Below are 55,702 nucleotides of genomic sequence, written 5' to 3'. Positions count from 1 at the left end.
ATTATCAATGGGCAGGATGCCGGAATGGGATCAGACGACATCGGCGAGCGCCCACGAGGCCAACCCGCCGCACGGCACGGGTGAACGGCGCCCCGCTGTGGTCTCTGACCCAGGCCCCCGGTAGGCCCAAGAGCGCCATCATCGTGACCACCCACCTGACCAACAACACCACGCTGCGCTGGCAGCGCGGCGACGAGCCGGACCTCGCCGGCTACGAGGTGGTGTGGCGGGAGACCACGGCCGCCGAGTGGCAGCGGGTGATCGGGGTCGGTGACGTCACCGAGGTCGCATCGACCTGTCCAAGGACAACGTCTTCTTCGGCATCCGCGCGGTCAACCGAGCGGGCCTCCGCAGCCCGGCAGCCTTCCCCCGCCCCGGCGCCTAACCCCCTCCGGGCCCGCCCCGATCCTGTCCCGGCCTCGCCCTCGCCCTCGCCCTCGCCCTCGCCCCGTTGATCATGAAGTTATCGTCACCCGGCTCGGCGTGTCGTGACGCTAACTTCATGATCACGCGGGTGGGGTGGGGGTGGGAGGGTGGGGGCTGTTATGGCCCAGCGTTCGTGGTCGCGCCAGGCGCCGTCGATGAACAGGTAGTCCGGGGAGAAGCCCTCCAGGCGGAAGCCGAGCTTGCGGGCCACCCGCCGGGACGGCTCGTTGCCGGGCTGGATGTTCGCCTCCAACCGGTGCAGTCCGACGCTCGTGAACGCGTGGTCGATCACCAGGGCGATGCCCGCCGAGGCGTGGCCGGTGCCGCTGTACGGTTCGAACGCCGCGTACCCCAGGTACCCGCCGCGCAGCGCGCCGAGCACGATTCCGCTGATGTTCACGTAGCCGGCGATCGCTCCGCTGGCCCGGTCGCAGATCAGGTAGCCGGCGCTGTCCCGACGTCGGATCCGGGCAAGGTAACGGTCGTACTCCTCGGGCGTTTCCGGCGCGGCCAGCCACGGATGGTGCAGGTCCCGACTCCGTCGCACGGCCGCCACGAACTCGTCGACGTCGGTCGGCCGGGGTCGCCGGATCGCGGCGGGACCACCGCTGCGCAGGTATCTCACGGCGGACCACTCTGACGACCGGCGCGACAGTTGTCCAACCGGCCCGCCGTTCGTACCGGCCGCACGCCCCGCCGGGGACGGCCTAGCGGGGCGTCAGCAGCCGGAAGTGGGTACCGTCGGGATCGGCCAGCACCACCGCGCCCGCCTGGTCGGCGTCGACGAGGGTGGCGCCGAGGGAGAGCAGCCGGTCGACCTCCGCCTGCCGGTCGCCGTCACCGCTGACCGCGAGGTCCAGGGTCACCCGGTCCCGGTCACCCCGAGGCATCAGGGGCGGACCTCCCCAGGTGATCTTCGAGCCGCCCAGGGGCGACTGGACGGCGGTCTCCTCGTCCTGGTCCCAGACGAGCGGCCAGCCGAGGGCCTCGCTCCAGAAGTAGCCGACGGCCTGTGACCCGTCGCAGGACACGTCCCCGAGGAAGCCGCAGCCGGCGAGGAACTTGTTGCCCGGGCCGAGGACGCAGAACTCGTTCCCCTCGGGATCGGCGAGCACCACGTGGCTCTCCTCCGGGAGCTGGCCGACGTCGACGTGCCGCGCGCCCAACTCCAGGGCGCGGTCGATCGTCTGCTGCTGGTGCTCCAGCGACTCGCTGGTCAGCTCGATGTGCCCCCGGTTCTGCAGGACCTTCGGCTCGGGGATCGCGGGAAAGCGCAGCCGGAAGCCGGTCTTGTCGTCGGGCAGCACCAGCGTGCCGTCGCGGGGGTCGTCGACCAGATCCCGGCCGAGGATCTGCGACCAGAAGCGCGCGACGACGAGGGGGTCGTTGGCACCGAAACACACGGCGAACAGGTCACTGGCCATCGTCGCGCTCAGCTCCGATCCGGGGAGGTCGAGGCCCAGTCGGGCCGGGACCGGAAGCCTACGAGCCGCCAGAGGCCACACGCACCCGATTAATCGACGCCGAGCGACGCCGACGCCGGGATGATCCACGAGGCGGGACGACGCCGGAATGAGGCGGGACGACGCCGCCGGGATGATCCACTCGACATCGTCGATGTCGGGGGGTCCCAGGCGCTCGGACACCCCGACATCGGCGAAACGGAGTCGATCACGTAGCCCCCCGAGCCGGCGGGCGTCGGCCTACGGGTCAGTGGCGTTTGACGAAGGTGACGAAGGCCCGCCAGGCCGCCGGGGTGACGACCAGCGCCGGGCCGCTCGGGTCCTTGCTGTCGCGGACTCCCACCAGGCCCGGCAGGTTGCCCGCGACCTCCACGCAGTCGCCGGAGTTGCCGCTGCTGCGGGTGCTCTTGTGCCAGATCGCGCCGGTCAGGTCCATGCCGCTGCCGCCTCCGTGATCACGTCGAGGGTCTGCCCGTGCGACAACGCCTCGGCCCGTACCGATTCCCACGACTGCCGCAGCGATAGTACGTCGGCGGTGCGCTCGACCACCGTCCCCTGTAGAGGATTGTCCAGGTAGGCCACGTCCTCCCCGTCGGCCGGCGTGGCGATCACGAAAGCCCCGTTGAGGCCGGGATAGGCGCCCACACTGCGCGGTACGAGGTGCAGGTGCACCCGTGGCCGCCGACCGACCTCAAGCAGGTGCTGTAGTTGCTCGCGCATCACGGCCGGTCCACCCACGGGCCGTTCCAGGATAGTGTCGTCGAGCACGGCGACGAACAGAGGCGGCTTCTCGCGAGAGAGAATCCCCTGACGCTGCATCCGGGCAGCGACCTGCTGCTCCATCTCATCACCCAGCAAAGGGCTGGCACCCTGGTGCAGCGCCCGCGCATAGCCCTCGGTCTGCAGCAGCCCCGGCAGCACCAACGGCTGGAACGAGCGCAGCGCGGTGGAGTCCTGCTCGATCGTCACCCACTCCCGGAACCACGGCATCACCGACTCGCGGATCATCGTCTCGCGGATGCGCAGCAGCAGGCCGTCAGCGTCCAACACGCGGTCGCTGCGCTCGGTGAACTCCAGCCGGGGCGGACGCCGGCACTGCTCGACGGCCGCGACGAGCGACGCCGAATAGTTGATCCGTTCGCTCAGCGCCTCCTGGGACAGACCGGCGACCGTCCGCAGCCGACGCAGCTCGCCGGCGAACAACTCCAGCATGGGCAAACGATCCACTGCACACCTCTGCACACCGGGGGCGTCTGACACGTACATCGGCGCTGGTGGGGCTCGCGCGCCTTCCGACAGTAGCGGCCCGATCAGCAGACTGTCACGTAGCGGAACCGCCCGGCCCGGCCGGACCGACGGGCGGAACCGAACGAGGGGCCGCCGCGAACCCCCGTACCGCGGCGGCCCCTCCCCTACCGGTAAAGGAGCGTGATTCATGGTGACCTCACCGCCCGTACCGACCGGCACACCACCGCACACGCCGCTGCGTCCGATGTGGTGTTGCCGGGCATGCGGTGGCCCGTGGCCCTGCCCGACTGCCCGGCTGGTGCTCAAGGCCGAACACGAACACGACCTGATCGGCCTGTCGATCTACCTGTGCGGGCAACTGCACGAGGCAATCCGCGACCTCTACCGGCTCAATCCCGACGACGCGCCCGCGCCGCAGGCCCTGTTCGCGCGGTTCGTCGGCTGGACCCCGTACCGCCGCCCGCTCATCGCGCCGGACTGAACCACCGGGGCCTCCTGAGCACCGCCGACGTTGTGACGGCTTTGTACTGTCCACAGCCTGACGTCGACCAACGGGGACGGCGACGGGGAGGTCTGGTGGACACGGGGGCGCAGGATCAGGTCGTCACCGCTCTGTCGCGCCTGGTGCCGGGTGCTGTCACCCGTCAGCACCTGAGCCGCGAGTCCGGCCGGCGACTGGGGTGGGTCGAGACCGGTAGCGCCGAACCCGCCGTCATCCTGGTGTCCGGAGCGGGCGAGGTGGGACTGGACTGGGCAGTCGTCCTGCCGGCGCTGGCCGAGAGGTCGCGCGTCGTCGCCTACGACCGCGCCGGCCTGGGCGTCAGCGACCCCGTCGCGCGACTGACCCTGGACTCCCAGGTACGTGACCTCGTGGCACTCCTCGATCACGTCGGGCCCGCCGTGCTGGTCGGGCACAGTTGGGGCGGACTGCTCGCCGAACTGGCGGCGCTCGCCCGGCCCGACCGGACCCGAGGCGTGGTTCTCGTCGACCCGTTCCACGAGGACACCACGACCGAGGTGCCGTTGGCTCTGCGGGTCTCGTCGAACCTCGTCCTCAACGCCCTTCCGCTGCTCAAGGCGATCGGGCTCTTCAACCGGATCGCCGTGAACATGGGCCGCGAACTCGGGCGACGCTGCACCGACGACCCCGGTACCCAGGAGCTGGTCACCGCCGCGTACCTGGCCAGCTATGGCACGTACGGCCAGGTCGCGACCATCCGCGCGGAGAACCGCCTCGCCAACACCTGCGCCCGGGAGGTCCGTGCCGCGCGTGCCACGTCGGCGGTGCCCGACGTGCCGATGCGGATCCTCACGTCGACGCGGGGCAAGCCGGCCGCCCTGCACCAGCGCTCCCGCGAGCTCGCCGACCGGACGGCCGCGCTCTTCCCACGTGGCGTCCACCACGCGGTGCCCGACAGCGGCCATTACATCCACAAGGAGCAGCCCGAGGCGGTGGTGGACGCCGTACTCGCCGTCGTCGCCGAGGCCGACCTCAGGCCGACGTAGCGGCACGCGCCGGGACCGGCCCAGCGTACGAACCAGCGGGCCAGCCACGGGGTGAGGGCGACGAGCGCGAGGGCGAGAACGGTGATGACGGCCTGCCCGATCCGGCCCGGGGTGACGCCACCGGCCGGGTCGAGCACGTAGTTGGCGTACCCGTTGGCGGCGGCGTCCGTCACCAGCACGGCGCAGCCCAGCGCGAGCCCCGCCGACCGGCGGGCCGCCAGCAGCAGCGCCGCCAACGGATCCCACAGGGTCAGGGACGCGAAGTAGACCGCGAGCCAGCCGGGCAGGGCGAGCTGCGGCCGGAGACCGGGGACGAACAGCTGGAGTACGTGCACCACGCCGCCGTACGCGAAGACCAGCACGGCCGCCGACACGACCAGCCGGACCCGCGCCGGAACGCCTCGCCACCGAACGGTGCCCACCCGGCCAGTCTGCCGCGTGGCCCCAACACGAGGAGCACCCTGATCGACTCTGTTTCGCTGATGTAGGGGTGTCCGGGGCACCTCGACACCCCGACATCAGCGAAACAGAGTCGATCAAGGGCTGAACCGCGGGCCTACGCCGGGTTGTTGGCGTGGGTCAGGGTCTCCCAGGCCACAAAGAGGTTGTTCGTGCCCTGGGGACGCTTACGCTCGGTGTAACTCTGGGTGTTGGCCATGCCGATGCCCATCCGGTTGTGCAGCGCGTTGAAGCCGACCTCGGTGATCGGGCCGAGGCCGAGGACGACCGAGCCGCCGCACACGCTCGACGGCACGGCGGTGCCGTTCTCGAACTTGGTGTGGAAGCCGAGCGCGTGGCGCAGCCGGTCCTGAAGCTCCGGGTAGAGGTCGCCGCCCTGGATGCGGGTGGTCTCGGCGACGTGCGAAATGGCCGAGAGGCTGTAGCCGGTGTGGACCCAGTCGCGGCAGGTCTCCTGTGCGTGGCCGTCGGCGTAGGTGGCCTGGCCGTGCCAGCGGGGGACGAGTTCGGCAGGCGTGTCGACGCTGGTGGCCGGCGGGTACAGGGGTCGGACCCCGTCCGCGGCGATGTAGATGGACGCGGCGGCGGCGGCCCGGAACCGGGCGAGCGCCCGGTCGTACGACGTGCGGTCCTCCAGGAAGATCGAGATGCCGATCGCCGCCTCGGCGAGGGTCAGGTCCCAGTTGCTGGTGCGGGAGTCACCGGCGATGACCACGGGCAGGTAGACGGTGCGCAGCATGGTGGCGAACCGCGCCTGGTTGGGCCAGTTGCCGTACGTGTACCGGATGATCTCGGCGGCGCGCGGCCACACCGATCCCGCCCAGCCGGTCTGCAACGGGGCGTTGGCGTTGGTGTGCCGCTGGATCGTGGCGGACCAGGCGTCCATCAGGGCGATCGACTTCTGCGCGTACGCCGAGTTGCCGGTGATGTACCAGGCCAGCGCGTCGGTGTACGCGGCGATGGCGTCCTCGCGCTCGTCGGTGCAGCCGTAGTTCGGGTTGGAGGTCTGACCGCACTCGACGGTCGCGCGGGGCGCGGGGACCCGGGACAGCGAGGCGTACCGGCTGCCCATCATCTGGTTGTAGGCGTCGCGCCACGGCTGCTCGCCAGCCTGCACCTTCGCCTTGACGAAGTCGAGCTGCGGCCGGCTGACCAGCACACCGGGATGGGTGAAGGTGGCCGGGGCGGCCTGGGCGCTCGGGGGTGCGGTGGTGGTCACCGCGCCGGCGGCGAGCGCGATGACCACCGCCAGGAGTACGCGTCGACAGCGCATGGGGGCTCTCCTCAGTACGGGTGGAGGAATAGTCAACTGTCTTAACAGTTGACGGACATCTGACCCCATACCGGGAAAGCGAGCAAGAAGACATTGATAAATTCAAGACTATGGAAAATCAAGTATTTATCCACTTTCCAGCGCTCGCCCCCGCCGAGCTGCCCCGTCAGAGCGGCTCGGGAAGTGCCTGCTCCATCGGCATCGGCACCTGGAGGTAGGTAACGCCGCGCATGTCCAGCCAGGCCCGGTCCGGCCCGCGTACCAGCCGCACCATCACCGACTCGCAGGACGGGCAGCGGCCGACCAGACCCGGGGCGTGCGAGTAGACGTGCAGGCTGGCCATCGAGCCGGTCATCCCGCAGTTCTCGCAGCGGCCCATCGCGGTGCTCAGGTCAACGGCGAACAGCTCGCGCAGTGGACCGTCGAGCATGTTGCCGTCCAGGTAGGACATGTTGGTCATCGGATCTCCTCGACAAGACGGTGAGCGGCGGGCGCGCTCTCAGCCGGTGGGGCCGAAGCGTTCGGTCCTGATCCGCCGCGACTGATGGCCCAGCCCCACCAGCAGGTCGGCCACGGCCTCCACGAACCCGGTCGGACCGCAGACGTACGTGAGCGGTTGCAGATCCGGTGGCCAGCCATGGGTGTTGACGTCGGCCAGGCCGACCCGGTGCGGCTCGCCGCGCCACCCGTCGGGGGCCTCGCGCGTGTAGACGTACGCCACGTCCAGGCCGAAGTCGTCGCGGCCCCGGCGGCGCAGCTCGTCGGCGTAGATCACGTCCTGCGTTGTCCGGACCGAGTAGATCAGCCGGAACGGCACCTTGCTGCCGATCTCCCGCCGCGCCCGGATCATCGCCATCAGCGGGACGATCCCGGAGCCGCCGGCCACGAGCTGCACCGGATCGGTCTGCTCCGGACGCCAGATGAACCACCCACCGAGCGGTCCGCGGATCTCCACCGGGTCGCCGGCGGCGAAGACATCGATGAGGTACGGGGACACCTCGCCGTCGTGGACCCGCTGGACGGTCACCTCGATGCGCGGGCCGCCGGGCCCGTCCACGACCGGCCCGGCGATCGAGTACGACCGGGCGGCCTGGTAGCCGTCCGGGGCGGTCAGGCGCACGTCGACGTGCTGGCCGGGCAGGTGCCCCGGCCAGTCGGGCACCTCCAGGACCAGCGTCTGCGCGGACGGCGTCTCCACCCGGCGCTCCACCAGCCGGGCCACCTGCCACTTGATCGGCGCGCGGGCCGGCGTGCCCGTCGCCACGGCCCGCTCAGTCACCCTGGTACCGCTGCTCGCGCCACGGGTCGCCGTAGTCGTGGTACCCGGCGGTCTCCCAGAAACCCGGCTCGTCCATCGTCTTGAGCCGGATGCCGCGCACCCACTTGGCGGACTTCCAGAAGTACAGGTGCGGCACGAGCAGCCGGGCCGGCCCGCCGTGCTCGGCCGGCAGCGGCGCGCCGTCGAAGGTGTGCGCCACCCACGCCCGGCCGCCGCGCAGGTCGTCCAGGGGCACGTTCGTGGTGTAACCGCCGTAGGAGTGGGCGAGCGCGAAGTGCGCGCCAGTGTCCACACCGTCGAGCAGGGTGTCCAGGGAGACGCCCGTCCAGGTGGTGCCGAGCTTCGACCAGTGGGTGACGCAGTGGATGTCGACGGTCGGCGTCTCCTGCGGAAGCGCCATCAACTCCTGCCACGACCACCGGTACTCGGCGCCGTTCTCGGCGGCGATGACGAACTCCCAGGTGTCCAGGGAGACCCGGGGTGTCGGGCCGGCCGAGAGCACCGGGAAGTCCTCGGTCAGGTACTGACCGGGCGGCAGGGCCGGCTCCTGTGATCGGGGCCGACCCTGGAAGCCCGGTGACACGATTCCCATTGCACAGTCGTACCACCCGGGCCGGCCGGGGCGGGAGCTTTCCCGCGTACCCCCTTCTCGGCCCGGCGCGGCGCGGTCAGTGCCGTTCGGTCACGACCTCGCGGTCGGCGGGCGTGCCGTCCCGGGTGGCGCGCAGGCTGGTCAGGGTGACCACCACCAGCACACCGATGATCACGCCGAGCGAGGCCAGGGTGGGGATCTGCGGCACGCTCTCCCAGATGCCGTGCGCCCAGTGCAGACCCAGCTTGAGCCCGATGAACGCCAGGATGATCGCCAGGCCGTAGCTGAGGTGCACCAGCCGGCTCAGCGCCGCGTGCAGGACGAAGTAGAGCGCCCGCAGGCCGAGCAGGGCGAAGGCGTTGGTGGCGAAGACCAGGTACGGGTCCTCGGTGATGCCGTAGACCGCCGGCACCGAGTCGACGGCGAAGACGATGTCGGTGGCGAGCACCGCGACCACCACCAGGGCGAACGGGGTGAGCGCACGCCGTGCGCCCTCCCGGACGGTCATCCGGGTGCCGTGGTAGTCGTCGACCACCGGCATGACCTTGCGCAGCAGCTTCACCGAGCGCATCTTGTTGATGTCGACCTCCTGCTCGTGCCCGGAGAGGGCGTCGCGCAGGAGCTTCACCGCGGTGGCGATGAGGATGATCGCGAAGAGCAGGAACGCGAAGTCGAGGGTCTGCAGGGCCGCCGCGCCGAGGGCGATGAAGATCGCCCGCAGCACCAGGGCGCCCGCGATGCCGTAGAGCAGCACCCGCTGGGCCAGCACGGCCGGCACCGCGAACGCGGCCAGCAACAGCATGAAGACGAAGAGGTTGTCGACCGAGAGCGACTTCTCGACGAGGTAACCGGTCAGGTATTCGACGCCCTGCTGGGAGCCGTAGCGGGCCCAGAGCCAGCCACCGAAGGCCAGCGGCAGGGCGATGTAGAAGGTCGACCAGCCGATCGCCTCCCGCATGGACACCTCGTGCGGCTTACGCGTCACCAGGAAGTCCAGCACCAGCAGGAGCAGCACGCCGGCGATCGTCACCGCCCAGAGGGTGGGCGTACCGATCGACGTCAGGTCACTCGCCGCGGCCAAGGGGGACAATTCGGTCATGGGGTCTCCTCGAACACCGTGTCATGTTCGAGGTCTCCTTCACCCATCACCTGATGGGCAACCACCCGAGGCACGCCGGGCGTGCCGTACTGACCGGAATGGTTCGTGGGAAGTACTCCCCTCGTACGACAAGGTTAGGCCAGGCTGAATCGACACGCCAAGCCGGACGTCGATGGTTGCCCTGGCCAACCGCTGTGTGGCCCGTTCTCAGGCGCGGCGCAGCGTCGCGCCGGGTGCCATCGCCTGCTCCACGAGGTCCCGGTAGTCGCGCGGCAACTGCGTCGCCACGTCGTCGAACTCGCCGCCCGTGATCGCCTCGCGCAGAGTGGTGAACACCGACCGGACGGCGTCCCGCGCCGCCGGCTCCTCGACCCGCGCCCGCAACGCCACGCGCGCCACGAACTCGGCCGCCCCGAAGCGGTCCGCCTGCTCGGTGCTCGGACTCGGCTTGAGCACCAGTTGCAGCGGCTGCGGCAACTGCGCCGCCAGGTCCAGCACCTCGCCACCGGTCAGCCGCTCGGCGAACGTCTCCAGCACCGCCCGGGTCAGCTCGACGGCCTGCTCCGACGACGTACGGGTGCGCTGGGAAACCTGGTCGACGAAGGTGTCGTAGTTCATCGCGTACTCCCTCGAACGGTGTCTGCGGCGCCTGCGGGTACCCGCGGCACCCCGGTGGAAACGACGCCGGATTTCCCGGACCGACCCGGGCGTGACCCGGCGGCGGACGGGTAACCGCCGCCGGACGCGACCAATCCATGCCCCGAGGGAGCCCCAGACATGGCGAGCTACGCGGACGTCCTGCAGTACCTGTCGAGCCTGGACTACCCGGCCGAGAAGGACGACGTGATCCGCGAGGCCGAACGCGAAGGCGCCCCGCCGGACGTGCTCAAGGCGCTGCGCGCCCTGCCGCCGGTCGACTATGCCAACGGCACCGAGGTGGCCCGCTCGGCCGGCATCGAGGCCGCCCCCGAGGTGGGCCCGGCGCAACACGCGACGGCCCAACGCGCCGCGCAGGCCCGGGACAAGAAGCACAACCGTGTGTCGCAGCATCTGCGCGGCATCTGACCGCGCGGTGGAGGCGTCCGCCGTGGCGAGCCGGCGTCGCGGATGACCGGCACCGGTCCGCTGTCCCGGCCGCCGGACGGAGGCATCCCCGCGGCGACACAACTGGTGATCGTGGCAGTCGTCGGCATTCTCGTGGGCAGCGTCTTCGCTCTCACGCTGTCGCCCGCGCTGTCCCCACTGGCCGGCTGGGACGCCGCCGCGCTGAGCTGGCTGGTGCTGGTGTGGCGCAAACTCTGGCCGATGGACGCCGCCCGCACCGCCCAACTCGCCGTGCACGAGGACCCCAACCGGCCCACCCGGGACGTGGTCCTGCTGATCGCCTGCCTCGCCAGCCTGCTGGCCGTCGGGCTGGTCCTGGCCAGCGCGCACGGCGCGCCACCCGGAGTGCGCCGCGACCTGTACAGCGGGCTGGGCGTCCTCAGCGTGGTGCTGTCCTGGCTGGTGGTGCACACCGTGTTCGCCGCCCGCTACGCGCGGATCTACTACACCGGCCCGGACGGCGGGGTGAACTTCAACCAGAGCGAACCGCCCCGGTACTCGGACTTCGCGTACATGGCGTTCACCGTCGGGGCGACGTTCCAGGTCTCCGACACCAACCTGACGAGCAACGAGATGCGCCGGACGGTGCTGCGGCACTCGATGGTGTCGTACCTGTTCGGCGCATTCGTCATCGCCGTCACGGTGAACCTGCTGGCGGGGCTGGCACGCTGAGTGTGTCGGCGCGGGCCGGTGCTCGACGGTCTTGCCGGAGCCGGCGGACGCTCGCCGGGACAGGCGGGCGCCCCTTGGTCACGAACCGCGACCGGGGGCGCCACGCAAACCTGTCCAGGCGGTGGACCACGTCCGAACCGGTCGCGGCCACCAGGCGGTGGATGCCCGCCCGAACCGAGCGGTCAGCACTGCCGGGTACAACCATACGACAGAACATCCTCCGTACGGTCAGTTTTTGCTGAACTGTGGGCCAGCCCACGTCAGCCCCGGGCGGCCGTTCCGAAGAACGGGTCGAGTCAGCCGTGCAGGCCGCCGGTACGGTCGCGGGCCTTGAGCCGGGTGGTGGGCAGGGCGGGCGCGGGCAGCGGAGACGCCGCATCGTCGGCCACCACCCCGAAACGCCGCCCCGCCATCCAGTCCTCGCGAGCCGTGGCGATCTCCTCGTGCGAGCGGCCCACGAAGTTCCACCACATGACCAGCGGCTCCTCGAACGGCGTACCGCCCAGCAGCAACAGCCGCGCCCCCGCCCCGCCGCGCACGGTCAGCTCACGCCGACCCGTACCCAGATAGAGCAGCGCCCCCGGCTCGAAGCCCACCCCGGCGGCCTCGGCCGCGCCGGACATCGCCAGCACGGCGTACTCGAAGTCGGGTCGCAACGGCAGCGTCGTCGGCGCGGACCCGCCCAGCTCGAGCTGCACGCCCACCAGCGGGGTGTGCACCACCGCCGGCGACCGCTGCCCGGCGAACTCGCCCACCAGCAACGTCGCGTCGACCTCACCGTCGCGCCAGCGCGGCAGGTCGGCGTGGTGGGCGAAGTCGGCCGCGCCGGCCCGCGCCGGGTCCGGCAGCGCCACCCAGAGCTGCACACCGTGCATGACCGGCGGGTGCGTGGCCGGCGACCGCTCCGAGTGGGCGATGCCGTGCCCGGAGGTCATCACGTTCAACTGGCCGGGTCGGATCGCCTGGACGTTGCCGAGGCTGTCCCGGTGGATGATCTCGCCGTCGAGCAGCCACGTCACCGTCTGCAGCCCCGTGTGCGGGTGCGGCGGAACCTCCATGCCGGGTCGCTGCGCCACATCGTCCGGGCCGAAATGGTCCACGAAGCACCACGCGCCGACCATCCGTCGGGGCCGCTGCGGCAGCAGACGCCGCACCGTCGTGTACCGACCCAGCGGCACGTCGTGGCCGGGCAGCAGCACGCTGCCGGGATCGACGTCGGCCACGCCGGGCGGTCGGGTCTGCGCCAGCATCGATTCGGTACGCTCCACCGCCCGACTGTACGCTCGCGCGCTCCACCGACAGCGGCGCTTCCGATTCGGGGTGACCGCCACCCCAACCGCGCGGGCGCTCGGACTCCCGGTCGATCCACCCGGCGTCAGCCCGGCCGTTGAAGCCGGCCCGCCGTCACCGGGCCTCGGTCACCGTCACCGGGCCTCGGTTCTCATCACCGCGCCTCGGTCACCGTCACCGCGTTGACGCCCGCGACCAGGTCCAGGAAGATCCGGTTGGGTGAGTGGTCCCATCCCGGCGTGCTCACCAGATCTCCGGCGGCGACCCCGTTCCACCGCTGGTCGCGGACCACCACCGAGCCGGCGCCCGCGCCCGCCCGCGCCCGCCCGCACCCGCACCGGCGGCGTGCCCGGCACCCGGACGGAGAGCCGGCTGGTCCCGCCGGTCAACCGCACCGTCATGACCCCGCGATCCACGGGCGGCAGGATGAGATCGGTGCGAGCGGAGCCGCCGACAAGGTCCACTCCCAGCAGACGAGCCCGCGTCAGATCCAGCACCTGCTCACTCACCCCACCCTCCAGGCGCAGACGCCAGGCGACCCGCTCGCTGAGCAACACCCGTACGGCCCGTCCGTCGGACGCGCCGGCGGCCACCACGCCGAGCCGAACGGTCTCGCCGTCGAGCACCGGCCGTGCGGCCACACCCGTGCCGGACGGGCTGCTGATCCGGTAGAGATCGTCACCCAGGTCCGTCACCCGCAGGTCGAACGACGTCAACCCGTCGACGAGCACGAAGGTAGCCTTCTGCCGGCCCGCCAACGGCGCGGTCATCGTCTGGTCGGATGCCGCCGCGGCGTCCTGCCTCGTGTCCTGTGGACCCGTGTCGCTGTAGGTCTGACCGAGGCGGTAGGGGTCACTCACGATCACCGCGACCGCCATGACGCCGAGCACCAGCACGACGGCAGCGGCAGTCAGCAGCAGGCGGGCACCGACGGACCAGCGTCCCGACGCGACCTCCGCTTCCGGTGGCCCCGCCTCCGCGTCCGGCCCCGATCGCTGCGCGACGTCCCGGCTTTGTTGTGGCCCTGCGACGGCCGCTGATCGCGGCTCTGTCGCGGGCGGCGGTTCCGCTGCGCTGGTCTCCCGATCCCGGCTGGCCGGCTCGTACCCCGGTTGGCTCGTCGCCGCGTCGTCGGCCGGCAGGTGCGCCGCAGCCGTCCGTGCCGCCGCCGTCGTCTGCGCGGGTCGCCGATCTGCTCGGCGTGCCGCCTGATGCTCGCTGTGATTTTTGCTGCCGTCACCCACCACGGCCATGCCCTGTCCCTCCGCCGGTCCCCGCCGGAGGGTACGGACGCGACCGCCGATCGGATCACTGCGCGCCGACAACACCACTGCGCTACGTCGCCACGCGGAATCCTGGACAGCGCCCCCCATCTTGATGACTCGCGGGCATGACGCCTCTGCCGGTGGGCCCGACCCGAGGCCACCCCACGCCGCCACCCGACACCGCCCCAACGAGCGTGATGCCCCTGCGTCATCTTGATGACCCACAGGCATCACGCCTCAGGCAGTGGGCCCGCCCCGAAGCCGCCGGGGTCTGGACATGCGGCGATGGCCGGCACCCGTTGTCGGGGTGCCGGCCATCGGTGGTTCTTAGCTGTTCCAGTTGTGGGCGACCAGGTCGGTGGCCTGCTGCTCCCACTGCGCGTACGCGTCCGGGTAGGCCGAGACCTGCACGGTCTGGGCGGCGTCGGTCAGCGGCATGTCCTGCCAGCCGTCGACCTGCTTGAGGCCCTTGAGGAACGCGGTCGTGGAGTACTCGGGGTTGGTGATCTGCTCCGGCGTACCCCAACCGGAGGTCGGGCGCTGCTGGAACAGGCCCAGCGAGTCGTGGTCGTTGGCGTCGCCGAGGTGGCCCAGGTTCTCCAGCTTCGACTCCTGCAAGCTGGTGGCGATGGAGATGACCGCGGCCCGCTCGGGCAGGCCGGCCTTCTTGGTGGCGGCGATGATGGCCTTGGCGTTGGCGGTCTGCTCACCGTTGAGGTCGATGTGCGACTGGTCGCCCTGCGGCTTCGGCGCGGTGGTCTGCACCGCGACGGCGGCGGGCTTGGCGTCGACCGGGTTGGCGTGGGCGGCGATCGGGCCGGCGAAGACGCCACCGGCGAACGCGAGACCAGCAACGGACAGCATGCTCTTGCGGAAGATCGTGTTCATGAGGGGTTGCTCCTTCGGGGGTAGGAAACACCCACACCACCCGTTCGGGGGGATCGGTGATGCGGGGTGTCAGCACCTCGTCCGGGCGCTCAAAAGTCTGGGGGGCGGCCTGCGAGCGGGGGGCTCGTGGCGGCCGGTCCGTGTGTAACGACCCGGCGGCCGGGGCCATTCCCGCAGGCGGGCGGCTCGGCCGTGGTCCTGCGATCGTCAGGGTGTGTAACGACCCGCGGCCCGTCACGATTCCGGCCCACGGGTGGAGCCGGTCACCACAGGGAGCGCAACACCGGACATACCGCCCACGCGCGGCTATCCGACCGGATGATCGACTCGACATCGTCGAAGTCGGGGTGTCCGGGACCGGTTGACAGCGCGGTATCGGTGAACTCGTGTCGATCACGACACCGCGCCACCACCGGCGGCAGGACGGCGGGCCTTACTCCCCCAGGCGAGATCGGACCTTGTTCGCACATGACTCCAGAACGGTCTGCGCGTCGAGTCCCAGGCTCTCGATCGCCACCAGTGCGGTGAACACCACGTCGGCCAGTTCGGCTGCCACGTCCTCGCGCGTGTGGGTGACACCCTTGCGCGGATTCTGCCCAAGCAGACCGATCCAGGCGGCGGACGCCTCGCCCGCCTCCTCGGTCAGCTTGAGGATGCGGCAGGTCAGTTCCGTCTCCCCGGTGCCGTTCGCGGTGTCCAGCCAGCTCCGCGCAGCCCGGGCCGCCGCCCAGATCGAGTCGTCCACGACGACAGTCAACCGCATCGGACCGGACCAGCCGACGATCGGCACCCACGGCGCCGCGACCCAGCGCCACCGGGCTCCTTCGGAGCCTGACCGTTCGGTCAGCGTAGCCATTGACTCCGGTCGACGGCGGTCCTAGGTTCAGGGCGCTACCGGCCGGTAGGCAACCGTCCCGCCTGGTCGCCCCGCAGGCGACATCCGTCCGATGGGGAGCATCGATGCTGTCCGTACCCGTTCGCACCCTGCGCCGCCTGGTCGCCGCCACCGCGACACTGACCCTGGCCGTCGGGCTGATCGGCCCCGCACCCACCGCCGCCGCAGCACCCACCGCCGCCGCAGCAGCAGGCGCCGCAGCGGATCGCGGCTCCGACGGCGACCAGCCGCCGCCCGGCTACACCTTCCAGAACCCCCCCCTGACGCCGCTGACGGTGGCGGGTAAACCGGCGACGGTACGTCAGGGCGTGCACCGGCACGCCGCGTACATCATCGAGGTTCCCGCCCGGTGGAACGGCGACCTGGTGCTGTGGGCGCACGGCTACCGGGGTCAGGGCACGGTGCTCTCGCCGGAGCCGCCGGGCTTCGAGCTGCGCCAACGGATGCTGTCCCAGGGGTACGCGTGGGCGTCGTCGTCGTACGACCGCAACGGCTTCGACATCCGCTCCGGAGTGCTGGGCACGAAGGATCTCGCGGACCACTTCGCCCGGACGGTGCGCCGGCCGCACCGCACGTATCTCGCCGGGGTGTCGATGGGCGGGTACGTCATCGGTCGCTCGCTGGAGCAGTATCCCGGCTACTACGACGGCGCCCTGCCCATGTGCGGTGTGCTCGGCGACCAGACGCTGCTCGACTTCTACCTGGACTACAACCTGGTCGCGCAGGCGCTCGCCGGGGTGCCGGCCTACCCCACGCCGGCCGACTACCTGAGCAACGCGGTGCCGCGCATCCAGGCGACGCTGGGCCTCGCGGGGCTCACGCCGACCGGCCCGGACACGACCACCGAGCGGGGCAAGCAGTTGCGGGCCGTGACGGTGGACCGTTCGGGCGGGCCGCGTCCCGGCACTGACGCCGCGTTCGCGGTGTGGAAGGACTTCCTCTTCTCGATCATGGTGACCGACGGCGGCGACTCCCCCGCCCAGCGGCCCGGACAGCTCGCCACCAACCTGCTCACCCGCTACCGCCCGAACAGTCCGGTCGACCTGAACTCGACCGTGCGGCGGGTCGCGCCGGAAAACGCCCGGCAGCGGCTCCTGCCGACGCTGACGGAGGTGCCGCGCATCGCCGGCCGGCCCAGCGCGCCGGTGGTCAGCCTGCACGACCTCGGCGACCTGTTCGTACCGTTCAGCATGGAGCAGGCGTACGCCACCGACGTGGCACGGCACGGTCGTAGCCGGCTCGTGGTGCAGCGGGCCATCCGGGCCGCGCAGCACTGCGAGTTCAGCCCGGCCGAGGCCGGGACCGCTTGGGACGACCTGGTGTCCTGGGTACGCACCGGCAAGCGCCCGGCCGGCGACACCGTGACCGATCCGGCGGTGGTGGCCCGACCCGACTACGGCTGCCGGTTCAGCGACCGGAAGGCGTACGCCGCCGGGGATGGCACCCGCCGCCTCTACGCCCCCTGCTGACGAAAGACCGGCCGGCCCCCGTGACGGGAGCCGGCCGGTGTGTTCAGGATGCGGTCACCAGAGCTGCTGGACGATGTCCGCCGCCTGCTCCTCCCACTGCGCGTACGCGTACGGGAAGGCGGAGACCTGCACGGTCTGCGCGGCGGTGGTCAGCGGCAGGTCCTGCCAACCGCCGACGTTCTTGAGCGCGTCGAAGAACGCCGTGGCGGCGTACTCCGGGTCGATGATCTGCTCGGGCGAACCCCAACCGGACGACGGACGCTGCTGGAACAGGCCCTGCGAGTCGTGGTCGTTGTACGCGCCGAGGTGGCCGAGGTTGTAGAGCTTCGACTCCTGCAACGACGTGGCGACACCGATCACCGCGCCACGGTCGCCGACACCGGTCTTCTTCGCCGCGTCGACGATCGACCGGGCGTTGTCGAGCTGCGCCTTGTCGAGCGGGATGCGCGACTGCGCGCCCTCGATGCCGTGCGGGATCAGTTCGTCCCGGCTCGGCTTGCCGGCCGGCGGCTTGCCGGTGGCGGAGCCGGTGGTCAGGCCGGATTCGACGGGCTGCTCCTGGTGCTGCACCCCGGTCGAGGCCTTGCCGGTGGCGAGGTCGATGGCGGCGACGGCGCCCTGGTGCGGCCCGGAGGTGACCGGGGCGGCGGTCGCGGTCGGCGCGAGCGCCAGACCACCGAGGGCGGCCACACCCACCACACTGAGCGCGGTCTTGCGGTACGAGTCCTTGGCGATGGCGGGGAGCCATCGAGTGAAGTCCGGCTTCACGATGGTTCCTTTCGATCGTGCGGAGCGCTCCGGGGTGAACGCCCCTCGGGAGGGACCGCGGGAAAGGGGTTTGGGCTCCGGCGGTACGGGGGACACAACCGGGTTGACGAGTCGGTCATTCCGGAAATGCCGGAGTCACCCCGAGCTGGGGACCCGGTCACTCCCGGGAATTCGGATGGCCGGCCGGACCCGGGTGACGGGTGGGCGGAACCGGACCAACGACGCAGACGGGTCAGCCCGGATGGGCCACGCCGAACCGGACGAGCACGTGCCAGAGCTGCTTGAGGTGCTGAAGGGTGTCGGCCAGCACGAAGCCGGGGTGCCAGCGCAGCGGGAAACCGTACCGACCCGCGAGACATTCCAACTGCTCGCCGGTGGCGGTGCCGACGAAGGACGGGTCCGCCACCAGCTCCTCGACGTCGGACGCGAGGTCGAGGGTGCCGTGGACCTGGGCCTCCACGTAGTCGTCGAGCGCCCGGCCGACGGTTCCCGGCGCGCGCGGGCCGTCGAGCAGCGTCCGCGTCAGGGAGGCGACGTCCGTCTCGGCGCGGCCGAGGCACACGCCGGTGCGGGCCACCTCGGCCAGGAGTCCGGCGAGGACCGCCTCGAAGGCGTCGGCCGTTCCCACCACCCCGGGGCCGAGGTAGCTGTCGCCGAGGCAGAAGGTCGCCCGCGCCAGCACCGCCGGGCGCAGTCGCAGATGGCAGGAGCCGAAGCGGGGGCAGGCGCCGTCGGCGTGGTCGAGCAGGTTCAACCCGCCGTAGATCGGGCGGTCCGCCGGGGTCACCCCGGTCTGTTGGTACGCGCCGCCGAACATCCGCCGCTCCCAACGGTCGCGGTCGCCACCGGGGTACGCGGTGAGGCCACCGGCGGAGATCCCCGTGACGAACTGACTGCGGTACACCCCGTCCTCGGCGAGCGCGGTCGCGACGGCACGCCCGTCGGCGCACAGTCGATCCGGGTGGAAGTTGACGGTGATCCGGCCGCGCTCGACGGCGGCGAGCAACCGCTGTGCCGGCTCGTCGACAGCGGCGGCGGCGAGGTGGCGGGCGATCGTGGCGAGCGCCGCCGGCCGCTCGGCAACCGCCGACGAGCGCACGTACGCGAGGGCAGCCGCCTGTGCCGGCGGCAAAGACCCGGAGCGCGGCCCATCGCGCTCCGCCGTCGCCGTCATGGCGTGTCCAGCTCCTCGAAGACGGTGATGTGCAGATCGGCGGGGGCGTCGAGCCGCGCGTTGAGGGACCGCCACGGCGTCAGCGTCGGCGGCGCGACCTCGCTCGCACCGGCGGCGACCAGCCGGGCCGTGGTCGCGGCGGTGTCGTCCACCTCGAAGGCCACCCGGATGCGCGGGGCGACCTGACGGCCCACCTCGACCTCGTCGATCAGGCGCTTCTGCGCCGGGTTGGCGATCTCCAACGTGGCCCGGCCGGCGTCCAGGATCACCACCCGCGCGTCCCCGTCGCTGGTGAACTCGGCCTCCACGGGCAGGCCGAGCGCGTCCCGGAAGAACGCCACTGCGGCCTCGTGGTCGGCTGCCTCCACGACGAGACGTAGCTGACGGACGACGGGTACGGGGTGTTCGGCGGCCATGCGCCGGATCGTAACGCCTACGCCGACCCGGACACTGTCCCGAAGGGAGCGGGTGCTGGGCGCGGCCGACGAACGCTGAGGCGTCCGCCGGCCGCTCGGGTCAGTGCCCCCGGGCCAGCCACTCCGGCAGGTGCGGGGCCTCCGCGCCGATGGTGGTGTCGTCGCCGTGGCCGGTGTGCACGACAGTGTCCGGTGGCAGGGTCAACAGCCGGGTACGGATCGACTCGACGATGGTGTCGAAGTTGCTGTACGACCGCCCGGTCGCGCCCGGCCCGCCCTGGAACAGGGTGTCGCCGGTGAACACCGCGCCCAGGCCCGGTGCGTGGAAGCTGCACGCGCCGGGACTGTGCCCCGGGGTGTGCAGCACCTCCAGGGCCGTGCCGGCCACCTTGACGATCTGCCCGTCGTGCAGTTCGCCGTGCGGCGGCAGATGGGGGTGGACCAGGTCCCAGAGCACCCGGTCGTCGGCGTGCAGCAGGATCGGCGCGCCGGTGGCCTCGGCCAGTTCGGGAGCGACCCGTACGTGGTCGTCGTGCGCGTGGGTGGCGAGGATGGCCCGCACCCGGCGCTCGCCCACCAGCGCGAGGATCGCGGCCACGTCGTGCGGCGCGTCGAGGACGACGCACTCGTCGTCGTCGCCGATCACCCACACGTTGTTGTCCACTTCGAAGGTCTGCCCGTCGAGCGAGAACGTGCCGGCGGTGACCGCGTGGTCGACCCGGACGGTCATCAGAACACCACCACCGAACGCAGCACGTCGCCGTGGTGCATCCGCTCGAACGCGTTCTCGACCTGGTCGAGGGCGATCTCCTCGGTGACGAAGGCGTCCAGGTCGAGACGGCCCTGGAGGTACAGCTCGGTGAGCATCGGGAAGTCCCGGCTGGGCAGGCAGTCGCCGTACCAGCTGGACTTGAGCGCGCCGCCGCGCCCGAAGACGTCCAGCAGTGGCAGCTCGATCCGCATCTGCGGGGTCGGTACGCCGACCAGCACGACGGTGCCGGCGAGGTCCCGGGCGTAGAACGCCTGCTTCCAGGTCTCCGGTCGGCCCACCGCGTCGATGACCACGTCGGCGCCGAAACCGCCGGTGGCGGCGCGGATCGCCTCGACCGGGTCGACGTCGGAGGCGTTCACGGTGTGCGTGGCGCCGAACTTCCTCGCCCAGTCCAGCTTGCGACTGTCGGTGTCCACGGCCACGATCGTCGTGGCGCCGGCGAGGGCCGCGCCGGCCACCGCCGCGTCCCCGACGCCGCCGCAGCCGATGACCGCGACCGAGTCGCCGCGGGTCACGTTGCCGGTGTTCATGGCCGCGCCCACGCCGGCCATCACACCGCAGCCGAGCAGGCCCACCGCGGCCGGCCGCGCCGCCGGGTCCACCTTCGTGCACTGGCCGGCGTGCACCAGGGTCTTCTCGGCGAACGCGCCGATGCCCAGCGCCGGGGCAAGTTCCGTGCCGTCGGTGAGGGTTATCCGCTGGGTGGCGTTGTGGGTGTTGAAGCAGTACCAGGGCCGGCCGCGACGGCAGGCCCGGCAGTCGCCGCAGACCGCCCGCCAGTTGAGCACCACGAAGTCGCCCGGGGCCACGTCGGTGACGCCCTCCCCCACCTGTTCGACGATGCCGGCCGCCTCGTGGCCGAGCAGGAACGGGTAGTCGTCGTTGATGCCGCCCTCGCGGTAGTGCAGGTCGGTGTGGCAGACGCCGCAGGACTGGACCCGGACGATCGCCTCACCGGGGCCGGGGTCGGGCACCACGATGGTGGTGACCTCGACCGGTGCGCCCTTGCTGCGGGAGATGACTCCCCGGACTTCCTGGCTCACTGCGCCTCCTGGTGGTGGTCGGTGGCGGGACCCGGGGCCGGGCGGTGAAGCGGGCTCGGCGGTGGGCCCCGGGCGAACCTACCTCGATCACCACGGCCGGCCCAGTCGGCCGGGGGGCGGGTTATCGCGGGTCACGCGGGGTACGCGGGCCACGATTCGGACCACGGCCACCGGGAGTGATCATGAAAATCGCGCACCTGCCGCTGCGGGCCAGCATCGGCGCGTACTTCCTCGACTCAGGTCTCGGCAAGCGCAATCTGGAGGGCGAGGCCGCGCAGGCCATGCACGGGATGGCGGTGGCGGCGATGCCGCAGCTCGGCCAACTGGACCCACCCCGGTTCGCCAAGCTGCTGTCGTACTCGGAGATCGCTCTCGGGGCGGCGCTGCTCGCGCCGTTCGTGCCGACGCCCCTGGTGGGGCTCGGCCTGACCGCGTTCGGCGCGGGTCTCGTGCAGCTCTATCTGAAGACGCCGGGGATGCGCCGGCAGGGCAGCATCCGACCGACGCAGCAGGGCGCCGGGCTGGCCAAGGACGTGTGGCTGGTCGGCGCCGGCCTGACGCTCGTGCTGGAAGGGCTGACCCACCGCCGTCGGCGCGGCTGATCAGGCGGAACCGGGCCGCCGGCACCCGTTATCGTGTGCCCGACCCCGACGGTCGGCCTGAGGAGCTGCGGTGACCCACAGTCGTTCGGTGCGGCCGTTCTACCGGCCCATGCGGCCTCGTCGCCGGGACGAGCCACACCGCGCGGCCACTCCGCTGGAGCTCTTCTTCGACCTGTGTTTCGTGGTGGCCGTGGCGCAGGCGGCGTCCGCGCTGCACCACGACGTCGCCGAAGGGCACCTCGACCACGCGTTGCGCAGCTACCTGATGGTGTTCTTCGCGATCTGGTGGTCGTGGATGAACTTCACCTGGTTCGCCTCGGCGTACGACACCGACGACGACGTCTACCGGATCACCACACTGGTGCAGATCACCGGGGCGTTGATCCTGGCGGCCGGGGTGCCGCGCGCGTTCGCCGAGGGCGACTTCACCGTCATCACCTACGGGTACGTGGTCATGCGGCTGGCCGCCGTCGTGCAGTGGAGCCGGGCCGCCGCCGGCGATCCGGCGCACCGGGCCGCGGCGCGCAGGTACGCGATCGGCGTGGCCGTCGTGCAGCTCGGCTGGCTGCTGCGGCTGGCGCTGCCCGACGACTGGGGCATCGTCACGTTCCTGCTGCTGGCGCTCGCCGACCTGCTCGTTCCGGCGGTGGCCGAGCGGCCGGGCATGACGCCCTGGCACCCCGGGCACATCGGCGAGCGGTACGGACTGTTCACGCTGATCGTGCTCGGCGAGGCGGTGCTGGCGATCTCGGTGGCGATCCAGACCGGCCTGGACGCGGGCGAGCACGGTCTCTGGGCGCTCGCGGCGGTCGGCGCGGTCATCGTGTACGCGCTCTGGTGGCTCTACTTCGACCGCCCGGTCGAGGCGCCCGACCGGCTGCCGTACTCCCTGATCTGGGGCTACGGCCACTACCTCATCTTCGCCGCGATCGCCGCCGTCGGCGCCGGCCTGCCCGTGGTGGTGGACCACGAGCGGCACCTCGCGCACGTGTCCGGAACGACCGCCGCGTACGCGGTGGCCGTACCGTTGGCCGTCTTCCTGCTCACCGTCTGGGTGCTGCACGTCCGCCGCCAACAGCACGGCGCGGTGGTGGTCGCCTATCCGGTCGTCGCCGGGGTGGCGCTGCTCGTGCCACTCGGACCGGCCCCGGTGCCGGTGCTCGCGCTGCTGCTGGTCGCCCTCGTGGCCGTGACGGTGGTGCTGCGCAAACGTGACGCCGGGGCCGTCACGAGCCGTACGGCCTGACATCGATCTGGATCAGACATCGATCATCCGGCCTGCCGGCGCGCGGGACGGCCCGAAAATGGGCAGAATTGCGGGATGTTACGCCGCCGATGGTTGCTGGCCGACCAACTCGGGCCACATTTCCTCGACGACCCCGATCAACCGGTCCTCCTGGTCGAGATCCGGGAGCTGTTCCGCCGCCGCCCGATGCACCGGCAGAAGGCGCACCTGATCCTCTCCGCCCTGCGCCACCGCGCCGCCGAGCTGGGCGACCGGGCGTTGCTGCTGCGCACCGACACGTTCCGCGAGGCGCTGACACAGGTCGGCGAGCCGGTGGAGGTGTGCCACCCGCACTCCCGGGCCGCGCTGGCGTTCGCCCATTCGGTGCCCGGCCTGACCGTGCTGCCGCCGCGCGGTTTCATCACCAGCCAGTCCGACTTCGCGGGCTGGGCGGACCGCACCCGGCGCGGTCCGCTGCGGATGGCCGACTACTACCGGCAGGCCCGTCGCCGACACGACGTGCTGACCGGGCCGGCCCGGCTCCCCGCGACCGCCCCGACGCCGCGCCGCCCACGCGGTGAGGCCCCCGCCGTACCCGCCACCCCGCCGCCACCGCCGCCCATCGTCGAGGACGACATCGACGCGCAGGTCCGCCGCGACCTTGACGGGTGGGCGGCCGACGGGGTGCGGTTCGTCGGTCGGGACGGTCCCCGGCGGTACCCGGCCACGTACGACGAGGCGCAGGCCCGGTTGGCGCATTTCCTCGCGCACCGGCTGCCCGGGTTCGGCCGCTACGCCGACGTGATGAGCGCCGACGACCCGCTGTTCGCGCACTCGACGCTCTCGTCGTCGTTCAACCTGGGGCTGCTGCACCCCGAGCCGGCCGTGCGCGCCGCCGAGCAGGCGTGGCGGTCCGGTGCCGCCCCCCGTACGGCGGTGGAGCCGTTCATCCGCGGGCTGCTCGGTTGGCGGGAGTTCCTCTGGCAGTTGTACTGGTACCACGAGCCGCAGTTCCGGGGCGCGAACTGGCTGACCGCGACCGAGCCGATGCCGCAGTGGTTCGCCGACCTGGACGCCGACGCGGTGGAGGCGCGCTGTCTGGCCGACGTCCTCGCCGCCGTCCGTGACCGGGCCTGGACGCACCAGAGCCCCCGGCTGCTCGTGCTGGGCAACTACGCGTTGCAGCGCGGTTGGCGTCCCGCCGAGGTGGCGGACTGGTTCCAGCGCTGCTTCGTCGACGGCACCGACTGGGTGATGAACGCGACCGTGATCGGCATGAGCCAGTACGCCGACCTGGCCAGGGTGGACACTCGCCCGTACGCGGTGGACGGCACCGACATCGACGAGATCAGCGACTACTGCGCCGGCTGCCGGTACGCGCCGGAGCGGGCGCTCGGCGAGCTGGCCTGCCCGTACACCGGGGGTTTCGAGAGCTTCCTGCACCGCAACCGGGAGCGGTTGGTGGCCGACCCGCGACTCGCCGCCGAGCTGGACCGCCGCGACGAGCCCGAGCACCGGGAGGCGGTGCTGGCCCAGGAGGAGAAGCGCGGCGGCAGCCCGCCCTGATCAGGTGGGGTCGGCGACCGGCGGCGGGACCGGCGCGGGCCGCGCCACGCCCCGGTTCAGGCCGACCATCAGCACCCGGTGGTACGACGCCGGCATGATCCGGGCCAGCAGGTCGGGCACCTTCGCCGACCAGCCGATGAGCACTCGGCCCCGCCGTCGCTCGACGCCCCGCAGGATCACCTCGGCGGCCCGCTCCGGAGCGATCGTGAGCAGCTTCTCGAACTGCGCCCGACCGGCGGCGTACTCCTGGGCCGGCACGCCGCTGCCGACGCGGGCGTTCTCGGTGATCCGGGTCCGGATCCCGCCCGGGTGCACCGACGTCACCCCGATGCCGTCGTCGACCAGCTCGTGCCGCAGCGCCTCGGTGAGGCCCCGGACGGCGAACTTGCTCGCCGCGTACGCGACCTGCCCGGCCGGCGCGATCAGCCCGAACAGACTGGAGATGTTGACCAGGTGCGCGCCCGGTTCGGCCTTGAGCGCGGGCAGCAGCGCGTGCGTCACCTGCGCCACCGCCCGGAAGTTGATCTCGATGACCCAGCTGAACTCGTCGAACGTGACCTGGTCGAACCGACCGCCGAGGCCGACACCGGCGTTGTTCACCAGCAGCCGGATCCGCGGATGACGCTGGCCGATCTCGGCCGCCACCCGCGCGGTGGCCGCCGCGTCGGCGAGGTCCACGCGGTAGGTGTGCACGCGTCGGTCCGGGTGGGTGACGCCGATGGCGGCGACGACCGCGTCCAACCGCTCGCCGGCCCGGTCCAGGAGCACCAGGTCAGCGCCCCGGTCGGCCAGGCCGTGCGCCAGTGCTTCGCCGATGCCGCTGGCCGCGCCGGTCACCACGGCCGTCGCGCCGGCGAACTCAAACCTCCGCACGATCGGTGCTCCTTCCCTGGCGGGCGCGGCGGGAGAACCGGACGCCCTCGTCGGCGAGCCGGCCGTGCCGCATCAGCAGCACGTCGCGGACGTAGTTCTGGTGCAGCCGCCACGGCGTCCGCGCGCCCTGGCGCGGCAGGGCGGCGACACCGCGCCGCACGTACGAGGAGCGCAGGTCGATCAGCGGCACCCGCTCGTCACCGGGTGGCGGCAGGGGGGTGACGACCTGCTGGCCGGTGCGGTCCAGGTGGCGCAGCAGCCGGCAGACGTAGCCGGCGACCAGGTCGGCCTTCAGGGTCCACGACGCGTTGGTGTAGCCGATGGTCAGCGCGAAGTTCGGCACCCCGGAGAGCATCATGCCCTTGTAGGCGACGGTGCCGGCCAGGTCGACGTCGACACCGTCGACGCGCAGCGTCAGGCCACCGAGGGCGAGCAGGTTGAGCCCGGTCGCGGTCACCACGATGTCGGCGCGCACCTCGTCGCCGGAGGCCAACCGGAGGCCGTCGGCGGTGAACGTGTCGATGGTGTCGGTCACCACCGATGCCCGACGCTCCGACACGGCGGTGAAGAGATCGCCGTCGGGCACCACGCAGAGGCGCTGGTCCCACGGGTCGTACCGGGGCGAGAAGTGCCGGTCGACGTCGTACCCGACCGGCAGCAGGCGCGCCGCGGCCCGGCGCAGCAGCCGTTTCACCAGCCCCGGCGCGCGCCGGCTGAGCTGGAACGTGGCCGTGGACACCAGCACGTTCTTCCACCGCACCACCGGATACGCGACGCCCGCCGGCAGCCGACGCCGCAGGGCGTCGGCCAGCCGGTCGCGTGCGGCCAGGGCGATGACGTACGACGGTGAGCGTTGCAGCATCGTCACGTGGGCGGCCCGCCGCGCCAGGGCCGGCACCAACGTCACGGCGGTCGCGCCGCTGCCGATCACCACCACCCGCTTGCCGGCGTGGTCGAGGTCGTCCGGCCAGTGCTGCGGGTGCACCAACCGCCCGGCGTACGCGTCGACGCCCGGCAGAGTGGGCGTGTATCCCTCGTCGTATCGGTAGTAGCCGGTGCAGGCGAACAGGAACGAGCAGGTCAGCACCACCGTTTCGGCGGTGTCGGTGCGCTCGGCGTACACCGTCCAGCGGGCGGCGTCGCTGTCCCACTCGGCGCGCGTCACCCGGTGGGAGAAGCGGATGTGCCGCTGCACGTCGTACTCCCGGGCCGTTTCGCGCACGTACTCGAGGATGCTCGCGCCGTCGGCGATCGACCGCGCGTCGGTCCACGGCTTGAACGAGTAGCCGAGGGTGAACATGTCCGAGTCGGACCGGACGCCCGGGTAGCGGAACAGGTCCCAGGTGCCGCCGACGGCGTCGCGCGCCTCCAGCACCGCGTACGTCTTGTCGGGGCAGTCGCGGCGCAGGTGGCAGGCGGCGCCGACGCCGGACAGGCCGGCGCCGATGATGAGCACGTCGACGTGGTCGGAGGGCATCGCTTCCTCCATGCGGGGCGGTGAACGGACCCTAACACCGCGACCGAACGGCCGTTAACTAGCGCCGGGCCACCTGCGGGCCGGGGCGGTGGGAGGCCCGTTCGGCGTCGAGCCGGGCGAGCATCCCGTCGAAGTCGTCCGGGGAGAGCACCGGCCCGGGCTCCTTGCGCCAGCTTCCCTTGCGGGAACGCCGCTGCACCGACGACTCGAACGCGCCGTCGGTCGTCCGCACCCAGCAGGCGAGGCGCACGGAGGGCCCGCCGAGTAACCGCGCGGGACGCGCCTCGAACCCGGTCACCTCGGACCATCGGATCGTCCGCGTGCGCACGATGTGCCGCAGCCGTACGCCCTCGTCATTGACGTAGATCCCGGTCAGGTACAGGCGGGTGACCCCCGTCAACCACAACCCGACGAAGGGAAACACGGTCAACACGCCGACGTCGTCGCGCGGGTCGAGGTCGCCGCGCAGCAGCGCCAACCCGACGCCGGCCAGCACCGCCAGGCCCACCACCGATCCGAGCACCACCATGAACCCGGTGAACGCCTGCCAGAAACCCCACGGATCCACCCGCCGCCACCTGCGCACGACCCGCAGGCTAGTCCATGGACGCTCGCGTCGATTCCATGATCCAGTTCGTCTCCCAGGTGCCTTCGCCGTCGACCGAGAACGCCTGCTCCCACCGGGCTGTCGTCGCGGTGATCCCGGACCAGATGAACCGGCACCGCACCGGACGCCCCTCGTGCCGGTCGTCGGCGTAGAAGCGGCCGACCCCGTCGACGAAACGACCCACCACCGGCGGCTGCTCCAACTCGCCGCGACCGCTGTTCATCCAGTAGATCGACCACTGCTCGCTCGCCGGGTCGAAGATTCTGATCGTGGCACCGGAGAAACCCCTGGTGGGAAAGGTGATCTCGTCGAAGTTGCCGCCCCCGCCGAAGAAGCTGCGCGCCACCGACACGCCGGGGAACTCGTCCCACTCGTCGCAGCCGGTCAGCCGTTCGCGGAGCCGCCGGTTGACCACGTTCCAGGTGCCCACGTAGAAGTCGAAGTCGCCCATCAGTGGCCGACCGGCCCTTCCGCTCGCGAGTCGCCCAGATAGCCGGCCAGGTCGGGGGTCTCCGGGGCCAGCAGGTGCCGGACCCAGGCGGCCCGCTCGTGCTCCAGCACCCCCAACTCCCAGACGCAGCCGACCTCGCGCCGAGCCAGCTCGACGAAGTGGGTCGGGTCGTCGTCCGGGCAGTCCAGCACCGGCTGACCGGCCACCGCGATGTGCACCTGCAACGCGTTGTCCCACACCCAGGTGTACGCCAGCAGGTAGGCGCCGGTGTCCGCGCCCCGGTGCAGCACCACCCACCCGGCGGCCGGCGTGTCGTCACGCACCGCGCGGGCCAGCAGCGCCGGCAGTACGTCGTATGCCGCCTTCTCCACCGCCGGCTCGATCGGCTGCCCCGGCTGGTCGATGTGGTAACGCTTGAGCTGCCAACCGTCCACCACGATCGGCTCCAGCGTGCGTAGATCCTTGTCGTCGAATGCCATGCCGGGACGGTAGGACCACTTCGCTGACAGCTAGTGTCAGTGGAGTGCGGGCCAGTCGACTCATTTCCGTCCTGCTGCTGCTTCAGTCGCACGGCCGGCTGACCGCCGCCCAGCTCGCCGAGCGGCTGTCCGTCTCCCCACGCACCATCTACCGCGACGTGGAGTCGCTGCACGCCGCCGGCATTCCGCTCTACGGGGAGGCCGGGCACGCCGGCGGTTACCAGCTCGTCGACGGTTGGCGGACCCGGCTGACCGGCCTGACCGCCGAGGAGGCGGAGCGGCTCTTCCTGGCCGGGCTGCCCGGCCCCGCCGACGAGTTGGGCTACGGCGACGTGGTGGCGGCGCTGCGACTCAAGCTGCACGAGGCGCTGCCGATGCCGTTGCGCGACCGGGCCAACCAGCTCCAGCAGCGCTTTCACCTGGACACACCCGGCTGGTACGCGGACGGCGACGCCTCCCCCGAGCTGGCCCGCACGGCCGAGGCCGTCTGGCGGCAGCAGCGCGTGCGGGTGCGTTACCGCGGTTGGCGGGGTGAGGTGACCCGGGTGCTGGAGCCGTACGGCCTGGTGCTCAAGGGCGGCCGGTGGTACGTGGTGGCCACGCAACCGGGCCGGTCCGAGCCGGCGACCTACCGGGTCAACCAGATCCTCGCGCTGACCTCGCTGGCTGAGGAGTTCGACCGGCCGGCCGACTTCGACCTGCCGGCCTGGTGGCGCGAGCACGTGGTGCGGTTCCGCGCCCGACTGCACCAGGACGAGGCCACCGTACGCCTGTCCCCCGCCGGCCGGGAGCGGCTGCGGGAGATCGGCAGTGATCCGGTGGTGGCCGCCGTGGACGCCAGTGCCGGTCCCGCCGACGCCCAGGGTTGGGTGACCGCCGTGCTGCCGATCGAGTCGTTGACCCACGCCCACGGCGATCTGCTGCGCCTCGGCGCCGAGGTGGAGGTGCTGACCCCGGTCGCGCTCCGCGAACTCCTGGCCGCCACGGCCGCCGGCCTGGCTGCCCTCTACGGCCCCCGGTAGGTGCCTGTCGCCTCCACAGTGGAAGATCGGCGGGACATCGACTGTCGGCCACGTGTGCCACCCTGGGACGGTCGCCAGCGGTCACCGGAGGTGAGGGCAACGCTACGACTACGCGCGCTGGTCGCCGTCCCCGGCACCGGGCCGGTCACCCTCGACGTCGCGGCCGGCGAGACGGCCGCGCTGGTCGCGCCGCCCCGGGTCGGCACGGCCGTGGCCCGGGTACTGGCCGGCCTGGCCGCCCCGGTCACCGGTCGGATCATGGTGGCCGAGCGGGACGTCACGGGCCTGCCGCCGCCGCGCCGGCAGATCGGCTACGTGCCGGCGGGCGGCGCGCTGTTGCCGCAGCTCACCGTGCGTCGCAACATCGAGTACGGCCAACGCAAACGTGAACGAGTGCACGAGATGGCCGACGACTGGACGGCGACGGTGGTGGAGCGGCTGGAGTTGGCGCCGACGCTCGACCTGCTCCCGCACGTGCTCTCCGACGCGCAGCGGTTCCGGGTCGCGCTGGCCCGGGCCGCCGTCTGCCTGCCTGAGGTGCTCGTCGTCGACCTACCCGTCGACCCCGCTGGCGGCAGCCGCCTCGGCGACCTGCTGCCCCGACTCGCCCCGTCGGAAACGCCGGGGGTCGCCACGCTCGTCTGCACCGCCGATCCGTCCACCCTGGCCGAGATCCCGACGCGGCACCGCCTGGTCACCGAGCCCGTCGAGGTCCCACGGTGACGCGGGCCGGCGGCCTCACCCGTCGTACGCTGCTGCGCGCCGCCGCCGTCGGCGCGGCGGCCACCGCGACCGGGTGCGGCGGCGGCACCCGCTCGGTACAGGTGGCGGTGGTCTGGAGCGGCGGCGAGCTGGACCGCTTCCGCGAGGTCGTGGCCGCGTACCCCGCTCCGGTGCGGGTGGTCAGCGCCGGCAACGACATCGACGCGTTCCTGCGCGCCCGGCACCTCGCGGGCACCTCGCCGGACGTGGCGATCCTGTCGCGTCCCGGCCTGGTCACCGAGTACGCCGCGCGGGGGTGGCTGCGCCCGGTGCGACCGTCGACCGAGTACGCGGTGCCGATCGGCCTCGGCGACCTGCTGATCGCCGAGGGGCAGCGCTACGGCCTGTGGGTCAAGGCCGCGCACAAGTCCCTGGTGTGGCATCTGCCCTCGATGCTGCCCGAGCCGCCGACGAGCTGGGACGCACTGGTCTCGCTGACCCGCCGCCTCGGCGCGCTCGCCCGCGACGGCGGTCCGGCGCCCCTGGCCATCGGCGCGGCGGACGGCTGGGTCCTCACCGACTGGTTCGAGAACGTGCTGGCCGACCTCGCGCCCACCGCCTACGACGCCCTCGCCGCGGCCGAGGGTGACTGGCAGGGCCGGGCGGTGCGCGACACCCTGGACCGGCTCGCCGAGCTGTGGAGCATCGACGGCGCGTTCCCCGGCGGTGGCAAACGTGCCCTGCTCACCCAGTACGAGGAGTCGGTGATCCAGGTGGTGCGCTCACGGCGGGCGGTGATGGTCTTCGAGGCCGACTTCACCGCCGAGGTGGTGGGCCGGTTCCGCAGCGGGCCCGAGGAGCCGGTCACCTTCCGCTTCCCGAGCGCCGGGGCGGGCAGCGGCGCGCTGATCGTCGGCGGCGACGTCGCGGTGGCCTTCGACCACGACCGGGGCGGACTGGAGCTGGTCGAGTGGTTGACCCGGGCCGACGCGTTCGGTCCCTGGCTGCGGGCCGGCGGCTACCTGTCGCCGAACACCACCATCGCGCTGACCGAGTACGCCGACCCCGTCCGCCGGCAACTGGCCCGCGAGATGCGCGGTCCGGACACCCTGCACTTCGACCTCTCCGACCAGTTGCCGGGGGCGTTCACCGGCTCGGACGGCGTCGGCATCTGGCGCATCATGCAGGACTTCTTCGCCGACGTCACCGGCGGCGTGCCGGCCCGCCGGGCGATCGACGACGCCACCCGACAGCTCGCCGCGGCGGCCCGCGACGCGGACGGTGACCGGTGAGCGAGACCCGGGTGCTCGGCGAGCTGACGGTGCTCGACGACGTCGGCCCGCCGCGCCGGGGCCGGGCCTACCCGGCGGCCGGTGCGACCTCCGCGCTGCTGCTGCCGGCCGCGCTGCTGCTCGGGGCGCTGGTGCTGTGGCCGGTGCTGCGCACGCTGCACGCCAGCGTCACCACCGACGGTCGCTGGGTCGGCGCGGAGCACTTCCGGGCCGCCCTCGCCGCGCCGCACACCGGCGCGGTGGTCGGCCGTACGGTGCTGTGGGCGGTGCTGGTGCCGGCCGTGGTGACGGCGTTGGGCTACCTGTTCGCCGTCGTGTCGCGCCGCTCCCAGGAGGGTGGCCTGGTCCGCCTGATCCTGCTGGTGCCGGTGGCGTTGCCGCTGGTCGTCACCGGCGTGACCTTCCGGCTCATGTACGACCCCGACCCGACCCGTGGCCTGGTGACCCTGCTCGCGGCTCGGGTCACCGGCCGCTGGGCCGAGGACGCCCCGCAACTGCTCGGGCCGGGCCTGGTCACGGTGGCGTTGATGTCGGCGTTCGTCTGGGCGTGGGTGGGGCTGGCCGTGCTGGTCTTCCGGGCCGCGCTGGACCGTGTACCGCCGAGCCTGGCCGACGCGGTACGCGCCTACGGCGGCGGCCGGCGACACGTCCTGTGGGACGCGCAGTGGCGACCGCTGTTGTTGCGTACCGTCGCGGTGGTCTTCGCCCTGGTGGCGCTCGGCACGAGCCGCACCTTCGACCTGATCCTGGTCATGACGCCCGGGTCGGTCCGCGACGACGCGGCGGTGCTCGCCCTGCGGGTCTGGCAGACCTCGGGCGGCACCACCACCGGGCAGGGCGCCGCGCTCGGCGTCGTCTGGCTGGCGGCGGTGGGCGCCGGAATGCTGGTGGCGGCGTTCTTCGTCCGCCAGGCGTGGCCGCCGCCGCGCGTCGAGGCGACGCCCGACGCGGCTCCGACGCTGCCGCCGCGCCGACTGTTCCGGGTGCTCGCCGCCGCCGCCGCGGTGGCCTGGCTCTTTCCGCTGGTGGTGCTGCTGGCGACCTCCGCGCACGGGCAGGTCGACGCCGCCGCGCAGGGCTGGTGGTCGGCCCCGCCCGGCGCGGGCTCCTACGCGGCCCTGCTCGGCGGCGGCGAGTTGTGGCGGGCGCTCGGCTTCACCCTGCTGCTGGCCACCGTCGTCACCGCGACGGTTCTCGTCGTCGGGCTGCTGGCCGCGTACCCGCTGGCGTGGCTGACCGGGCCGGCCGCACAGGCGACCGGTCTGCTGCTGATGGCCGCCACCGTCGTCCCGGTGCAGGTAATCGCCGGGCCGGTCAACGAGGTGCTCGGCCTGGTGCTCTCCTCCGGTACCGCACGCGGGTTGGCGCTGGTGCACGTGGCGCTGGGGGTGCCGTTCGCGGTGCTGGTGCTGCGTAACGCGTTCGCCGACCTGCCTGCCGACCAGGTACGCGGCGCTCGGCTGGGCGGCCGGCGCTGGTGGGGCACGCTTCGTCGACTGGCCCGGCACAACCTGCCGGCCGTGGTCGCCGTCTCCGTGCTGGAGTTCGTCCAGGTCTGGAACGACCTGGCGGTGGGCCTGCTGTTCAGCGGCCCGGAGGCCACTCCGCTCGGGTTGTTCCTGGCCGGGCAGAGCCGCGGCTTCGTGTCCAACAGCGGGGTCCTGGCCGCCGGTTCGGTGCTCGCCTCGGTGCTGCCGGTGGCGCTCATGGTCCTCGCCCGGCGGCAACTCGTCGCCGGCCTGGTCTCCGGGGGCGTACGGTGACCCGCCCTGCCGGGGCACCCGGTCGAGGGCCGAGGTGGCCGCTGCTCGCCGCCGTCTTCTCGCTGCTCGGCGGGGTGCTCGGCAACGTGGGCATCAACCTGCTCTCCGAGCTGGTGAGCAGCGCGCTCGGCCCGGCCGCCGAGCTGCTCGGCCCGGCGAGCATCGTGGTCGGGCTCGTCGGCGCGATCGGCTTCGCGGTGTACGCGCATCAGCGCCGGGCCGGGCGGGAGACCGGTCCGGAGCCCACCGAGGTGGTCAGCACGCCGGCCGAGGATGTGCCGACCCTGCCGTACACGGCGGGGTTCACCGGCCGCGACGAGCACGTGCGGGCGGTGCTGGACCTGCTCGGGCGCGAGCACGCCGTGGCGGTGCTGGGCCGGCGGGCGGTGGGCACGTCGGCCTGCGCCATTGAGGCGGCGAACCTGTGCCGGGCGGACTTCCCGGACGGGCAGTACCACTTCGACCTGCGCCGGGGCGGTCGACCCCGTTCTCCCCGGCAGGTGCTCACCGCGTTGGCGGGGGTCCTGGGCAGCGCGCCACCGGCGTCCGGTCGGCCGGACGCCCTCGCGGCCGCGGCCGCCGCGATCCGCCGCAAGGTCGACGGTCGCAAGATCCTGCTGGTCCTGGACAACGTCGACCGGCCCGAGCAGGTCCGCGCGCTGCTACCGCCGACCGCGCGCACCTGCCGGCTGCTGCTGGCCGGCGGACCCGCGCTCAGCGGATTGAACGGAGTGGTGGAGCACTGGATCGCCGAGCCCGGCCCGGACGAGGCGGTCGAACTGTTCGCCGCCGCCGGCGGCGCCGCCCCGGCCGCCCGGGTCCGCCGCGCCGACCCCCGTACCGATCCGGCGGTGCGCGAGATCGTCGACCTGTGCGGCCGGCAGCCGCGCACCGTCCGCGCGCTCGGCTACCGCACAGCCCAGCACGGCTGGCGGCACGTCGACGTCCTGGACGCGCTGCGCCGGGCGGTGCGCACCCCGCCGCACCAGCGGGTCGCCGTCTCGCCGGCGGCCCAGCTCGTCACCGAACGGGACACCGCCTACCGGGCGTTGACCCGCGAGGCCCGCCGGCTGTACCGCCTGATGTCGCTGGCTCCCGCCCCGGTGGACCGGCCGACCATCGCGGCCCTGGCCCGCCGGCACCCCGAGCGGATCACCGGGCTGCTGGACCAGTTGGCCGCCGCCGCGTTCGTGGTCGGCGCCCCCGGCGACCGGTACGAGGTCCGTCCGCTACTCGCCGCGAACGCCCGCCTGCACCTGCGCGACGCCGATCCGGCCCGTTCCCGGGTCGCCGCGCAGGCCCGGCTCACCCGGCATCTGGCCCGGCGGGCGGAACGGCACGCCGCCAACCTGACCGTGCTGGGCTCCCCGCCGGACCGGGAGTGGTCGTTGCCGCTGGACGACGACCCGTACGGCTGGTTCGACCTACACCAGGATTTGCTGCTCGCGGTCGTCCGGGTGCCCGCCGGGGCGGCCGAGACGCTGCCCCGACGGGTACGCCGGTGGTGGTTCCGGTTGGCCGTGGCGCTCTGCGGGTGGCTCGCCCACGTCGAACGGCTCGACGAGTGGGAGCAGGTGTGCCGCACGGTCCTGGCCACCCCGACGGCCGACGACCGACCGGAGATCGCCGGCTGGGCGCACAACGAGCTGGGCGTGCTGCGCCGACGTCGGCACGACCCGCAGGGGGCGGCGGCGGCGCTCACGCTCGCGGTGGCCGAACGCGGCCGGCGGGGCACCGCCCAGGCGCGGATGAACCTCGGCCTGGCGCTGCTCGACCTGGGGCAACTCGACGACGCGGTGGAGCACCTGGAGCTGTCCCGCCGGCACCGCTCGTCCGCGGACCGGGCCGGGCACGCCCTCACCCAGCTGGGCCTCGGCGCGGCGCAGCTGGCCCGGGGCGAGCTGGACGCCGCGCACCACCATCTGGTGCGGGCGGCGAACACGTTCCGGTCGGTGGGTGACGCGCGCGGTTACGCCGCCGCGCTGACCAACCTGGTGCTGGTGCACGCCAGCCTCGGCGAGCACCTGGACGCGGCGCAGGCCTGGCGGGCCGCGCTGCGCGAGTACGAGTCGGTCAACGACACGACCAGCCGCGCCGCGGCGCTGCTCAACGCGGGCGCGACGCTGCTGACCAGCGCGCCGGGGCAGGCGCGGACGGCGTACGAGCTGCTGGCCGAGAGCCGACGGCTACGCGAGGACGTCCGGCCCACGGCGGGGCTGGGGCGTACCCTGCTCTACCTGGGCGACGCCGCCGCCGCGCTGGGCGACCGCTCCGACGCGCGGCGGCTGTGGGCGGACGCGGCGACGGTGGCCGAGGAGGTCGGCGACGACCGGGCGCTGGCCGCCGCCGACGAACGCCTGGTACACGACGTCGAAGCGCCGCCGGCCACCCCCTGAGCGGTGTGTCCCCCCGGGCCGGCGTGATGTCGATCGCTCGTCGTGGCCGGTGGCGTCGGTCTGGGAGAGTGTGTGACCGTGGACGCTCTCTCGGTGCGGGGACTCAGCCGCAACTTCGGCAACCTGGTCGTGCTCGACGATGTGACCTTCACCCTGCCGCCGGGTCGGATCGCGGTGGTGCTGGGCCCCAACGGCAGCGGCAAGACGACTCTGCTGCGCTGCGTGGTGGGCGCCGACCGGCCGGACGCGGGCGAGGTGCGGGTGCACGGGTACCGGGCCGACGAGACCGACCCACAGGTGCGCTCACTGGTGGCCGCCGCCCTGGACGACATCGACTTCTTCCCCGACCTGTCCGTGGTCGAGCACCTGGAGCTTGTCGCGTACGCCCACGGGGGCAACGCCGAGCCGGTCGAGGAGGTGCTCACCGAGCTGGGCCTGGAACCGGCCCGTGATCAACTCCCGGTCACCCTGTCCAGCGGGCAGCGCCGCCGGCTCGCGCTGGCGTCCTGCTTCGTCCGGCCGCGTCGGGTGCTGATCCTCGACGAGCCGGAGCAGCGCCTCGACGTCGCCGGACGGCAGTGGCTCGCCGACCGGCTGCGGCGCGAACGCGACGCCGGCACCACCGTGCTGATGGCCTCGCACGACCCGGAGCTGATCGACGCGGTCGTGGACGAGCGGATCGAGATCGGCCGGTGACGGCCGCGCCGACCACGATCGCCGAAGCGCCCGCCGGGCTGCCCACGGCCCGACAGGTCCGTACGCACCTGCGCCGCGCCCGCCGCCGCCACCACGAGCACTCGCTCGGCGATGTGCTGGGCGACGCCTACGTCATGGTTTTGTTCCTGGGCATGTACGGCTGGTTCGGGATCAGCGCCAGCCGCAACATGCTGGACTCCCCCACCGTGGGCCAGGCCGAGCCGGGCGTGCGGTGGTGGCTGGCCCTCGCCGCGCTGCTCGCCGGCGCCGGGCTCGTCTGGCGCGGCCTGCGCGCGTTCGGCCCGCTGCTGGTCACCCCGGCCACGCAGAGCTGGGTGACCAGCGCGCCGATCGATCGGCGGGCCTGGCTGGCGCCGCGCCTCGCGGTCCTGGTGGCGGGCGCGGCGGTGGGCACCGCCGCGCTCGGGGTGGCCGTGGCGGCGCTCGGCGGTGTCAGCGACCCGGCGACCCTGGGGTGGGCGGCCGTCGCCGGCGCGGGATGGGGCGCCGCCACGCTGGCGCTCAGCGTCGTCGCCCAGAGCAGCCGGACGGGACGGCGGTGGCCGGCCCTGGCCGGCGCGGTCCCGATGGTGGTCGCGGCGGTCATCACCGCCGTCGTGGTGCTCACCGGCCGCCTCGGCGAGGGACTGCCCCGGCCGTCGTCGACGCCGACGATCGCGCTGGTCGCCGTCGCCGTGCCGCTCGCGGTCGTCGCCACGGTGTTGGCGGTACGCGCGCTGCCCCTCGTCGACCGGGCCACCCTGACCACCGGCGCGCAGTTCGCCAACGCCGCCGCCACGGCCACGATCCTGCTCGACCCGAGCCTGCTGACCGGCCTGGTGGAGAGCCGTCGTTGGCGGCGGGTCGGCCGGGTCCGCAGCAGCCGGTTCCTGCCCGGTCCGGGCTGGTGGGCGTTGCTCCAGGCGGACGTCCGACGACTGCGCCGGCACCCCAGCGCCCTGCTGATCTGGGCGGGTCTCGTCGGTGTCCAGTACGCGGCCGCGCTCGCCCTGCCCGGCCTGGCCGGGGCCGCGCAGGTGGTGTTCGCCTACCTCGCCGTCGACCGGCTGACCGGCGGGCTGCGCGCGGTCAGCCGGTCGGCCGGGCTACGCCGGGCGCTCGGCGGCAGCGACGCGCTCCTGCGCGGCATCCACGTGGTGGTGCCGGCGATCGGCGCGGGCCTGTGGTGGCTGCTGACCCTGCCGAGCCTGCCCAGCGTCGACGCCGGCCCGGCCTGGCTCGCGCCGACGCTGGTGCTCGGGGTGGTGGCCGCCGCCTTCCGGGCCGGCACCCGCCCGCCGATCGACTACGGTGGCGCGACGGTCAACACCCCGTTCGGAATGGTCCCGGTCGACCTGCTGCGGCAGGGTTCCCGGGGGCCGGCGCTGCTCGCCGTTGTCGTCCTGCTCCAACTGTTCCTGGGCTGACGGCCGTCGCCGTCAGCCGTCCAGGCGGCGGACCATGTTCATGATCGTTTCGAGCTGGGCACCGCCCTTGATCGGGAAATTGGTCGCGCCCAGATAGCCCCACCAGTCCCAGCAGCCGTTGGGGTTGCTCAGAGCCGTACCCGCCTGCGGATAGAGCACGACCAGGTTGTTGGTGTCCGCGTACTGGTTGAGGTTGGCCCGGTCGACGAACGCCGTACCCACCGACCCAGCCCCCTGCACACAGCCGTGCAGCGCGACCAGCAGCCGGCACGACTGGCCGGCCGCGCACGCCGACGGGACGTACGCGTAGCCGTTGGCGTCCATGCTCAACCCGTTGGCCCAGCCGTTGACCGCGAACGTGTTCTGGCCGAAGCGCACGAGCGTGCCGCCCAGCGCTCCCGTGTTGCGCGCGTTGACCCCGCCGAGCAGCTTGCGCAGCAGGGCGTTCTGCGGGTCGGTGCCGCAGTCGTTCAGGTAGGGCGACGCGGTCGCCGTACACCCCAGCGTGCCGTACGGGGTTACCCACGAGTGACCGGCGGCCGAGCCGCTGTCGTACTGCACGCTGGCACCAAAGCGCTGGTAGTAGCGGACCAGGTCGTCGGTGACGGACCTCTCGACGGCGGTGTCATTGTTGCCGTGGAACACGTACACCGGATCGCCGGAGAGGTTGCCGACCGGATCGACCCAGCCGTACGACGCCCAGGTGCGGGTGTACGCCTCCAGCGCCGACACGTTCGTCGGGTAGATGCTGTCACCGCAGCCGTAGAGCGCCTGGGCGACGGTGTTCTGGGAGCAGTAGTAGGGGCCGGCGGCGAAGACGGCCGCGCCGCGGATCCGGGACGAGTAGGCGACGTGCAGCTGGGTGGCCATGTAGCCGCCGGAGGACACCCCGGCCACGTACACCCCGGAGATGTTGTAGGTGCCCAGCGACCCGGACACCGGAGGCGTGGTGGCGGGGGTGGCGGCCTGGGCGGGGGCCGCGACGGTCAGGATCAGCAGCAGGACGGCGGTCAGGGCGGTGGCGGCTCGGCGCGGTGTGGTCATGGACGCTCTCCTCGGCAGCGCCGGCGGGGGCGTCGACGCGCGCCGAAGCTACCGTGACGTGGACCACACCTGACATGAGCCCGACCGACACGCTTGTCGATGCCGTTGTGTGCGCTGCCCACCCACGAGGGTCGTGGTGACGCGCTTGCCGAGGTCCCATCCGGACCCTGTCGAGCTGCCCCGAAAATGGGGCATCAGCGGTCACGAGTCGCGGCTGTCATCCCCCTAACACCGCCGCGCGGACGGCGTCGGCGAACCGGCGGTTGCGGACCATCTGCCCGAGGGGTACCCCACTTCGCTGTTCGACGTCGATGATGCGGCCGAGCGTGGGCAGGAGTTTGAGGACAGCTTGCTCGGAGGCACCCGGATCCCACAGCAGATCGAGCAGCCGCCGACACTGCTCGCTGGCGCGCCGGGGATTGGTGGTGAGGCGCTCTGTCCCGAGAACCTGCCACCGCAGCGCCGCCATCAGGTGATACCGCGCGGGTCGGAGCGTGGTCCGGATCCGCCTGGTACGCAGCAGCCACTCCAGGCGGTAGTGTGCGGCCGCCGCCGCGTAGTACGCGTCCGGGAGATGGTCCTCCTGGAACAGAGCACCGCGATGACGCTGGGTCAGCTCGCGGTAGTGACCGGCCGCCGCCGGCTCACCGAGGAACATCGCGGCGTAGGCGCGGGTAAGTTGGGCTCGGTTGACCACCCGCGTCTTCTCCACCTCGTTGCGGGCTGCGTACTGCTTGGAGCGGCGCTCGTACCACAGTCGATGCGCCGCCGGTTGTGCCGCGAACCAGTCCTCCAACCGTCGGTGGAAGTCCTCCCGCGTCGACAGTTCCTCCTCGCTGACCGCGGTCTGCCGGTTGGTCGCGGCGATGATGCCGGCGATGACCTTCTCGTCCTCGCTGTGGACGATCCGCACGCTGACCTGCACGTCGTCGGTGAGGCGCTCCCGTTCGTCGAACAACACGTGACAGGTCTGGCAGCCGTTGACCACTTGGAAGTCCCGGATGTGCACCTCGTCGCCGACCACGTTGAGTCCTCGGGTGACGATTGTGACGCCGTTGTTCAGGACGGCGAACCGACGGTGCTGAAGTGGATCTCTGATCGCGTCCCGGATCTGGCCGTTGACCCCGTTGTAACCCTGGAAGTCCCGTACGTTCTCGTGGAACAGCGCCTTGCGAATGTTGCCGGCCGGATCGGTCAGCACCTGGGACACGAGTTCGCGGGCTGGCAGCAGGCCAAACAGCGACTGGACCACGCCGGGCATGGTCGGCGGTGAGAGCTTCTTGAGCATCTCGAAGGTGGCTGGCACCGCCTGAGTGGCGCGCTTGTACAACTCACGCAGCTCGTCTCGGGTCACGCAGCGCACGTCAACCACGTCGAATCGGCCGGAGCGCATGAGCCCTCGCTCCGCCGATGCCGCCTTCCTGCGTAGCAGGTCCGCCACCTGTCCACCGGTGGTGACGTACCGCACGTGCAGCTTGGGCCGTCCGCCGGAAAACTTCGCGATGTTCGCGTAGACCGCCCGGAGGCACCCTCGGAGATTCTCCACATCGGGAGATGCCGGGTACGGCAGGTCAGCCTTGTCGACGACGTGCGCGAGGTTGTCCGCCAGGTCGGCAATGACCTTCGATTCGAACTTGGGGCTGGTCTTCGCCTGCACGACGATGATCTGTACGTCCAACTGACGTGCCTGCTCGGTCGCCGCCCTGACGTCCGCCTCGTCGTGGAGCAGATCACCGTTCACCAGAATGCCGAACACGTCGATGCCGAGATCATTGCCGCCACCCATCCGGAAGGCGTCCGGGGTGAAGTCGCTTTCGTAGAACGAGCTGAGCACGCAGAAACCCGCGAAGGCCTCGAACGCCTCGTCCTGCGGCAACCCGACGAGGTCGTGGTCGGTCTGGAACTGCCGAACCAGGCTGTTGATGACAATGTCCATGCTGTTCCCCTTGCAGGTCTGTCAACTCCGGGCGCGGACCAGTACCTCTTCCACGGTGAGTGCGCTCGTCGGGTGGTGGCTGAGGCACATCGGTGTTGCCAGCTTCTGAAAGCCAAGTCCTTCACCCACGGCGTAGAACTGCCCGGCGGTCAGTCGGGAGATGTCCAGGACCGCGCTCGCCTTGGCCTGCGCCACCTCCTTCGCCGCCGCGATCTGGATCGGGCTGTTGAGGAAGCCGAAGAACTGGGTAGCGGCGTTGCCGACGATCCGGTTGTGGATGCCCTTGGGCGCCTGCGTCGCGAAGATCAGGCCGAGGCCGTACTTGCGGGCCTGACTGGCCAGGGCGAGCGTGCTCTCCGTACAGGCCGTCAGCGCGCCCGAAGGTGCGAGCGTCTGCGCCTCGTCCATCACGAAGAGGCCTCCGAGTGGGCGATCACCGGCGGGATGCTGCTTGATCCAGGCGAACAACGCCATCTGCAACTGGTTCACGAAGCCCTGCCGCTGCTCGTTGTTGGGCAGCCCGACGAGACTGATCACCGAGATGCGCGCGCGTTTGCCGGCCGACGGGGTCAGCAGGATGCCCGGGTCCAGGGGCACGCCGGCTCCGCCGAACAGCGGATCCAGGATCATCGCGGCCTTGAGGGTCTCGGCCATGTCGTGGGCCAGCTCACCGGCACGCGTCAGCGTGGTCGCGGTGTCGGGCAGGTCCGCGAGCATCGCGACGAAGTCGCGAAGACCGGTGCCCCCGGTGCGCGCGAAGTACGCCAGCGCCTCGCGCAGCACCGCCCGGCCACGATCCATCTTCGCGGTCTTGCCGCCCATACGTGCCCGCGGCGCCAGCCCGGCCACCGCCGTGTCCAGGGCGAGAGCGAGCTCGTCAGGCTCATCGAGCACTGCGGCGAAGTCCGGCAACGGCTGCAGACTGAGCGGACGACCAGCCTCACGGCGAGGGGTCCACACCACCACGTCCGTGCCCTCAAGGTAAGCCGCCGCCCTCTCGGCGTCTCCCGGCTGCCACGAGGGCGGTGCCTCCGGCCACGGATCACCGAGCCGCGCCAGGTCATTGTTGGGATCGAGCACAATCGTCGAGACTCCCTGCAGGGCGCACTCCTCGATCAGCCGCCGGATCAGCACGGTCTTACCCGATCCCGAACCCGCGAAGATGGCCGTGTGCTTGCGCAGCGACTCCAACGGCACCCGAACCGCCGCGCCGGTCTCGACCACCGTTCCGAGAAGCAGGCCAGCGCCACCGTTCGTCTCCGAACGCCGCACCCCGCCGGACGGATCGTGGGTCGCCGTCCGGCTGGGATCGTCGTCGTCGCCCACCCCGTTCGGTGACGGTCCCGGATCCGGACGATCCGATGGGCCGGCGGGCCGCCCAGGGCCGGGAGGTTGCGCAGCCGTCGTGCCAGGCGGCGCGCCGAAGACCGTTCGGAAGAGCGTGGTGTTCCCGGCCGGGCGGCCCCGTCGCAGCCAGTCATCGAGTGCCGGATCGTTCTCGTCGAGCAGGACAGCGAGCCCGGCGAAGGTGCGCAGGTCGTCGATGGACACCCCAGTGATCAACCCGCCCGCGGCCTGAAACTCGTTCAACAGACGTGAAGTGACCGGCCCCTTGGGCCAGAGGCTGTTACGCAGCAGTACCGCACGCCGCTTGCTGATGCGGGGATCCAGTCTGACGAGCTGTCGGAGCCGCTCGATTCGTGCCTGCACGGCTCGGTGGTGGGTGTGTGACAGCGCACGAAACGACCAGTGCGCCTCATCCTCGGTCGCCTCGTCGAGACTCTCCCGGAGCCAGGCGTGCATCGACGGATTGCCGTCCTCGCCGAGTACGACCTTGTATCGCCCGTTCAGATCTCCCTGCTCGACCGTCCATGCCCGCAGGCCGGCTCCGAGCAGGCGGGGCATGTCGATGTCCTCGCGGGCCGGATCCATGACATGGTCGACGTCGAGCGATTCGCGCAGCTCAGCGAACCTCCTCTGCACGGACTCGACGTCCTGCGGCCGAGCCGCCGGCTCCGGGTCGGGCGGGGCGACCCGTTGGTCCAACTCGTGCAGGGGCTCGACATTATCGGTCATGAGGCAGACGCGTAGGTGCTCGTCCACCCGCTCGAGCAGGGATCGCGGTGTGTAGTCGGGAGCGGCAGCGAACGCCGACGGCAGCACAGGCCAGGTCGGGTACGGCGGCGTGAATCCGACGGACTCGAACAACGGGCCGAAGCGGGCGGCAACCAACTCCGTTCCGACGTCCGGGGACGGCAGGCGACTCAGCCGCGTCTCCCGACGAAACCGGTCACGTACCGAGTCGACCGTGTGGTTACTGATCAGTTGCCAGGAGGTCGGCAGGCACGCCACCACCGTCACCGTACGACGCAGTGCTTCGCGCAACTGCATCAGCCCGTGCCCGAGGTCCTCGGCGACAGCGACAGACTCCGTGGGCGCGGCCTCCGGTTGACCGTGATCGACAACGGAGGTGCGGGCCTGGGCGATGACAGTGTCGATCTGATCGACCGCGAGCATGCTGGCACCGGTACTCGCCAGCAGCCGCGAGATCTCCTCGGCAATCTCCTGTGCCGTCTTCGTCCGGCTCGTCAGACCCCAACGGACATTGTCGCCCGGGTCTTCATCGGGGATGGACGTCAGGAATGCCTCGCCGAGATCCTGAATTGCGTCGTCAGTGGCGGCCAGCAACACCAGGGCCCGCACCGTGTACCGGCACTCGCGCCCCAGTTCGGGGTCCGCCCGCCGCAGAGCGGCAACGAAGGCGTCGAGCGCTCCGGTGGTCAGCTGTTGTCGTCCGCGAACTTGGTCGCGTAACCCCCTTCCCACGGCAGCGCGCTCACACAGCCGGTCGAGAAGCACCTCCAACTGCGTATGTCGGTACGAGCCAGAACGTCGCAGACCGCGCAGAAGCGTCTGCACGGCATTCGGCCAGAAGGCCCTGCCGTCGGAAATCCCGAGGAGGAAGAAGTAGCCGCCGCCACGTTGCACCTGCTCACGAGCCCACCGCAGGAGGTGGGTCTTGCCGGCACCGTGCTGCCCTTCGAGGACCAGCCCGAGCGGGCTACGTCCGGTGCTGGTGACGGCTTCTCCGTACGCCCGCAGGAGGGCAGCCCCGGCCTCGCCGTTGAGAGCGTCGATGTGGATGTCCAGCGGAGACCAGACGTCTTCCTGGGTCGGTGCCCAGTCCAGCCGCCGCAGCTCCAGCAAGGCTTGCCGCTGGGTCTGGTCGATCATGAGCGGTCGATTGCGATTAGGTGCTTGTCTTCACCGCCGATAACGACCGCTGCGTCCCGCGTTGCCTGCGTCAGCACCTTACGGTTGGGATCCGGCTCAAGTTGGATTTCCCGTCGTCGGTCCATCGCCCGGAGAACACGGTCGAGGTCATCGCGGGTCAGGTCCCTCAGGCCTCCCCGCAGGCGCGCCAGGCTGACCAGAGCGCCTGGCTTCTCGGCCAGGCGCAGATACGCCGCTCGGATCAGGTCTTCGACCCTGCCCGGCTCGCCGGCCGCTTGGTCTGTGTCAGCGGAGACAGCCGCGCTCTTCGACGCTGTGGACACCTCGTCCGAGGGGTGCGCCTCCGCGCCGGGGATGTCCAGCGGGTCGACATACAGATCAGCCAACTGCAGATTGCGGGCCGCCAGCATACGGTCCAGGTGCTTCAGCGTCCCATAGTGCAGCAACCATGCCGCCGAGACGCGTTCGGGAGCGTCTGCCCCCACCTCGCGGCGGGCCCGCTTCCAACCCTCATCAGTCAGCTCATGAATGATCGTCCCACGCAGGCCCTTGCGCCAGACGATGAGCCCGGCGGATTCAAGTTCCGCTCGGACGCTCTTTTCGATCCGCATGCGGAACTGCTCATACAAGTCCGGATTGGACGCCTCCGAGACGTGGGTCATCAGCGCCACGAGCGCCTGCCGAGCTGACGTGCTGAGGGGATTGTTCGACATGAGGCAGTTCTCCGGTTGTGTGCGAGGGGGCACGGACGACGGCATGCCTCAGGGACCGGTCGTGGAGGGGAGACCACGCCGCCGAGAAGAGCATCATTGCGGCAGGGTTGAATGAGCGCGAGCCCGCAAAGGCACCTGAAAGGCGTGAAGCGCTGTCGTATTCCGGACTTTCGATCAAGACTGAAAGATATTGATTCCGCGCGTCGCTCAGGCGGTGTCGCCCGGCGCGAGGTGGCGGTAGCCGGGGATGGTCTCGGCGAACCAGCCGGCCACGCTTGCCAGGCCACGATCATTGAGCTGCGCGTCGTGGATGGGGTACGCGGCCTCGGCGCCTACCGCGCGGGCGAAGCGGATCGCCTCGTCGAGGCGGAGCCACGACCCCTGGGCGGGCACGAGCAGGGTGTGCACCGGCTCGTCCGGCACGTGCACCGAGTCGCCGGGGTGGTAGAGCCCGTCACCGACCAGATAGCCGAGGTTGGGACAGTCGGGCTGACCGTCGTGGATCACGGCGTGCCGGCCGCCGTGGGCGCTCACCGGTATGCCGGCGGCGGTGAAGCGCTGCCCCGGACGTACCCGGGTGACCGGCAGCGGAGCGAGGTCGGGCAGCCGGGCCCCCTCGGGGGCGTACACCGGCACGCCGAGCCCGGCCAGCCGCAGCACGTCCACGTGGTCGGTGTGCTCGTGAGTGACCAGGACGGCGTCCGCGCCGACCAGCGCACGCGGTTCACTCCAGGTGCCCGGGTCGATCACCAGCACCGCGCCGTCGTGCTCGACGCGGACGCAGGAGTGCGTGAATCGGGTGATCCGCATCCGGTGACGGTACCCGCGCTCACCAGCGTCGACTGGCGCCGGATCTAGCGTTACGTCCCCTCGACATGCGGACGATGTAGAGGAACTGCGCTCCGAACGCCGCGAGCGCGACCGCCACCCCGGCGACGACCATCAGCCAGTGCCAGCCTCCGACCATGCCGAGCACCAGAGCGACGGCCGACCCGACCAGTGCCGCGTTGACCGCGCCCACGAGCGCGGCCGTGGTGAGCAGGAACTCCCAGCTCCCCGACCGGATGCCCACCAGCATCCGGGCCGCCTCCGCGTCGTCCTCGGACGCCACCGCGTCGACGAAGAAGTCGTGCTCGCTGGCGAGACGGTGGTGGTAGTAGGCACGGATGCGCTGGATCCGTTTCATGTCCAGCGAGTTCTCCACGGTGGTCTCGACCAGCCGCAGGAAGGTCAGGATCCCGATGATCACCAGGATCGGCAGCACCGCGCCCAGGTAGGGCCGGACCACCTGGTCGTTGCCGGCGGCGAAGCCGAGGCCGATCAGGGCCGCCGACAGCACGGACAGGAAGATCGTGGCACGGCCGGTGGCCTCGTCGATCGTGCCGGCGCGCGACGTCTGTAGGGCGTAGTGCTCGGTGTTGAGGACGCTCAACAGCGCCTTCTCGCGTTCCGCGTCGTCCACACCGTCACCTTCCGCGCTCGCCCGACTCCGATACCGTCACCCTACGAGTGGCACAGCGGGCCCGGCCGACGAAACCGCCGGTCACGAACGGGACAGCGAGCGGCAAAGCCGGCACGTATCCTCCGCATCTCGGTGGGCATGGGCCACGACGGAAGGGGACTGGATGCCCAAGTGGGCGGGGCGGGGCCGAGGCGGCGGCCGTCAGCGACGCGCCTTCGTGGTCGGTGGGCCGTTGCTCGGTGTCGCGCTCGTGATGCTGGTGGCCGCCTGGCGCAGTGCCGGCTTCCTCAGCGACCTGCTGCTCAACCTCGGGTCCAGCGTCGTGCTCGCGGCCATCTCGTACGTCATCTTCGATCCGCTGTTCGAAGAGGCCCGCAAAGCCCGGGTGCAGGAGCACCTGAGCTTCGACCAGGCGGCGTTCGTGACGCGCCTGCGCCGCTCGGCGCGACGGGTCCGCATCCTCGACACCTGGACGATCCTGCTGGAACAGCGGCACCGCGAGGAGACCTTCGACGCCGTACGCGCGGCGCTCAGCAACGGCGCCCACGTCCAACTGCTCCTGCTCGATCCCGACTGCTCGGCCGCGCAGCAACGCTCCGAGGAGTTGGAGCGGCAGCGGGTGGACGTGCCGCGCCAGATCCGTACCAACCTGCGGCACCTCGCCGCGTTCTCCGACGGCCTCGACCCGGCGGTGCGGCACCGGTTACAGGTACGGCTCTACGACGCGTCCCCGTCGATCCAGCTCTACCAGTGGGACAGTCGGGCGCTGATCTCGTTCTTCCCGATCGGGAAGCTGTCGTTCAACGTGCCCCAGCTCGAGGTCGACATGGACAGCCCGTGGGGTGGATTCGTGCACTCCCGCTTCGAGGAGCTGTGGGAGCACCAGCGGGAGACCTCGAACCTGGACCAGTACTGGTCGGTGACCGTGACTCTGCGCCACGAGGACTCCGACGTCGTCGAGGTGCGCGTGCCCTACGTGACGGTGGAGGGGCAGCACTACGTCGACTGCCGGGCGTTCCGGGTGACCGGCCCGCTGACCGTGCGCGCCGTACTGCCGCCCCGCCCGGGAGCGATGCCAGCGGTGTTCGCGCTGGCTGAGCCGGCCGACGGCGACCGGACGCCGGCCGCCGTCGTGGCCCGGCACTTCGATCAGAAGTACGGGCACGGCGACGGGCAGCGGGCGGTTCGCCGACTGGTGCCGCCGCCGGAGGATCCGCGTACCCCCGTTCCTCGCGCCGCGGCGGCCGGCGACGCGCACGGAGGGTGACCCGGCTTCGACTCGTCGGGTGCCGGGCGGGACACTGGTGGCCGCCGCGTGCCACCGACCGGAAGGAGTGTGCCGTGCCGCCCAGCCCCGGGCCGACGCCGCTGCGGGCCGACTGCGCGCGCTGCTTCGGGTTGTGCTGCGTGGTGCCGGCCTTCGCCGCGTCGGCCGACTTCGCCATCGACAAGCCGGCCGGGCGGGCCTGCCCGAACCTTCGCCCGGACCACCGCTGCGGCATCCACACGGAGCTGCGGGAGCGCGGATTCGCGGGCTGCACCGTCTTCGACTGCTTTGGCGCGGGGCAGCAGGTCGCGCAGGTCACCTTCGGGGGGCGGGACTGGCGGGACGCCCCGGAGACCCTGCCGGCGATGGCCGAGGCGTTCCGGGTACTGCGTCCGCTGCACGAACTGCTCTGGTATCTCACCGAGGCGCTGAGGCTGGGCCCATCGGCCGAGCTGCGCGCCGAGCTGGACCGTGCCCGCGTCGAGATCACCGGGCTCACCGAGGGCGACCCGACTCGCCTGCGCGCCGTGGACGTCGACGCGCACCGGGCCCGGGTCAACCCGCTGCTGTCGCGCGCCAGCGACGCGGCGCGCGCTCCCGGGGGAATCGACCGTCGGGGCGCCCAGCTCTTCGGCGTGGACCTGCGTCGGACGGACCTGCGCCGGGCCAACCTGCGCGGCGCGCTGCTGATCGGCGCCGACCTGCGCGGCGTGGACCTCGGTCTGGCCGACGTCACGGGTGCGGACCTGCGCGGGGCCGACCTGCGCGGCGCGGACCTGCGGACGACGCTGTTCCTGCACCAGGCTCAGCTCGACGCCGCGCGCGGTGACGCGCGCACGGCTCTGCCGGCGACGTTGACCCGGCCGCCGCACTGGACGGCGCTCGCGCTCACACCGGTGCGCGGCCCCGCTGCGAGCCGCCGTGCGCGGCGACGCTGACGACGGTACGAGGTCCGCGTCCGCCGGCTGGTTCCGCGCCGGCCGAGCACACCGTCGCCGACAACCCCGGTCGCTGAGTCGGCGGCTGCCGGCGGGCGAGGTTTCGTGGGTGACGCGCCGGGTAGCCACCGCCGACGCGGACCGGCACCGACGGGAGGCACGACGTGGGCTACCCAAAGCGCGACGGTGAGCTGCCGGGCGACCCGCAGCACAGCGAGGACGAGGCAGGTCAGGTGCCGTTGGTGCAGGTCGAGGCGGACACCCAGGTCCCCGCGCCGGCCGATACCGACGAGCGGCCGGACATCGTGACCGAGGGCGACAATTCAGGTGTCGCCGGGGGCTCGTCCGGCAGCAGCGGCGGCGGGTCGAGCATGCCGGGGCACCCCGACGCGACCCGCCGGGGTTAGCGGCTCGCCAGCGCGGCCCGCGCCTCGGTCATGCCCTTGTTGGCCAGGCCGTCCGCGCGCTCGTTCTCCGGGTGACCGTTGTGTCCCTTGACCCACAGCCAGGTGACCTCGTGGCGCTCGCAGGCCGCCTCCAACCGCTGCCACAGGTCGGCGTTCTTCACCGGCTGCTTCGCGGCGGTCCGCCAGCCGTTGCGCTTCCACGACGCCAACCAGCTGGTGATGCCGTTGCGCACGTACGTGCTGTCGGTGTGCAACTCGACGGTGACCGGCCGGTTCAGGCTCTCCAACGCCTGGATGGCCGCCATCAGCTCCATCCGGTTGTTGGTCGTCGGCGTGGCCTCGCCGCCGCACAGCTCGCGCTCGTGGTCGCCGTAGCGCAGCAGCGCCCCCCAGCCGCCCGGCCCGGGGTTGCCGCTGCATGCCCCGTCGGTCCAGATCTGCACGCCCCTGCCCTCCGCCATGGCAGGCAACCTACCGGGCGGCGACCCCGCGCTGGCCCGTCGGGGGCCGCCACGCCGGGACCGGAGGCACTAGGGTCTGCCGAATGGATCGGCACGTCGCGTTCGACCGTCTGCACAACTTCCGCGATCTCGGTGGTTACCGCACCGAGGACGGGCGCACGGTCCGCTGGCGGTTGCTCTACCGCTCGGACTCGCTCGGCAAGCTGGCGGGCGCCGACCTGGACCGGTTCCAGGCCCTCGGTGTGGGCACGGTGATCGACCTGCGGTATCCGTGGGAGATCGCCGCGCGGGGTCGAGCGCCCCAGATCGACGGCCTGGCCTGGCACAACCTGAGTATCGAGCACCGCACCTACGATCAGGCGACGATCGACCCCACGCTCGACCCGTGGCGCTATCTCGCCGACCGGTACGCCGAGGTCGCCGAGGACGGGGTCGCCGAGCTGCGCCAGGCGTTGCAGGTGATCGCCGACGCCGACGCTCCGCTGGTCTTCCACTGCGCGTCCGGCAAGGACCGCACCGGTCTGCTGGCCGCGCTGCTGCTCGCCCTGCTGGGCGTCGACGAGGAACAGATCGCCGCCGACTTCGCGCGCACCGAGCTGGCCACCGAACGCCTCATCGCCGACTGGCAGGCCCTCAACCCGGACCGTGAGCTGCTCTGGCCCGGGTACGGTCGCGCTCCCGAGGCCATCATCCGGCACTTCCTGGCCGACCTGGCCGCCGCGTACGGGTCGGTGGTCGGCTACGCCACCGACCGGCTCGGTGTCGACGAGGCGTTGACCGCCCGGCTACGTGACCGCCTCCTCCCCCAATGAGGGAAAATCGCGCGCCCCGGCGCGGTCCGATCTGTCAGAGTCGTTCGCCGTGGACGGAAACTGGGACGGCCTACGGGCCGACGTGCGGCGCACGATCGACGAGCTGATCGCCAGCGGGCGCGAATCCGGGGTGCAGGTCGCCGCGTACCTCCATGGGTCGCCGATCCTTGAGGTGCACGCCGGGCCCGCCGACCGGGCCACCGGCCGCACGCTCACCGCCGACACCCCCATCTGGAGCGTGTCGACCGGCAAGGCCCTCACCGCGACCGTGGTGCACGTGCTGGTCGAGCGTGGCGAGCTGGACTACGACCTGCGGATCGCCGACGTGTGGCCGGAGTTCGGCCGGCATGGCAAGGGTGGGGTCACGGTGCGACACGCGCTCACCCACACCGCCGGCGTGCCCGCCCTACCCAGGGACGTGACGCCGGAGGACTTCACCGACTGGGACCGGATGTGCGCGATGGTGGCCGACGCCGAGCCGATCGCCGCGCCCGGCGCGGTGAAGGCGTACCACGCGTGGACGTTCGGCTGGCTGGTCGGTGAGGTGGTGCGCCGGGTGACGGGCCGGCGCGTCTCGGCGGTGCTCGCCGAGGACGTGGCTGGGCCGCTCGGCGTGGCCGACGAGTTGTACCTCGCGGTACCGGCCGCCGACCTGGACCGGCTGGCCCGGGTCGAGGACCGCAACCTGTCGGCGCTGTTCGACTTCGCGAGCGCCAACCTGCCGAACTTCGATCGGGTCGCCCCGCCCGGCGTCCGACCGGGCGCCCAGGTCGGCAGCCGGGCCGACGTCCTCACCGCCGAGGTGCCGGCCACCGGCACGATGACCGCCCGCGCGGCGGCGCGGATGCTCGCCGCGCTGATCGGCGAGGTGGACGGCGTCCGGCTGATCTCGCCGACCCGGCTCCGGGCCGTGACGACGCCGGACGGGCCGCCCGGCCCGGAGTGGGTGTTCGGGCAGGAGACGACCTGGGGCCTCGGGTACGCGGTGGACGACGACGGCTCGTTCGGCGCGGCCGGCAGCGGCGGCAGCCTGGCGTACGCGTACCCGGAGCTGGGGTTGACGGTCGCGGCGACGAAGACCCTGCTGGGGGCCGGCGACGGTGACCCGATGGAGGACCTGCGGGTGCTGATCCGCGACGCGGTGTCGGCCCGGCGCTGACCGGGTCGGGTCAGGTCTCGGGGTCGGCGCGGGGGCGCTGCGGACCGCCCACCACGGCCGCCGGGATGGCCGGAGCCGGACGGGCGGGCCGCAGGCGGTCGCGGAGGCGTAGCGCGGCGTCGCCGGCCGTGGCGGCGATCATCGGCAGGAGCCGGGTCGAGTTCATGATCGCGATCTCCTCGGCCGGGGTGGTGAAGCCGTCGAGGAAGCGCAGGACCCGCTCGGCCGGGTTGCGGTCGAAGAGCCGGTCGAAGAAGTCGGGCCCGCCCACGCCACCGGAATCCAGCGCCCGCAGTGCCACCGCGTCCATCCAGCGGTGCCGGGCCGGATAGGCGGGGGCCGGCACCGGCGGCCGGCCGGCGGCGAGCGCGCGGGCCACCTGGTCGGCCTGGCGGTACATGGCGGAGAAGGTGAAGCCGGTGGAGGGGCGGGTCGCTCCACCGGCCGTGCCGAGGCGTACGACGCGCGGGGAGGGCCGGGCCGGGAACGGCGCATCGGTCATCGGGATCACCCCGTTCTCGACCTCGCGGACCCGCAGCCCGCCCGGGTCGAGCCCGAGCAGGTCGCGGTAGTCGGCCAGCGCCGTGTCGTACCCGGCGTCGGTGAGCAGGTCGGGCGAGAACTCGGTGTACTCGACGAGGGCGTACCGGTCGCTGACCGGGAGCACGTAGCCGAAGGAGACACCCCGGGCGGGCTGCGGGGTGCGGAAGTCCATGAGCACCGCCCGCTGCGGGTCGAACACCGGCCGGTCGGCCTCCAGCCACCAGCCACGGAAGTGCTGCAACCAGGTCGTCCGGCCGGCGCGGGCCGGTGGCCGGGGGCGGGAGTCGAGCACCCAGCCGGCCCGGATCTCGCGCCCGTCGCCGGTGCGCACGACCACCCCGGTCCCGTCGTCGCGGACCACGTCGGCGGGTGCCGCGATCCGCGTCACGTCCAGCCGGCGCTCGGCCTCGACAGCCCGGTCGTAGACCGGGCCGGAGCGCAGCATGGCGTACCGCAGCGGGGTCAGGTCCAGGACGCGACGCCGCGCGGGCGTGACCACCTCGACCTGGTGCCAGCTCGCGCTGAGCAGCGGGTCGAGGTCGGTGTCCGGGTGGCCCCAGAACGCCCACGTGCGGTCCTGGCCGCGCCGACGGACCGGGTCGACGACGGCGATCCGCAGGCCCCGGACGCCGCGCCGGTCCAGCGCGGCGAGCAGCAGCGAGGCGGCGCCCCCGCCGCCGAGCAGCGCGAGGTCGACGTCGAGCCGGGCGGGATCGGTCACCCGCACCACGCTGCCACACCGTCGGGCCGCGTCGCGCACCGCGCCCTCAGGGCACCGGGACGGGTCGCTGCTCGACCGGGGGCTCGTCGGCGTAGGCGCGTGCCACGGCGTCGCGGTTGAAGACTCGCCAGGTGGCGGCGGAGACCCCGATCGCCACGACCAGACCGACCCAGTACGGGGCGGTGATGCCGAACTGCGCCGCCAGCAGCCCGCCGAGCAGCGCCCCCACGCAGTTGCCGCCCGCCGCCACGAACATGGTGGTGCTGGCCACGCGCCCCTGCAAGCCACCACGAGCGGGTCGTCGGTACGGGAGGCCACGAACAACGGTGCGGCGACCGTGGCCAGCCCGCTGCCGAGCGCCGACAGGGTGCTCGCCGCCCACAACCGGGCGAAGCCCGTCCCCAAACCGCCATCCATGTTCCGAGTCACGGCCAGGGAACCTACCAAGCGCCTCCCGGGCCGCACCGCAGGTTTTCCGCGCGGCCGACCCGGCGTATTCACGCCGTCGTCGGCCATACCTCGCCATCAGCCCAGGAGCGACAGCCCGACCGGAGCGGACCTCGACCGGAGCACCGACGCCGGTCGGTCCGTGCAGGCCCAAGGGCTGCTCTCCCCCGCCTTCGGGTGGACACGTGACGGCAACGAAGGTTTCTCATTTTCACCTGATCGGGGTCCCAACCCACCTAGTGTTGGGCACACCGGTGCTAGTCACGGAGTTGGCCACCCGAACGACGTCCCACGCAGTCAGCGGACGAAAAGTGAGGGAAGACGCGTATGAAGGTCTCAACAGCACTCTGCTCGGCGGCGCTCGGCGTGGGTCTCGGCACGCTCCTGCTGCCGGGCGCCGCACTGGCCGACACCGTCGTGTCACCGGCCACCACCCCGGTCGGAGGAACCGTCGTGCTCACCGCGACGACCTGCAACCCGAAGTCGGGTGACGTCATCTTCCGGGTCACCGGACCCAACCGCGACGAGAACGTCCGATCCACCACGGCCGCCGCGGGCGGCGGGCTCAGTGCCGAACTGTTCACCGCCGGGTTCACCCTGGGCACGTACACGGTGGCCGCGACCTGCGGCGACGGCAGCTCGGCGGGCAGCGCCACCTTCACCGTCACCCCGATCGGCGGTGCCCCGGCCGGGTCGGGCGGCGACAGCCGTGACGGACGCGACGCGGGCGCGCTCGCCGCCGGAGGCACCCTGCTCGGCACGGCCGCCGCAGGCGCGGTGCTGCTGGTACGCCGACGCCGCCCGGTGTCGACCGTCGCCTGACCGGCGACCGCTCCATCCCTTGAGGACGGGTGCCCGTGCCGGTACGACCGGCGCGGGCACCCCGACGACCCCTTACGGAGGTGCGCACGTGTGGTGGCGGCGAAGCCTGCCGGCCGTGGTCGCCCTCCTCGGCGTCAGCGGGCTGGGGCTGATCACGGTTGGCCTCACCGCCGACCCGGAACGGCCACCCGGGCCGTCGGCTGACGCGCCGACCCGCGCCCGTCCCGCACCGGACCTGGCCCCACTCCCCCACGCAGCGCCCGTCCGGGTGCGGATTCCCGCCATCGACGTACGCGCCGAGATCGTCCCCGTGGGCGCTGACTCCGCCGGGGTGCTGGAGGTGCCGCCCCTGGACCGGCCGACCCTCGCCGGCTGGTACCGGCACGGGGTGAGCCCCGGCGAGACCGGCAACGCCGTCCTGGTGGGACACGTCGACTCGCCGGCCGGCCCGGCGGTCTTCTTCGACCTCGGTCGCCTGCGCGCCGGCCAGGAGATTCAGGTGACCCGGACCGACGCGCGGGTCGCCACGTTTACCGTGGACGGCGTCCACGCGTACCCCAAGGACCACTTCCCCAGCGGCCTGGTCTACGGCCCGGCGGACGTCGCCGGGCTACGCCTGATCACCTGCGGCGGCCGGTTCGACGACGCGACCGGCAACTACGTGGACAACATCGTCGTCTTCGCCACCCGTACCGCCTGAGGTGAGCGCCCCACTGTCGGGGGCCGGACGCCGCTGGGCGGAGTCCGGTGGCACCATGCCCTGCGAGCACCGTGGCCGCGACGGTGCGCGGGGAGGGGGCGCGTCGTGGATCAGCGAGCGGTACGGGACCGGGCCGGTCGGGGCGTACGCGCCCTGGCCCGTCGACTGCTCGGCCGTCCCGACGGTGGCACTCCTTCGCCTCGCCGGTCCAACCCGGACGCGGTGGTCGACTGCGCCGTGTACGTCAAGGGTCGCCGGGAGCCGGGCCGGCCGCACTACGACGACGCGTACGCGCGCGCCCGGCATGGCCGCGACGCCTTCGTGTGGCTCGGGTTGCACGAGCCGGGGCCGGCGGTGCTCGCCGCGGTGGGGCGTACCTTCGGCCTGGATGAGCTGACCGTCGAGCAGGCGCTCGCCGACGGGCACCGGCCCACGGTGCAGCGACACGGGCCGGTCACCCTGCTGGTGCTGCGCACCGCCGGGTACGTCGAGCACGCCGAGCTGACGGACACGTCCGAGGTGATCGACACCGGTGACGTGATGGTGCTGCTCGGTGACCGGTTCGCCGTGACCGTGCGACACGGCGCGGCCGGGGCGCTGCGCGACGTCCGCGCCGACATCGAGCGTCGGCCGACGCTGCTGGCCGCCGGTCCCTGGGCGGTGGCGTACGCGGTCTGCGCCCGCATGGTCGACACGTACCTGGAGGTGGCCGGGCACGTGGAGCGCGACCTGGAACGCGTCGAGGAGGCGGTGTTCGCCCGCGACCGGTCGGCCGACATTCAGCACATCTACCAGCTCAAGCGCGAGGTGGTGGAGTTCAAGCGGGCGGTGCTTCCGCTTCAGACGCCCCTGCGGACGCTGCTCGACCCGACCCGCGACGGACCGCCGCGTGCCCTGCACCGCTGGTTCGTGGACGTGGACGGCCGACTGGGTCGGGCCGTGGACCGGGTGGCCGCGTACGACGATCTGCTCACCTCGATCGTCCAGTCCCGCCTGGCGCAGCTCGCCGTCGAGCAGAACAACGACATGCGAAAGATCGCCGCGTGGGCCGCGATCGCCGCCACGCAGACCGGCATCGCCGGCGTCTACGGCATGAACTTCGATCACATGCCCGAGCTGGCCTGGCGCTACGGGTACGGGGGCGCGGTGGCCCTGATGGCAGTGGCGGCGCTCGCCCTGTACCGCCTGTTCCGCCGCTCGGGCTGGCTCTGACCCCTTCCCCCGCGATCTTGCACTTTCAGTCGCCGATATGCACTCTTTGCCGGCAATGCGGGGACAGTAAGTGCAAGACGCTTCTATGTACGTGGTGATCGGTTCGGCTGGTTGCCGCTAGGTTCGGCGTCGATGATCACTTGGG

The 55,702-nt window shown here is 72.1% G+C and carries 57 protein-coding genes; 23 read left to right on the top strand and 34 right to left on the bottom strand.

Annotation, left to right across the window (positions count from 1 at the left end; translation table 11 throughout):
- Positions 1-469: 469 nt before the first annotated feature.
- The 4 genes from ACLQ25_RS16845 to ACLQ25_RS16830 form a co-directional block, all read right to left on the bottom strand.
- Complete coding sequence (locus ACLQ25_RS16845) at positions 470-1,051, bottom strand: GNAT family N-acetyltransferase (protein ID WP_425731813.1); 582 nt, start codon at positions 1,049-1,051, stop codon at positions 470-472.
- A gap of 82 nt (positions 1,052-1,133) precedes the next feature.
- Positions 1,134-1,850: a VOC family protein gene (locus ACLQ25_RS16840; RefSeq protein ID WP_425731812.1), complete on the bottom strand. Its 717-nt coding sequence runs from the start codon at positions 1,848-1,850 to the stop codon at positions 1,134-1,136.
- Positions 1,851-2,136: 286 nt separating this feature from the next.
- The gene (locus ACLQ25_RS16835) at positions 2,137-2,325 is read right to left on the bottom strand and encodes a DUF397 domain-containing protein (protein WP_425731811.1); all 189 of its coding nucleotides are present in this window, start codon (positions 2,323-2,325) and stop codon (positions 2,137-2,139) included.
- A complete protein-coding gene (locus ACLQ25_RS16830; protein WP_425731810.1) occupies positions 2,316-3,101 on the bottom strand; it encodes a helix-turn-helix domain-containing protein in 786 nt (261 codons plus the stop codon). Before ACLQ25_RS16830 ends, ACLQ25_RS16835 begins: the two co-directional genes overlap by 10 nt.
- 223 nt (positions 3,102-3,324) lie before the next feature.
- Between ACLQ25_RS16830 and ACLQ25_RS16825 the strand changes: the two genes are divergently transcribed.
- Together ACLQ25_RS16825 and ACLQ25_RS16820 are read left to right on the top strand one after the other, a co-directional pair.
- Entirely contained in the window at positions 3,325-3,618 is a 294-nt protein-coding gene (locus ACLQ25_RS16825; protein WP_425731809.1) for a hypothetical protein, read from the top strand.
- Positions 3,619-3,713: 95 nt separating this feature from the next.
- Positions 3,714-4,643, top strand: a complete 930-nt coding sequence (locus tag ACLQ25_RS16820) for an alpha/beta hydrolase (RefSeq protein ID WP_425731808.1) — start codon at positions 3,714-3,716, stop codon at positions 4,641-4,643.
- On the opposite strand, the gene ACLQ25_RS16815 is transcribed toward ACLQ25_RS16820, so the two are convergent.
- The 7 genes from ACLQ25_RS16815 to ACLQ25_RS16785 form a co-directional block, all read right to left on the bottom strand.
- Entirely contained in the window at positions 4,562-5,065 is a 504-nt protein-coding gene (locus tag ACLQ25_RS16815; RefSeq protein WP_425731807.1) for a hypothetical protein, read from the bottom strand. The genes ACLQ25_RS16820 and ACLQ25_RS16815 overlap by 82 nt on opposite strands.
- A gap of 134 nt (positions 5,066-5,199) precedes the next feature.
- Complete coding sequence (locus ACLQ25_RS16810; protein WP_425731806.1) at positions 5,200-6,375, bottom strand: alginate lyase family protein; 1,176 nt, start codon at positions 6,373-6,375, stop codon at positions 5,200-5,202.
- A gap of 166 nt (positions 6,376-6,541) precedes the next feature.
- On the bottom strand, positions 6,542-6,835 hold the full coding sequence (locus ACLQ25_RS16805; RefSeq protein WP_396799493.1) for a DUF6510 family protein: 294 nt from the start codon (positions 6,833-6,835) through the stop codon (positions 6,542-6,544).
- A gap of 39 nt (positions 6,836-6,874) precedes the next feature.
- Positions 6,875-7,639, bottom strand: a complete 765-nt coding sequence (locus ACLQ25_RS16800; RefSeq protein WP_425731844.1) for a ferredoxin reductase — start codon at positions 7,637-7,639, stop codon at positions 6,875-6,877.
- 7 nt (positions 7,640-7,646) lie between these two features.
- The gene (locus ACLQ25_RS16795; protein ID WP_425731805.1) at positions 7,647-8,246 is read right to left on the bottom strand and encodes a sulfite oxidase-like oxidoreductase; all 600 of its coding nucleotides are present in this window, start codon (positions 8,244-8,246) and stop codon (positions 7,647-7,649) included.
- Between the two features lie 76 nt (positions 8,247-8,322).
- Positions 8,323-9,345 carry a TerC/Alx family metal homeostasis membrane protein gene (locus ACLQ25_RS16790; RefSeq protein ID WP_425731804.1) on the bottom strand — a complete coding sequence of 341 codons (1,023 nt, stop codon included), beginning with the start codon at positions 9,343-9,345 and terminating at the stop codon, positions 8,323-8,325.
- Positions 9,346-9,552: 207 nt separating this feature from the next.
- Positions 9,553-9,963 (bottom strand): DUF2267 domain-containing protein, encoded by a 411-nt coding sequence (locus ACLQ25_RS16785; RefSeq protein ID WP_425731803.1) that lies wholly within the window; start codon positions 9,961-9,963, stop codon positions 9,553-9,555.
- Positions 9,964-10,122: 159 nt separating this feature from the next.
- Here ACLQ25_RS16785 and ACLQ25_RS16780 point away from each other — a divergent pair, with 159 nt between their 5' ends.
- Positions 10,123-10,410 carry a DUF2795 domain-containing protein gene (locus ACLQ25_RS16780; RefSeq protein WP_425731802.1) on the top strand — a complete coding sequence of 96 codons (288 nt, stop codon included), beginning with the start codon at positions 10,123-10,125 and terminating at the stop codon, positions 10,408-10,410.
- Positions 10,411-10,452: 42 nt separating this feature from the next.
- Positions 10,453-11,121 (top strand): DUF1345 domain-containing protein, encoded by a 669-nt coding sequence (locus tag ACLQ25_RS16775; RefSeq protein ID WP_425731801.1) that lies wholly within the window; start codon positions 10,453-10,455, stop codon positions 11,119-11,121.
- A gap of 296 nt (positions 11,122-11,417) precedes the next feature.
- Here the strand turns inward: ACLQ25_RS16775 and ACLQ25_RS16770 are convergent, their stop codons facing one another.
- The 4 genes from ACLQ25_RS16770 to ACLQ25_RS16755 all read right to left on the bottom strand — a co-directional run bounded on the left by ACLQ25_RS16770 (position 11,418) and on the right by ACLQ25_RS16755 (position 15,309).
- Positions 11,418-12,389, bottom strand: a complete 972-nt coding sequence (locus ACLQ25_RS16770) for a pirin family protein (protein ID WP_425731800.1) — start codon at positions 12,387-12,389, stop codon at positions 11,418-11,420.
- Positions 12,390-12,545: 156 nt separating this feature from the next.
- Entirely contained in the window at positions 12,546-13,664 is a 1,119-nt protein-coding gene (locus ACLQ25_RS16765; RefSeq protein WP_425731799.1) for a hypothetical protein, read from the bottom strand.
- A 339-nt stretch (positions 13,665-14,003) separates the two neighbouring features.
- Positions 14,004-14,564 (bottom strand): hypothetical protein, encoded by a 561-nt coding sequence (locus ACLQ25_RS16760; protein WP_425731798.1) that lies wholly within the window; start codon positions 14,562-14,564, stop codon positions 14,004-14,006.
- Between the two features lie 433 nt (positions 14,565-14,997).
- The gene (locus ACLQ25_RS16755) at positions 14,998-15,309 is read right to left on the bottom strand and encodes a MazG-like family protein (RefSeq protein WP_396799501.1); all 312 of its coding nucleotides are present in this window, start codon (positions 15,307-15,309) and stop codon (positions 14,998-15,000) included.
- A 215-nt stretch (positions 15,310-15,524) separates the two neighbouring features.
- On the opposite strand from ACLQ25_RS16755, the gene ACLQ25_RS16750 reads away from it, so the two are divergent.
- Positions 15,525-16,928, top strand: a complete 1,404-nt coding sequence (locus tag ACLQ25_RS16750; RefSeq protein ID WP_425731797.1) for a hypothetical protein — start codon at positions 15,525-15,527, stop codon at positions 16,926-16,928.
- 54 nt (positions 16,929-16,982) lie between these two features.
- Here the strand turns inward: ACLQ25_RS16750 and ACLQ25_RS16745 are convergent, their stop codons facing one another.
- From ACLQ25_RS16745 to ACLQ25_RS16725, 5 genes are all read right to left on the bottom strand, one after another.
- The gene (locus ACLQ25_RS16745; RefSeq protein WP_425731796.1) at positions 16,983-17,696 is read right to left on the bottom strand and encodes a hypothetical protein; all 714 of its coding nucleotides are present in this window, start codon (positions 17,694-17,696) and stop codon (positions 16,983-16,985) included.
- A gap of 232 nt (positions 17,697-17,928) precedes the next feature.
- A complete protein-coding gene (locus tag ACLQ25_RS16740; protein ID WP_425731795.1) occupies positions 17,929-18,870 on the bottom strand; it encodes a DUF3626 domain-containing protein in 942 nt (313 codons plus the stop codon).
- Entirely contained in the window at positions 18,867-19,286 is a 420-nt protein-coding gene (locus ACLQ25_RS16735) for a VOC family protein (protein WP_425731794.1), read from the bottom strand. The genes ACLQ25_RS16740 and ACLQ25_RS16735 overlap by 4 nt, the downstream gene beginning before the upstream one ends.
- A gap of 100 nt (positions 19,287-19,386) precedes the next feature.
- Positions 19,387-20,016: an MBL fold metallo-hydrolase gene (locus tag ACLQ25_RS16730; protein ID WP_425731793.1), complete on the bottom strand. Its 630-nt coding sequence runs from the start codon at positions 20,014-20,016 to the stop codon at positions 19,387-19,389.
- Entirely contained in the window at positions 20,016-21,101 is a 1,086-nt protein-coding gene (locus tag ACLQ25_RS16725; protein ID WP_425731792.1) for an S-(hydroxymethyl)mycothiol dehydrogenase, read from the bottom strand. The genes ACLQ25_RS16730 and ACLQ25_RS16725 overlap by 1 nt, the downstream gene beginning before the upstream one ends.
- Before the next feature lie 182 nt (positions 21,102-21,283).
- On the opposite strand from ACLQ25_RS16725, the gene ACLQ25_RS16720 reads away from it, so the two are divergent.
- The 3 genes from ACLQ25_RS16720 to ACLQ25_RS16710 all read left to right on the top strand — a co-directional run bounded on the left by ACLQ25_RS16720 (position 21,284) and on the right by ACLQ25_RS16710 (position 24,494).
- The gene (locus tag ACLQ25_RS16720) at positions 21,284-21,703 is read left to right on the top strand and encodes a hypothetical protein (protein WP_357121707.1); all 420 of its coding nucleotides are present in this window, start codon (positions 21,284-21,286) and stop codon (positions 21,701-21,703) included.
- Between the two features lie 70 nt (positions 21,704-21,773).
- Complete coding sequence (locus tag ACLQ25_RS16715) at positions 21,774-22,949, top strand: low temperature requirement protein A (protein ID WP_425731791.1); 1,176 nt, start codon at positions 21,774-21,776, stop codon at positions 22,947-22,949.
- A gap of 75 nt (positions 22,950-23,024) precedes the next feature.
- Positions 23,025-24,494, top strand: a complete 1,470-nt coding sequence (locus ACLQ25_RS16710; RefSeq protein WP_425731790.1) for a cryptochrome/photolyase family protein — start codon at positions 23,025-23,027, stop codon at positions 24,492-24,494.
- On the opposite strand, the gene ACLQ25_RS16705 is transcribed toward ACLQ25_RS16710, so the two are convergent.
- From ACLQ25_RS16705 to ACLQ25_RS16685, 5 genes are read right to left on the bottom strand one after another with little or no spacing between them, the layout of a single operon-like run.
- Positions 24,495-25,367, bottom strand: coding sequence for an SDR family NAD(P)-dependent oxidoreductase (locus tag ACLQ25_RS16705; protein ID WP_425731789.1), 873 nt, complete (start codon positions 25,365-25,367; stop codon positions 24,495-24,497).
- Positions 25,354-26,844, bottom strand: a complete 1,491-nt coding sequence (locus ACLQ25_RS16700; protein ID WP_425731788.1) for a flavin-containing monooxygenase — start codon at positions 26,842-26,844, stop codon at positions 25,354-25,356. Before ACLQ25_RS16700 ends, ACLQ25_RS16705 begins: the two co-directional genes overlap by 14 nt.
- 58 nt (positions 26,845-26,902) lie before the next feature.
- Positions 26,903-27,430: a PH domain-containing protein gene (locus tag ACLQ25_RS16695; protein WP_425731787.1), complete on the bottom strand. Its 528-nt coding sequence runs from the start codon at positions 27,428-27,430 to the stop codon at positions 26,903-26,905.
- Positions 27,431-27,440: 10 nt separating this feature from the next.
- Entirely contained in the window at positions 27,441-27,902 is a 462-nt protein-coding gene (locus ACLQ25_RS16690) for a hypothetical protein (RefSeq protein ID WP_425731786.1), read from the bottom strand.
- A complete protein-coding gene (locus tag ACLQ25_RS16685) occupies positions 27,902-28,381 on the bottom strand; it encodes a hypothetical protein (protein WP_425731785.1) in 480 nt (159 codons plus the stop codon). Before ACLQ25_RS16685 ends, ACLQ25_RS16690 begins: the two co-directional genes overlap by 1 nt.
- Before the next feature lie 44 nt (positions 28,382-28,425).
- On the opposite strand from ACLQ25_RS16685, the gene ACLQ25_RS16680 reads away from it, so the two are divergent.
- The 7 genes from ACLQ25_RS16680 (at position 28,426) to ACLQ25_RS16650 (ending at position 37,679) form a co-directional block, all read left to right on the top strand.
- Complete coding sequence (locus tag ACLQ25_RS16680; RefSeq protein WP_425731784.1) at positions 28,426-29,403, top strand: helix-turn-helix transcriptional regulator; 978 nt, start codon at positions 28,426-28,428, stop codon at positions 29,401-29,403.
- 90 nt (positions 29,404-29,493) lie between these two features.
- Positions 29,494-30,126 (top strand): ATP-binding cassette domain-containing protein, encoded by a 633-nt coding sequence (locus tag ACLQ25_RS16675; RefSeq protein WP_425731783.1) that lies wholly within the window; start codon positions 29,494-29,496, stop codon positions 30,124-30,126.
- The gene (locus ACLQ25_RS16670) at positions 30,123-31,397 is read left to right on the top strand and encodes a hypothetical protein (protein WP_425731782.1); all 1,275 of its coding nucleotides are present in this window, start codon (positions 30,123-30,125) and stop codon (positions 31,395-31,397) included. The genes ACLQ25_RS16675 and ACLQ25_RS16670 overlap by 4 nt, the downstream gene beginning before the upstream one ends.
- Entirely contained in the window at positions 31,394-33,160 is a 1,767-nt protein-coding gene (locus ACLQ25_RS16665) for a hypothetical protein (protein WP_425731781.1), read from the top strand. The genes ACLQ25_RS16670 and ACLQ25_RS16665 overlap by 4 nt, the downstream gene beginning before the upstream one ends.
- The gene (locus ACLQ25_RS16660; protein WP_425731780.1) at positions 33,157-35,556 is read left to right on the top strand and encodes a tetratricopeptide repeat protein; all 2,400 of its coding nucleotides are present in this window, start codon (positions 33,157-33,159) and stop codon (positions 35,554-35,556) included. The genes ACLQ25_RS16665 and ACLQ25_RS16660 overlap by 4 nt, the downstream gene beginning before the upstream one ends.
- A 72-nt stretch (positions 35,557-35,628) precedes the next feature.
- On the top strand, positions 35,629-36,252 hold the full coding sequence (locus ACLQ25_RS16655) for an ABC transporter ATP-binding protein (RefSeq protein WP_355049939.1): 624 nt from the start codon (positions 35,629-35,631) through the stop codon (positions 36,250-36,252).
- The gene (locus tag ACLQ25_RS16650) at positions 36,249-37,679 is read left to right on the top strand and encodes a DUF6297 family protein (RefSeq protein WP_425731779.1); all 1,431 of its coding nucleotides are present in this window, start codon (positions 36,249-36,251) and stop codon (positions 37,677-37,679) included. Before ACLQ25_RS16655 ends, ACLQ25_RS16650 begins: the two co-directional genes overlap by 4 nt.
- Positions 37,680-37,691: 12 nt before the next feature.
- Here the strand turns inward: ACLQ25_RS16650 and ACLQ25_RS16645 are convergent, their stop codons facing one another.
- The 6 genes from ACLQ25_RS16645 to ACLQ25_RS16620 form a co-directional block, all read right to left on the bottom strand.
- The gene (locus tag ACLQ25_RS16645; protein ID WP_425731778.1) at positions 37,692-38,723 is read right to left on the bottom strand and encodes an extracellular catalytic domain type 2 short-chain-length polyhydroxyalkanoate depolymerase; all 1,032 of its coding nucleotides are present in this window, start codon (positions 38,721-38,723) and stop codon (positions 37,692-37,694) included.
- Between the two features lie 217 nt (positions 38,724-38,940).
- Positions 38,941-40,659 (bottom strand): AIPR family protein, encoded by a 1,719-nt coding sequence (locus tag ACLQ25_RS16640; RefSeq protein ID WP_425731777.1) that lies wholly within the window; start codon positions 40,657-40,659, stop codon positions 38,941-38,943.
- 21 nt (positions 40,660-40,680) lie between these two features.
- Positions 40,681-43,893 carry an ATP-binding protein gene (locus ACLQ25_RS16635; RefSeq protein WP_425731776.1) on the bottom strand — a complete coding sequence of 1,071 codons (3,213 nt, stop codon included), beginning with the start codon at positions 43,891-43,893 and terminating at the stop codon, positions 40,681-40,683.
- Positions 43,890-44,606 carry a hypothetical protein gene (locus tag ACLQ25_RS16630; RefSeq protein ID WP_425731775.1) on the bottom strand — a complete coding sequence of 239 codons (717 nt, stop codon included), beginning with the start codon at positions 44,604-44,606 and terminating at the stop codon, positions 43,890-43,892. Before ACLQ25_RS16630 ends, ACLQ25_RS16635 begins: the two co-directional genes overlap by 4 nt.
- A 207-nt stretch (positions 44,607-44,813) precedes the next feature.
- Positions 44,814-45,416 carry an MBL fold metallo-hydrolase gene (locus ACLQ25_RS16625; protein WP_425731774.1) on the bottom strand — a complete coding sequence of 201 codons (603 nt, stop codon included), beginning with the start codon at positions 45,414-45,416 and terminating at the stop codon, positions 44,814-44,816.
- Positions 45,417-45,435: 19 nt separating this feature from the next.
- Positions 45,436-46,068, bottom strand: a complete 633-nt coding sequence (locus ACLQ25_RS16620) for a hypothetical protein (protein WP_425731773.1) — start codon at positions 46,066-46,068, stop codon at positions 45,436-45,438.
- Between the two features lie 163 nt (positions 46,069-46,231).
- Here ACLQ25_RS16620 and ACLQ25_RS16615 point away from each other — a divergent pair, with 163 nt between their 5' ends.
- The 3 genes from ACLQ25_RS16615 (at position 46,232) to ACLQ25_RS16605 (ending at position 48,680) form a co-directional block, all read left to right on the top strand.
- A complete protein-coding gene (locus tag ACLQ25_RS16615) occupies positions 46,232-47,335 on the top strand; it encodes a hypothetical protein (protein WP_425731772.1) in 1,104 nt (367 codons plus the stop codon).
- A 74-nt stretch (positions 47,336-47,409) separates the two neighbouring features.
- Entirely contained in the window at positions 47,410-48,273 is an 864-nt protein-coding gene (locus tag ACLQ25_RS16610; RefSeq protein ID WP_425731771.1) for a pentapeptide repeat-containing protein, read from the top strand.
- A gap of 164 nt (positions 48,274-48,437) precedes the next feature.
- Positions 48,438-48,680, top strand: coding sequence for a preprotein translocase YidC (locus tag ACLQ25_RS16605; RefSeq protein ID WP_425731770.1), 243 nt, complete (start codon positions 48,438-48,440; stop codon positions 48,678-48,680).
- Here the strand turns inward: ACLQ25_RS16605 and rnhA are convergent.
- Positions 48,677-49,141, bottom strand: coding sequence for a ribonuclease HI (rnhA, locus tag ACLQ25_RS16600; protein ID WP_396799530.1), 465 nt, complete (start codon positions 49,139-49,141; stop codon positions 48,677-48,679). The two genes, ACLQ25_RS16605 and rnhA, sit on opposite strands and share 4 nt — an antisense overlap.
- Positions 49,142-49,224: 83 nt before the next feature.
- On the opposite strand from rnhA, the gene ACLQ25_RS16595 reads away from it, so the two are divergent.
- Together ACLQ25_RS16595 and ACLQ25_RS16590 are read left to right on the top strand one after the other, a co-directional pair.
- Positions 49,225-49,953: a tyrosine-protein phosphatase gene (locus tag ACLQ25_RS16595; protein WP_425731769.1), complete on the top strand. Its 729-nt coding sequence runs from the start codon at positions 49,225-49,227 to the stop codon at positions 49,951-49,953.
- A gap of 49 nt (positions 49,954-50,002) precedes the next feature.
- Positions 50,003-51,112: a serine hydrolase domain-containing protein gene (locus tag ACLQ25_RS16590; RefSeq protein WP_425731768.1), complete on the top strand. Its 1,110-nt coding sequence runs from the start codon at positions 50,003-50,005 to the stop codon at positions 51,110-51,112.
- Between the two features lie 10 nt (positions 51,113-51,122).
- On the opposite strand, the gene ACLQ25_RS16585 is transcribed toward ACLQ25_RS16590, so the two are convergent.
- Positions 51,123-52,376 carry a lycopene cyclase family protein gene (locus tag ACLQ25_RS16585; protein WP_425731767.1) on the bottom strand — a complete coding sequence of 418 codons (1,254 nt, stop codon included), beginning with the start codon at positions 52,374-52,376 and terminating at the stop codon, positions 51,123-51,125.
- 46 nt (positions 52,377-52,422) lie between these two features.
- A complete protein-coding gene (locus ACLQ25_RS16580) occupies positions 52,423-52,647 on the bottom strand; it encodes a hypothetical protein (RefSeq protein ID WP_425731766.1) in 225 nt (74 codons plus the stop codon).
- A gap of 503 nt (positions 52,648-53,150) precedes the next feature.
- On the opposite strand from ACLQ25_RS16580, the gene ACLQ25_RS16575 reads away from it, so the two are divergent.
- The 3 genes from ACLQ25_RS16575 to ACLQ25_RS16565 all read left to right on the top strand — a co-directional run bounded on the left by ACLQ25_RS16575 (position 53,151) and on the right by ACLQ25_RS16565 (position 55,557).
- Positions 53,151-53,645 (top strand): hypothetical protein, encoded by a 495-nt coding sequence (locus ACLQ25_RS16575; RefSeq protein ID WP_425731765.1) that lies wholly within the window; start codon positions 53,151-53,153, stop codon positions 53,643-53,645.
- 88 nt (positions 53,646-53,733) lie between these two features.
- Entirely contained in the window at positions 53,734-54,345 is a 612-nt protein-coding gene (locus ACLQ25_RS16570; RefSeq protein ID WP_425731764.1) for a class F sortase, read from the top strand.
- Between the two features lie 105 nt (positions 54,346-54,450).
- On the top strand, positions 54,451-55,557 hold the full coding sequence (locus ACLQ25_RS16565; protein ID WP_425731763.1) for a magnesium and cobalt transport protein CorA: 1,107 nt from the start codon (positions 54,451-54,453) through the stop codon (positions 55,555-55,557).
- Positions 55,558-55,702: the final 145 nt, after the last annotated feature.

The organism is Micromonospora sp. DT44, assembly GCF_049841635.1.
Taxonomy (GTDB): Bacteria; Actinomycetota; Actinomycetes; order Mycobacteriales; family Micromonosporaceae; genus Micromonospora.
The sequence above is the reverse complement of the archived record's forward strand: the minus strand, read 5'-3'. Positions and strand labels throughout refer to the sequence as shown.

Excerpts from the sequence above, each read along its gene's own strand:
- ACLQ25_RS16630 (WP_425731775.1), bottom strand. The coding sequence starts at position 44,606 with ATGTCGAACAATCCCCTCAGCACGTCAGCTCGGCAGGCGCTCGTGGCG.
- ACLQ25_RS16790 (WP_425731804.1), bottom strand. The coding sequence starts at position 9,345 with ATGACCGAATTGTCCCCCTTGGCCGCGGCGAGTGACCTGACGTCGATC.
- ACLQ25_RS16780 (WP_425731802.1), top strand. The coding sequence starts at position 10,123 with ATGGCGAGCTACGCGGACGTCCTGCAGTACCTGTCGAGCCTGGACTAC.
- ACLQ25_RS16740 (WP_425731795.1), bottom strand. The coding sequence starts at position 18,870 with ATGACGGCGACGGCGGAGCGCGATGGGCCGCGCTCCGGGTCTTTGCCG.
- ACLQ25_RS16710 (WP_425731790.1), top strand. The coding sequence starts at position 23,025 with ATGTTACGCCGCCGATGGTTGCTGGCCGACCAACTCGGGCCACATTTC.
- ACLQ25_RS16685 (WP_425731785.1), bottom strand. The coding sequence starts at position 28,381 with ATGGCATTCGACGACAAGGATCTACGCACGCTGGAGCCGATCGTGGTG.
- ACLQ25_RS16830 (WP_425731810.1), bottom strand. The coding sequence starts at position 3,101 with ATGCTGGAGTTGTTCGCCGGCGAGCTGCGTCGGCTGCGGACGGTCGCC.
- ACLQ25_RS16730 (WP_425731793.1), bottom strand. The coding sequence starts at position 20,016 with ATGACCGTCCGGGTCGACCACGCGGTCACCGCCGGCACGTTCTCGCTC.
- ACLQ25_RS16825 (WP_425731809.1), top strand. The coding sequence starts at position 3,325 with ATGGTGACCTCACCGCCCGTACCGACCGGCACACCACCGCACACGCCG.
- ACLQ25_RS16645 (WP_425731778.1), bottom strand. The coding sequence starts at position 38,723 with ATGACCACACCGCGCCGAGCCGCCACCGCCCTGACCGCCGTCCTGCTG.
- ACLQ25_RS16700 (WP_425731788.1), bottom strand. The coding sequence starts at position 26,844 with ATGCCCTCCGACCACGTCGACGTGCTCATCATCGGCGCCGGCCTGTCC.
- ACLQ25_RS16615 (WP_425731772.1), top strand. The coding sequence starts at position 46,232 with ATGCCCAAGTGGGCGGGGCGGGGCCGAGGCGGCGGCCGTCAGCGACGC.
- ACLQ25_RS16775 (WP_425731801.1), top strand. The coding sequence starts at position 10,453 with ATGACCGGCACCGGTCCGCTGTCCCGGCCGCCGGACGGAGGCATCCCC.
- ACLQ25_RS16635 (WP_425731776.1), bottom strand. The coding sequence starts at position 43,893 with ATGATCGACCAGACCCAGCGGCAAGCCTTGCTGGAGCTGCGGCGGCTG.
- ACLQ25_RS16625 (WP_425731774.1), bottom strand. The coding sequence starts at position 45,416 with ATGCGGATCACCCGATTCACGCACTCCTGCGTCCGCGTCGAGCACGAC.
- ACLQ25_RS16640 (WP_425731777.1), bottom strand. The coding sequence starts at position 40,659 with ATGGACATTGTCATCAACAGCCTGGTTCGGCAGTTCCAGACCGACCAC.
- ACLQ25_RS16785 (WP_425731803.1), bottom strand. The coding sequence starts at position 9,963 with ATGAACTACGACACCTTCGTCGACCAGGTTTCCCAGCGCACCCGTACG.
- ACLQ25_RS16795 (WP_425731805.1), bottom strand. The coding sequence starts at position 8,246 with ATGGGAATCGTGTCACCGGGCTTCCAGGGTCGGCCCCGATCACAGGAG.
- ACLQ25_RS16735 (WP_425731794.1), bottom strand. The coding sequence starts at position 19,286 with ATGGCCGCCGAACACCCCGTACCCGTCGTCCGTCAGCTACGTCTCGTC.
- ACLQ25_RS16760 (WP_425731798.1), bottom strand. The coding sequence starts at position 14,564 with ATGAACACGATCTTCCGCAAGAGCATGCTGTCCGTTGCTGGTCTCGCG.
- ACLQ25_RS16750 (WP_425731797.1), top strand. The coding sequence starts at position 15,525 with ATGCTGTCCGTACCCGTTCGCACCCTGCGCCGCCTGGTCGCCGCCACC.
- ACLQ25_RS16840 (WP_425731812.1), bottom strand. The coding sequence starts at position 1,850 with ATGGCCAGTGACCTGTTCGCCGTGTGTTTCGGTGCCAACGACCCCCTC.
- ACLQ25_RS16810 (WP_425731806.1), bottom strand. The coding sequence starts at position 6,375 with ATGCGCTGTCGACGCGTACTCCTGGCGGTGGTCATCGCGCTCGCCGCC.
- rnhA (WP_396799530.1), bottom strand. The coding sequence starts at position 49,141 with ATGGCGGAGGGCAGGGGCGTGCAGATCTGGACCGACGGGGCATGCAGC.
- ACLQ25_RS16690 (WP_425731786.1), bottom strand. The coding sequence starts at position 27,902 with ATGGGCGACTTCGACTTCTACGTGGGCACCTGGAACGTGGTCAACCGG.
- ACLQ25_RS16765 (WP_425731799.1), bottom strand. The coding sequence starts at position 13,664 with ATGGCCGTGGTGGGTGACGGCAGCAAAAATCACAGCGAGCATCAGGCG.
- ACLQ25_RS16805 (WP_396799493.1), bottom strand. The coding sequence starts at position 6,835 with ATGACCAACATGTCCTACCTGGACGGCAACATGCTCGACGGTCCACTG.
- ACLQ25_RS16595 (WP_425731769.1), top strand. The coding sequence starts at position 49,225 with ATGGATCGGCACGTCGCGTTCGACCGTCTGCACAACTTCCGCGATCTC.
- ACLQ25_RS16835 (WP_425731811.1), bottom strand. The coding sequence starts at position 2,325 with ATGGACCTGACCGGCGCGATCTGGCACAAGAGCACCCGCAGCAGCGGC.
- ACLQ25_RS16720 (WP_357121707.1), top strand. The coding sequence starts at position 21,284 with ATGAAAATCGCGCACCTGCCGCTGCGGGCCAGCATCGGCGCGTACTTC.
- ACLQ25_RS16575 (WP_425731765.1), top strand. The coding sequence starts at position 53,151 with ATGAAGGTCTCAACAGCACTCTGCTCGGCGGCGCTCGGCGTGGGTCTC.